Consider the following 55,394-nt stretch of genomic DNA (forward strand, 5'->3'; position numbering starts at 1 on the left):
CCGGGGGGGCCCCCCCGGTCGTCCACCCCGTCCCGGCCCCCCCCCGGGGGGGGGGGCCCGCGGGGGGGGGGGGGGGGCGCGCCCCCCCCCCCACCCCTCGACCCGCTTCCCCCGTCAGCTCTTCGGCATCAGGACGGTGTCGATGATGTGGACGGTGGCGTTCGACGTCGGCACGTCACCGCAGACGATGTTCGCGCTGTCGTTGACCTTGAACTTCTCGCCGGAGCCCGCCGTGGTCAGCTTGCTGCCCTCCAGCGTCTTGAAGCTGCCGTCGGCCAGCTTGTCCTGCGTGACCTTCTCGCCCACCACGTGATACGTGAGGATCTTGGTGAGCTGGGCCTTGTCGTTGAGGACCTTGTCCAGGTCGGCCTTCGGGATCTTGGCGAACGCCTCATTGGTGGGCGCGAAGACGGTGATGTTCTTGGCGTCGTTCAGCGTGTCCACCAGACCGGCCTTCTTCACGGCCGTGACCAGGGTCGACAGGTCGGGGTTGTGAGAGGCGGCGGTGGCGACCGGGTCCTTGGCCATGCCGTCGAAGGAACCCGCACCGTCCTTGGGGACCGAGGAGCAGGCGGGCCCGAACGGGCCCTTCATGTCGTCGGCCGACGCGGACGGAGCGAGCGCCGCCAGCGAGAGCGGCAGCGCGAGCGCCGCCGCTCCGACCAGGATCCGGGTGCTTACACGGTGAGCGGTCATGATCAACACTCCTTTGCGGCGGGCTGCGGACCCGCCGGGCCCCCGAGCGGCCCGGGGCCGGTGAGGACGCGGGCTACCGGGGGTCGGCGCGTGGTTCACGCCCTCACATCGGGAATTCGTCGCCGCCCCATGCTCGGATTGCTGTTATTTGCGTAATTTGTCGATTACGGCGAGCTGCCGTCCGTCACTCTTTCGGGGCATCGACCAATCCGTCGTCCGGAGCGCTCCGGATTCCCGGTGATGGAGGCGGATGGCCTTCACAGTTCTGATCGTTGAGGGATTCTCATGCAGACTCGCCTGCGCCGTGCCGCCGTTGTCGTCGCCGCTGCCGCCATGCTGCCGCTGGCGCTGACCGCCTGTTCCGACAGCGACTCCAAGGACAAGGCGTCCGACAGCTCCTCGGCCGCCGCGTCGAAGGGCTCGGACATGGCCAGCCCGTCCGACGACATGGCCGCCGCCGACGACGCGCCGTTCGGCACCGCCTGTTCGTCCGTGCCCAAGGACGGCGCCGGCTCCTTCGACGGCATGGCCAAGGACCCCGTCGCCACCGCCGCCTCGAACAACCCGGCCCTGTCCACCCTGGTCACCGCCGTGAAGAAGGCCGGTCTGGTCGACACCCTGAACAACGCCAAGAACATCACCGTCTTCGCCCCCACCAACGACGCCTTCGCCAAGATCCCGAAGGCCGACCTGGACAAGGTCCTCAACGACAAGGCCCAGCTCACCAAGATCCTCACGTACCACGTCGTGGGCCAGAAGCTGGCGCCCAAGGACCTGGAGAACGGCTCCTTCGCCACCCTGGAGAAGTCCAAGCTCACCACCATGGGCTCCGGCGACAAGTACAAGGTCAACGACACCGCCAACGTCGTCTGCGGCAACGTGAAGACCGCCAACGCCAACGTCTACATCATCGACTCGGTCCTCATGCCCAAGAGCTGACGACCCCTCGACCGACGCGACCGCGCGGGCCGGCCGGCGGGCCGGCCCGCGTAGTACGGACCCCGCACCCGCACGCCCCGGACCGTTCCTCGGCTTTCCGGGGCGGCCGAGCGGGCCGGGGCCGGTCCGGGCAGGTTGCGGTGCCTCCCGGGGAGGTCGTGTCCGGCGGGCGGGAGCGGGTGGGGTGCGCACGGGGCGCCCCCACCGCTCCCGCCCGCGCCTGTCCCGCCCTGCGCCGTCAGTGCGCCCCGGCCCCGAACTCGGCGTGCCGGCCGCGGGCTTCGTACAGCTCGCGGGCGCCCGGGCCCGGCCGGGGGACGGTGGTGCGCCGGGCCTCCGCGCGGGCCTGCTCCATGAGCCGCCTGAACTCTTCCTCGGTCATCGCACTCACCTCACCAGGGCGTCTGCCCGTCACGGGTAATCCGGAGCCGACCGGGCTCCGGACGGGTGCGGTACGGCACGTCCCGCCCTCCCCGTCCCGCCCTCCCCGCCCGAAGGATCCGGCCGTGCGAAAAGGTCCGGCGCCGCCCCTGTCGTACGGGCGGCACCGGACCTTTCGGGTTCCGGCCCACCGCGTGTCAGCGGACGCGGTGGGCCGGAGGCGCCGGGGAGGCGAGGGGGCTACTTCCACGCACCCCAGTGGCCGCCGCCCCAGTGGTCCGAACCGTTGGCGCAGGCGTTGCCGAAGGCCGGGTTGAGCAGGCCGACGACGCTGACGGTGTTGCCGCAGGCGTTGACCGGGACGTGGACCGGCACCTGGACGACGTTGCCCGAGCCGACGCCGGGCGAGCCCCAGGCGGCACCCTGCGCGCCGCTGTCCGCGGACGCGGCACCCGCACCGGCGACCAGCGCGCCGCCGACCGCCACCAGAACCGCCGCACTCTTCAGCACACGAGACACGAAACTTTCCTCACCGCTCGCACAGCCCCCGCACGCGGGCGGGGACGAGGAACTGTCTGTCCCTCATGGGCCATCCGGACCGCGCGCGCTCCGGGATTGGCCGCGGGCCGCCGGTTCACCCGACCGGACCACGCACCAGAACGCCTGTACGCCCGGCCCGTGCGGCGGCCCCGCGTCTTCGGCCGCCCGAACCGGACGATCGGGGGGCGGCGGCTCAGGACGGTGAGCGCAGCCAGCCGCGGGCGCGGGCGGTGCCGGAGGCGACGCGCAACAGCCGGGCGGTGGCGGGCCGTTCGGTGTCGCCGCGGGTGAGCAGGTGGATCTCGATGGCCGCCGCGGGCGACAGCGGCCGCCACACCAGGCCGGCGGGCAGCCCGGGCCGGGCGGACTCGCCGACGACGGAGACCGCGTCGCCCTGGGCGACGGGCATCTGGGCGGCGTCGAAGGACAGGTGCCGCTCGCGCAGCCGCGGGGAGACCCCGGCGCGCTCGAAGATGCCGGCGATCGCGTCGTAGTGCCCGGGGTTGTCGCCGCGGGCGTGCGTGAGCAGGATCTCGCCGGCGAGCGCGGCGACGTCGACGGCCGGGCGCCCGGCGAGGGGGTGCCCCTCGGCCATGAGGACGCCCTGCGGTTCCAGGCGTACGAGGGTGCGCACCAGTTGCGGGGCCGGCGGCGGGCAGCGGACCAGCCCGACGTCGAGGGTGCCGTCGGCGACGCCCGCCAGGATCTCTCCGGTGGGCAGCAGGCGGGTGGAGGTCCTGATGCCGGGATGGGCCTCGGCCAGGGCGGCGAGCAGGGTGGGCGCGGTCTCGTAACCGGTGCTGGCGCTGTAGCCGAAGGACAGGCTGCCGCTCTCGCCCGCCGCGTACCCCCGCACATCGCGCCACAGCCGGTCGGCCTCGTCGCACAGCGCCGCCCCGCGCTCCATCAGGAGCCGGCCGGCCTCGGTGGGCTCCACGGACTGCGTGGTGCGGTCGAGGAGCCGTACGCCCAACTCCTGCTCCAGTTGGCGTACTTGACGGCTGAGGGCGGGCTGGGCGATGTGCAGCCGCTCGGCGGCCCGGGTGAAATTCCGCTCCTGGGCGACGGCGAGGAAGTAGCGAAGACGACGGAGGTCTGCCATGCCGGGCACCCTACAACAGCTCTGACCTGCACCTATGCCTGTTTGTTCTGGACCTCGCGCGAACAGGTCTTTCCCTTCGGCCACGGTGGCTTCCTAGGGTTCGAGACGTCGCAGAGAGCACACCACGAGAAGGGCCCCACTGATGGACGAGCACGCAATCACCGCGGCGAGCAAGGCAGTTGTCCAGGACTACATGGACACCCTGGTGCGGGGCGACCTGGACGCGCTGCGCGGCTTCTTCGCCCCCGACGCCACCTGGACCCTCGCGGGAGATCTGCCGCTGTCGGGGACGTGGACGGGCCCGGAGGAGATCCTCGACGAGTTCGTCCCGGCGATGGTGGCCCGGCTGGTGCCGGAGTCGATGGAGTTCACCTTCGAGGGGCTGATCGCCGAGGGCGACCGGGTCCTCGCCGAGTGGAACACCCGGGGCCTGGCGCGGGCGGGCGGCCGGTACGACCAGCACTGCCTGGCCGTCTTCACGGTCCGGGAGGGCCGGATCACCGCCGTGCGCGAATACCTCGACACCCTGCACGCCAAGACGGTCGTCTTCGGCTGAGCCCGCCCGGACATCCCCGGGCCGGAGTCCCGCCCGGTACGTCCTCGGGCCGGAGCCCGCCGGACATCTCCGGGCCGGAGCCCCCGTACGTCCTCGGGCCGGAGCCCGCCGGACATCTTCGGGCCGGAGCCCCCGTACGTCCTCGGGCCGGAGCCCCGCCCGGACATCTTCGGGCCGGAGCCCCCGTACGTCCTCGGGCCGGAGCCCCGCCCGGACATCTTCGGGCCGGAGCCCACCCGTACATCCCGGCACCGCCCCCGGCCTGAGCCCGCCCCGAATCCCGCGCCCGAGCCACCCCGAACCCCACCCCGAACACGCCACCCCGCCCCGAACACCACCCCGAACACCCCACCCCAGGGACCGAACCCGCCCGACCGCCCCGAGAGGGAGCGCCGGAGGGAGCCCTCCCCTCCCGTCACCAGGAGCCGTGAACCATGAAGGCCATGCTGCCCGGAACCGCCGCCGATGCCGGCAGGCCGGTCGTCCTCGGTGAGGCCGCCGAGCCCGAGCCCACCGCGGGCGAGGCCGTCGTCGCCGTGGAGGCGTACTCCGTCAACCGCGGCGAGACCTTGCAGCTCGACGGCGGCCTCGATCGCCGCTGGGCGGGCTGGCGCCCCGGCAAGGACGTCGCCGGCACCGTCGTCCGGGCGGCGGCCGACGGCAGCGGCCCCGCCGCGGGCACCCGCGTGGTCGCCCATCCCCCCGCGTACGGCTGGGCCGAGCGCGTCGCCGTGCCCACCACGAGCCTGGCCGCACTGCCCGACAGCGTCGACGCCGTGACCGCCGCGGCCCTCCCGCTCGCCGGGATCACCGCACTGCGCCTGCTCCGCGCCGCCGGCCCGCTCGCCGGCCGCCGCGTCCTGCTGACCGGCGCGAGCGGCGGCGTCGGCCACTACCTGACCGAGCTGGCCGCGGCCTCCGGCGCGGACCTCACCGCGGTCACCGCCACCGCCGAGCGCGGCGCGCGCCTGCTGCAACTCGGAGCGACCGGCCTGCTCACCTCGGTGGACGGGGCGACGGGCCCGTACGACGTGGTCCTGGAGTCGGTCGGCGGCACCACCCTGCCCAGGGCGCTGGCCCGACTGGCCCCGGGCGGACGGCTGGTGTGGTTCGGCCAGGCGAGCCGCGAGCCCGTCACGCTCGACTTCTTCGACTTCTTCAAGGGCCCGGTCGGGGCCCGCATCACGCACTTCGACTACACGGTCTCGGACACGACGTACGGCCAGGACCTGACCGCCCTGGTGCGCCTCGTCGGCACCGGCCGGCTGCACCCTGAGATCGGCACCGTGCGCGACTGGAGCCACACCGCCGACGTCATCACCGCCCTGCGCGACCGCCGGATCCGGGGCAACGCGGTCCTGACCGTCGACTGATCCCCGCCTCCGATTACCTCTCCACCGGGCGTGCGGAAATCTATGCCGACGAGAGTAGACATTGGGCGGCGGTGTGGTTATGGTTTCTCACGTAGTCGAGTTCAAGAGGGACCGGCAGACACGAACTGCCGGCAGTAGTACATGCAGGAAGCAGTACGCAGGACGGTGCGGTGGTGGAGTCCCGAAGCCAGGGTTGTCGTAGGACGGCGACGGGGCTGACGACCGGACCGGGTGGCCCGCAGTGACGCAGGGGCCGCCACGAGCAGTACCGCAGTCCCCTCCACAGGGGTCGACCAAGAGGGAAGAACGGAGGAACGAGGCGCCATCAGGATCGCCCGGGCGGATGTGCTGAGCCCGGGTACCGCAGGACATCGATAGTGAGGTGGTCTCCGGTCAAGCAACCGCGATCCCCGCATCCCCGACAGCATCGACGTCGGGACGGCGGACACAGAAGGTCGGCGCAGTAACAGGGCCGGCAGATGGTGTAACAGTTCCTTCGGGGCCCTGGTGCATATGGCACCAGGGCCCCTCAAGCGCGTTCCAGAGAGGTGCAAATGACAGCAGACGATTCGTTCGACCGTCTCGATGACGACGACTACCCCGCCTTCACCATGGGCCGGGCCGCCGACATGCTCGGCACCACCCAGGGCTTCCTGCGCGCCATCGGCGAAGCCCGCCTCATCACCCCGCTGCGCTCCGAGGGCGGCCACCGCCGCTACTCCCGCTACCAGCTGCGCATCGCCGCACGCGCCAGGGAGCTCGTCGACCAGGGCACCGCCATCGAGGCCGCCTGCCGCATCGTCATCCTCGAGGACCAGCTCGAAGAAGCGAAGCGCCTCAACGCCGAGTACCGCCGCGCCGCGGAATCGGCCACCCCGACGACCACCTCCTGAAGACCGCCGACCCGCCGGCCTCCCCGGCCCGGCGGGACCAGTCAGGGGAACGAGTGCCGACACACCTCCTTCCCCTGACTCCCGGACCGGCCCGGTAGAGCCGCCGAAGCGGTACCAGCACCCACCCACCGAACCCACCCACCGAACCCACCCCCCGGATCCACCCCCCGGACCCCCCGAACTCACCCGGGCGGGTCAGCCCGAGGTGCGGATGTCACCCGGACAGGCGTGCATGGAGGCAAGTGCTTGCATCCCGTCGTCCGGAGGTGGCCATGTCCGCGCACGTCACAGCTGTCCGTGGGCCACTCGTATGGTTCCGGGACGACCCGTTCCTGGTCGGCCGCGACGACGCCTTCGTCCACGAGAGCGACGGCCTGCTGATCTGCGAGGACGGCATCATCACCGCGGCCGGTGACTACGCCGCCCTGCGCGACCGGCTGCCCGAGGGCGTCGAGGTGGCCCACTACCCGGACCACGTGATCACGGCCGGGTTCATCGACACGCACATCCACTACGTGCAGACCGGCATCATCGCCGCGTTCGGCTCCCAGCTCATCGACTGGCTCAACCACTACACCTTCGTCGAGGAGCAGCGTTTCTCCGACGCCGACTACGCCCGCCAGGTCGCGTCGTCCTTCTGCGACGAACTCCTGCGCAACGGCACCACGACGGCCCTGACCTTCTGCGCGGTGTACCCGCAGTCCGTGGACGCCCTCTTCGAGGAGTCCTCGCGGCGCGGCATGCGGATGGCCGCGGGCAAGGTCCTGATGGACCGCAACGCCCCCGACGCCCTGCTCGACACCCCGCAGTCGGCCTACGACGACTCCAAGGCCCTGCTGGAACGCTGGCACGGCAAGGACCGCAACCTCTACGCGATCACGCCGCGGTTCGCCCCCACCAGCACCCCCGAACAGCTGGAGGCGGCGGGCACGCTGTGGCGCGAGCACCCCGAGGCGCTGGTGCACACCCACGTGTCCGAGAACACCGGGGAGATCTCCTGGGTGCGCTCCCTGTTCCCGGACCGGCAGGGCTATCTCGACGTGTACGACCACTTCGGACTGCTCGGCCGGGGCGCCGTACTGGCCCACGGCGTGCACCTGACGGGCCGGGAACGCGACCGGTGCTCCGAGACGGGCACCGCCGTCTCGCACTGCCCCACCTCGAACCTGTTCCTGGGCAGCGGCCTGTTCCACGTCCACGACGCCAAGGACGCCAAACGCCCCATGCACGTGGGTCTGGGCACCGACATCGGCGCGGGCACGTCGTTCTCGCTGCTCGCCACGATGAACGAGGCGTACAAGGTCGCCGAGCTGAGCAACTACCCGCTCGACTCCGTCAAGGCGTTCTACCTCGCCACCCTCGGCAGCGCCCAGGCCATGGGCATCGAGGACAAGGTCGGATCGCTCGAACCGGGACACGAGGCCGACTTCGTCGTCCTGGACCCCAGGGCCACCCCGCTGCTGGCCCAGCGCACATCCCGCGTGAACGACATCGACGAACTGCTGTTCGTCCTCGCCGTCATGGGGGACGACCGCACCGTGCGCGCCACCTACATCAACGGAGCCCTGGCCCACGACCGCGACCGCGCGTCCGCCTGAGCCGACAGGAGTACGTCATGGCGAGCACCACCCCCACTCCCGCCCCCGGCGCGGCGCCCGCGGGCGAGCCCGAGTTCAAGAAGCACCCCGGCGCCCGCATCCTGCACGGACCGCACAAGACCATCGGCGGCGTCGAGGCATGGGTCATCTGGGGCCTGTGCACCGTCTTCGTGGTCTGGCTGTTCTCCATCCAGACCGGCTACGCGGTGGTCTCCCCGGAGATCCAGAAGACCGCCTCGCTCACCGTGGCCCAGATCGGCCTCGCCGGATCCATCTACACGTGGGCCTTCGCGCTGTGCCAGTTCTTCTCGGGCGCCCTGCTGGACCGCTTCGGCTCCCGCCCGCTGCTCGCGATCGGCGTCGCCTTCGTCACCGCGGGCGCCTTCCTCTACGCGCAGACCACCAGCATGGCCACCCTGATCGCCGCGCAGATCGTCCTCGCGGTCGGCTCGTCCTTCGGCTTCGTCGGCGCCGGATACATCGGCGGCCAGTGGTTCCCGGCCGCCCGCTACGGCCTGATGTTCGGCCTCGTGCAGTCGCTCGCCTCGCTCGGCTCCGCCTTCGGCCAGCCGGCGATCTCCTGGCAGCTCCAGCACGTCACCTGGCAGCAGCTCCTCAACGGCTTCGGCGCCATGGGCGTGGCCCTGATCGTGCTCTTCGCCCTCCTCGTGCGGAACCCGTCGACCGGCCCGGAACAGCTGGCCCAGGCCACGGGGGCCACCCGGCCGCCGCTCGTCTCCAGCATCTTCCGCGACCTCGGCGCCTGCTTCCGCAACCGCAACGTCGTCCTCTCCTCGGCGCTGGCCGGCGTCTCCTTCGGCTCGATGCTCGCCATGGGAGTGCTGTGGGGCCCGCGCGTCATGGAGGCCCGCGGCGCCAGCACGTCGCTCGCGGCGGTCCTGACCGCCATGTCATGGCTCGGACTGGCCGTCGGCGCGCCCCTGTTCAACCTGCTCTCCGACCACTGGAACAACCGCCGCATGCCCGCCATCGTCGGTGTCCTGCTCCAGGCCGCCGCCGTCTGCCTACTCATCTACCTGCCCAAGGAGACCAACGCCGTCTCCGTGGTCACCATGTTCTGCGTGGGCCTGTTCGCGGGCGCCCACATGCTCGGATTCACGGTGGCCGGCGAGTCCGTCCCCGGCAGGCTGGTCGGCAGCTCGGCCGCCATCGTCAACGGCATCTGCTTCATCATCGGCGGCCTCCTCCAGGCCATCCCCAGCAAGATCCTCCCCGATTCCCCCTCCCTCACCGACTACGGCCACGCACTGCTCATGATGCCGATCCTGCTGGTCCTGGGAGCCCTCGCAGGCTTCTTCATCAAGGAGACCGCCACCCCTCGCCCGTAACCCCGAAGCGAGACGCAACGGGACCGCTTCCCCGGAGCTTTTGCCAGGCGCCTGATGCACTGCGGCAGAGCCACTGCGGTTCCCACCGGATGCCCTACTTGCTGCTTCCGTCTCCATCGATGCCATGCTCGACACCCAGAGGGTTGGGGAGGGACCGGACACCGGGTGGACCGGGGTAAGCCAGCGATTCAGTGACCGGCTGCATGAGCTGGATCAGGATTTATGCGTCTCGGCGGCCATAGTGGCGACCATGCGTACGTGCGCTGTGCTGGCGTGATGCCGAGCCACTAGGCGGGGAACGGCCTCGGCCTCGGGCCGTTCTTCCTCAACTGCAAAAAGGCAGTCGGTGTCAAGCGTGAACCAATTCATCGCGACAGATGAAGATAGGGGCGGGTACGGGTGCCCGTCTCGAAATTTGTGGAAGAGCGCATTTGCTGTAGAACTGCGTTGCCACTTCTCGGCTGCTGCTGGGTCTACGGAATGCGGTGCAGGGCGAGCTCGAACTCATTGGCTCGATGGGCCATCCCTTGTTTCCACGGCGTTGGGTCGGATTCGGCGATCTCCGACCACAGCGCTGCGGTCGCGGTACCGAGTGCCGCCAGCGCCTTTGGATCGGCGTTCTGCCACGACGGGAAGCGGCTTGCGAAGGCGACCGCGCTCTCCGCGGTGTGGTCGGCGTCCATCAGCCTGAGCGCCAAGGCGCCTGGGTCGATCCATGCTGCACCCCGCGTTGGCCACGCCCAGTCGATGAGGCGGGCGCGCCCGTCGGCGACCAGGACGTTGTCCGGGGCGAAATCGGTGTGCAGCAGGGTGTCGCCGCTGAAGTACTGCAGTGTTCCGGGCGGGGCGTAGTCCCTCCAGCGGTCCACCGCGTCCTTGATCTCGATGTCGGCCGGGGCGGTGACCTGTTGCAGTTCGGTGAGCGCGGCTCTCACGAGTGCCAGGTCGGGTGAGCCGGGGCTGTAGTCGGCGTGGCGGCCGTTCAGGACCTCGTATCCGAGAAGGCTCCACCCGCCGGCTTCCAGGTGCCAGTACAGGCGAGGACAGGAGGCGGGCAGGTGGGGGGCGATCGCTGCTTCGCGACGCTGTGCGGTGACCTGCGGATGATCGCTCGCGATGCCCTTCACGAAGACCCTGCCGCTCTCGGTCTCCAGTACAGAGGCGACGCCGGAGTTCATGCCGCCTTGCAAGGTCACCGTCCGGCGTACGGCGCCGCTCTTGTCGGTGACGGCTTGGCGGACGTCGGCCGGGAGCTGTTCGAAGGGGATTCGAGGCATGGACACGCGCGGATCCTCGGGTGCTGGGGAGTTGGGAATGCCGCCCGGGCCAGGGTAAGGCCGGGGCGGCACTCGGAGGGGGGAATGGGCGGCACGGGGACCACCCGTGTCCGGGTCTCTAGTAGGGCTGGTCGTCACCGGCCGAGCAGCTGCACTCGGCTCCCTCGGCGGCCTCGTCCAGGTCGGTGAGGATCTGGATCTCGTCGTCGGCGATCGTGGCGGCGGGCAGTGGCACCGGCAGCACTCCGGTCGGTGTTGATCCGTCCGCCGGGCGGCGGCCGATGGTGAGCATCACTGGCTCGTGCGGCGGGGCCAGCGTTGCGGTGGGTGGAGTCATGATCCGTAGCCTCCGTGTTGGCAATAGAGTTCTCGTCGGTCCCCCGCCTCCTGGTAGAGCTTCGCCAGCGGCCGACAGGCGCGGCACGTGCCGGTCTTCGTGCAGCCGGAGCATCCACCGGTGCGGAGCTGTAGGGACTCGGCGATCGCGCCGAGTCGGGGAAGAGCTTCGAGGCCCTCGGCGATGAGGTTCACGCTCGGGTCGCGGCCGACCTTGCAGATCGAGGCGATGCCGTGCGGATTGACGTGGAAGAACGTGTGCCCGGCATTGCAGCCTGTGAAGACTCTCCGAACCTGCACGTGGCTCTCCGCCTGTGCCGCGAGCGGATTCGCCTCGCCGTCGATCGTGGGTGACATGTTCGTATAGACCTGGTGCGGAAATCCGTACGCCTCGGCGAGGCCCACCATCGCGTCGACCTCGTGCGCGTTGTCGTCCGAGACGATCACGTTGAGGCGGATCGGCAGCCCGTCCTCTCGGGCGGCGTCCAGGCCGGCCGTGAACCGGGCGAAGGCCCCGCGGTTCCTCGTGACCTTGTCGTACGTATCGCCGGTCGCTCCGTACAAGCTCACCGTCAGCCGGTACGGGCGGTGGCGGGTGAAGAGGTCCCGGATCGGCTGCTTGCGCAGGGATGAACCGTTGGTGGAGACCTGGACCATCATGCCGAGCCGGTGGGTGTACTCGTACGCCGCGCCGAACTCGCGGTCGATCAGAGCCTCGCCGCCGGTGATCTGCAACCACAGCACTCCGGCGTCCCGCAGCATGCGCAGGAGTCGCTGCTTGTTCTCCCAGTCCAGGCCCTCGAACCGCTTTTCCCCGAGGTAGCAGAAGGAGCAGTCGTAGTCGCAGCCGAGGTTGATCTCCCAGGATGCCTTCGCGTAGCCGTACGGGGACCGCTTGCGGACGAGGACGGTGTCGCCGAGCGGTGCGGCGGGCAGCTCGGTGCTCCACGCCCTCTTCGCCGCGTCGGTCACCCAGGTCGGGACCGGCCGTTCTGTCGCTCCGGCCGCCGCCAGTTCTTCGTAGCGCGCTTCCGGGATGCGTATGCCGGTCGCTCGGCCGGGCTGGAGGAGAAGGTACTGCGCCAGGAACGGACTGGCCACGAGACGTTGAGCTGTTCCGTCCTGGACTTCCTGCGCGCTGGTACGCGTCGCTGGGGTCATGTGATCTCCGCCTGTAGGTAAGGGAGTTAGAAGCGGTTGGCCTAGTAGGGCGGGACGGGGCACACCTCGACCGGCCTCAGGGTGTTGCGAGGTTGTCGTCCCGCTCTTGTGCGACCACCTGGTTGGGCCGCCCGCGGTCGATGAGGCGCAGTACCGCGTCGGGGGTGCAGAGGTCACCCCGGCCGCTCATCGGGATCATCCAGCGGCAGCGCGACATCTCGGGATCGTTGCGGCCGGGCCTTGGTACTCCGAGGAAGGAGTTCGCGCCGAGGCATTCGGCATCGGACGCCATACGGCCCAGCCAGGTCGGATGTCGGCCGCGGTCGCCGGTACGAGGGCGTAGAAGAGGCACGAGAACTGGTCGGCGAAGACCGGGCCGCCCACAGTGCGGACGAGGTAGTCGCGAACCCGCTCCGGAGTATCGGTTTCCGCTGCGGCGTGGACGACGGTGGCCGGGATGCGTACGGCGGTGAAGGTGACCCCGCCGCGAGAGTGCCTCCGACACCACTGAGGAGGCGCTCGCCCGCAGTTCGGGAGAGGACGAGGTCCGTGTCGCCCTGGTACTCGTCGATCCTGAACAAGGAGAGTGGAAGGCGCACTTCGCCGGACGCGGCGTTGATCTGCGGTGCGGCTCCGCGGCGCAGCGATGCGTGCAAGGGAACGGGGGTGGTCACGGTGCTCCCAGCGGTAGACGGTCCGGACGAGGAACGTCACCGTAGGGCGCGGATCAACCGGGAAGGGGGCCGAGTTGGCCCCCTTGCAGGGTCTGGCCCCGTCGCTTTCGGCCACCCGGCACAGGCCCGCCACGCGGCGTCGGAATACCTCTACGTGCCTCTATCCGGGAGCGGCCACGCCGACCTTCTCGGCGAGCTCACCGGCCTCCCGTCGCAGCGCACGCGGTGCCTTCCGCCACAGGTCTGCGGCCACGGCGCGGGCCGATGGTGTGTACGCGACCGTCTCGGCCGCGATGTCGTGGGCGAGCTTCATGACGTGCAGCGCCGCCGTCCTGTCCCCGCGCTGGAGGTGCCCGCGGGCGACCTCGATCCAGAGCCGGGCCTGGCGTTCCTTCGACGGCATGATGTCGGGGTCGATGTCGTGCGCCAGGCCGATCGCCTTCTGTGCCTTGCGAAGATCCGTCGCGACGGACACCTGGTGGAAGTCGACGTTGGCTCGGCCGAAAACCGTCGACGGATGCACGTACGAGGCTGAAAGGCTCTTCGCGACCTCGTTGCCCTTGTCCCAGCAGCGCCAGGCGTCGCCCTCGTTGCCTTCGCGAGCGTGCGTGACGGCGGCGTGCAGGTGCAGAGCGCCGTAGATGCCGCGCCAGTCGTCGGGAGCGTCGTCCAGGTGCGGGCGGAGCAGGTCGCCGGCCTCGGTGACGACGCGCAGCGCGTCGTCCGGGTACGACGTCTCCCGCAGGATGTTGCCCATGTTCCAGGCGGCGGCCGCGATGGCGGCGGGGTCGTCCGCGTCCTGGGCGGCTGCCAGAGCCCGGTCGGCGACGATCCAGGCCATCTCCGCCGGGGCGATGTACGCCGTCGCCTGGCCGGTGAGGCGGTAGATGTCCGAGAGCGCGACGAGCGCGGTCCGGCGCTCCGGTCCGTCCAAGACGCGTACAGCAGCCTCGCCATCCCGGATCAGCTCCGGAAGCTGGGCACCGACCTCGGTCCGGTTGCTCCCGGAGTTGTGCCACAGGCGCCAGGACTGGTTCACCCGGCCCTGGAGGGCCGCCGGGTTCGGGAGCGCCGAAGGTGCCGTCACGAGGCCGAAAGGCCGCTTCATCACAACTGCCCAAATGGCAGGCATGCCAGGGTGGTTGAGTCCGCCGGTCGGCACGGGGTGTCCGGCGTCCGAGTCCTGGCCGGTGATCACGGAGAGGTCCGGCACCTGAAGGGCGGCGGCCAGCCTGAAAAGCAGGGAGTAGGAGCGCAGTTCACGGTCGCCGTTCTCGATGCGCTTGAGCCAGTCCGGGCCGCGGCCGCACATCTGGGCCAGGACGGGGCGGGGCATGCCGCGCGACTCCCGAAGGAGCCGGATGCGTTCACCCACACTCAGGTTGTCGGGGATTTCCACGGGGTGCCCCCTTGCAGTCGACCTGTGAGCCGTCTGCGTCAGCGTACGGGCGGAGGCAGCTTCGGTGGTGGGGCGATAGCCATCGGGCAAGCACACCGATACTCAGTGATTCGAGTGGTGTTGGGCCGGCGGATGGACGCGGCTGCTATGCGGCTAGATCGGCGCGGACGCCTAGGAGGTCTTGCAGCTTGGCGACCGTGTCCGCCTCGCGCGTCGCGAGCACGGTGGTGATGCCCAGGGCCTCGGCGGGCGGAAGGTTCACCGGGTGGTCGTCGACGAACACGCAAGCTGACCCGGGTAGCCCGAGGCGCTCCAGCGTCAGTTGATAGATCGCCGGGTCCGGCTTCGCCATTCCGACGACCTCGGAAATCACGTGGACGTCAAACAGGTCCCAAATACCGGCATGCACATACGGGTTGAAGGGATCCAGGCCGAAACTGTTCGACAAGAGCGCGAGCTTGTATCCCGCCTCCTTGGCGGCCCGCGCGACAGCGGCCACATGCTGCGCCGCAGGCACCCCCGCCCAGGCGCGCCCCATCAGATTCGACGGCTCGACGTGGGCACCGAGCAGGCTCGCGGTGCCCTCGTTCCACGTGGCTTGACTGATCTGCCCGACTTCCAGTGCCGCGTACAGCCGTCGGCCCTCGGGATGCCGGCCGAGGGCGGAGCGCCACGCCTCGGGTTGGAGTCCTTCCGATTCACACCACGCGCGGTGCACGGAGCGGGGGTCGCCGGTCAGCACCCCGGCGAAGTCCAGGATGAGTCCGCGCGGGGCGTTGTGGTCGGCGGCGGTCGTCGGCTGCGGCATGCGGCGTGCTCCCTCTCCGTTGGCCTCGCGGGGGACGCTACCGCCCTTCGGCGCGCGGGGGACTAAAGGCCACCTGAGACAGGTTCTGCTGCCCGGACCGGGAAGGGGTCCGGGTGGTCAAGCTCGGGCCGGCCAGGGCCCGTGAGCGCCGCCGCGGTTGTCGGGGCAGTTCGGTCGGGCGAGTGGTGGGCGTCGGCTTCGCGGTGGGGCGGACGTGCCGGGATGCCGTACCGAGCTACGGGTCTGGGCCGCGATGGCTCGGTGCTGGGGGCTAGGAGGGCTGGGCCTCGCCAGGTCCCCAGGCGTCTCCCTTGCGGACGTTGCAGATCCAATGGGCCGCCTGCAGGCTCTCAGCCGTGTGCTCCCCGCCCTCCGCGACTGGTTCGATGTGATCGAGGGTGGGGGACCACATGTCCGGCCACTCGACGTCGGGGCTCATCGGCCGGCCGCATATCCGGCAGACCCAGTGGTCGCGTTAGTAGATATCGAACGGGTCCACTTGGTCGGCGGCGGCCTTGAGCGTGCCGAAGCCGCGCATGCGGACCTGATAGCTGTTGCGGGCCCGAGTGGAGCGTCGCTGCTTGTGAGAACGGGCTGTGTATGCCGGAGTCCACAGGGTGGGGATCGGTTCGGCGACGCAGACCCAGGCTTCCCAGTCGTAGGTCTTCCCGCTCTCGTCCATGTTGCGAAATATCTCGTTCTGCCAGTGCCACTGACGCCCGTCATCCCCCGTGAAGGATGTCTCCTGCACGAGAGGGCGTTCCTGGCCGGGCACCTTGGTCCACACGGGGTGCGGTCCGTGTAAGCGAGGAGCGCACCCGTTTCCTGGTGGCTCGCGACCATTGGCTCCGCATCGGGTTCGGAGTTCCGGCGCACCAGGTCGACGAGCCAGTCGGCGCCCAGGGTGGTAGCCGTGGCGTACGTCGTGATGGAGCCGTGCCGCTCGACGACATCGCCCTCGATGGGACCCAACCCGTAGAACTCGTAGGGGAAGTCGTCGTCGGCGGTCCTGGTGCGGAAGACTCGAGGCTCCCGTGCGGCTGCGAACCGAGCGCGCTGCTCGGTATCGGCGGAGGACCGGTCACCGTGATCCGCGATGGCGGTCACGTCGATCTCGCCCCTCCCGATCCATGCCTTCGTGCGTCGCTTCAGCGTGGTGTTGCACTGGCCGGAGCAGACGTGCCGGTCACGGTGCTCCCAGTGCGCATTCTTCGGCACGGGCTCGCTGCAGATCCGGCAAGGTTCGCCGCCGGTGGCGCGTTCGGCAGCCGCGAGGATCGGGTTCCAGTAAGGATCACCATGAACCTCCCGAGTCCTGGTGAGGTCGGGCACGGGCGGCGTCCCCGGCATGAGCGTCTGCTTCGGGCGAGGCATCTTCGGCGCGTCCTTCGGGCGTTCGGTGCGCTGCTTTTTGGCGGCCGAGGTACGGCAGGGGTCGGAGCAGTACTTCTGGCTGCGCGGGCGCCAGTACTCCATGACTGTGCCGCAGGCCGCGCACGGGCGGCCAACTCGCTCGGGGACGCCGTCACCGGTGCTGTCAACGATCCCCGGAGATGCAGGAGGGGCCCGATCCGCGATGCGGATCAGGCCCCTGACCTGGTGTTTCAGCTGTCGGGGTGGCGGGATTTGAACCCACAACCTCTTCGTCCCGAACGCGATTGCGGGCCCGACTGACCTGGTACGACTGGCGTGCGACCTGGGCAAACACCCCAACTTGAGTCCGCCGTTGTCCATAGAGGTCCATGAGGGACTGCGGTCGGTGGCCCCCTTTTTGGCCCCCTTCACTTCTGTCCTGTGCCCCGCCACCTGGCGTGCGCTGCGGTACGTCGCCCGCAAGCGCTCCCGCCGGACTCCCTCCCACTGTCCTGCGCGAACCTACCTATCGGTGCAGCTCATCGGCAGAGATCAACGAGCTGAGAAAAAGGCAAGTTGAAGATTACAAGCCACATGCGCGGTTCATTAGTCTTGCGCTACTGTTCACGTCGACGTAATTCGTGACGAGCTGGGGGTTGAGGATGGCCGAGGGGATTTCGAGCACCGAGCTGATTCCGATTGAGAGTCAGACGAAGACCATACAAACGTGTTTCCAACAGTGCTTGTACGAGATTCCTAACTTTCAGCGTCCTTACAGTTGGTCACGGGAGCAGCTTGCCGATTTCTGGGAAGACGTCATCTTGGCGAAGGGGGATTTCTTTTTCGGGTCCACGGTAACGTGGGTCAGCGAAAAGAGGGACCTTTTCAGTGACACTTATTCGATCATTGACGGTCAGCAGAGGCTGACTACGAGCGCAATCCTTCTATCTGTGGTTCGCGACGCTTTCAAAGAAGTGGCTAAAAATTACGCGAATGACGATGATTTCGATGTAAGTACGGCCAATGGCCAGGCCGATACAACTCAGAAATATTTGATGGTCAAGGACGACGACGGTAAGAGTTATCCGGTTTTGCGCCGCCCGGAGGAAATGTTCTACGAGGTTATTCAGAACCCAAATGTCATTCCGTCGGGGGCGAAATGGAATGTTAGCGCCAAGCGGATCGGGGAGGCGCGAACATTCTTCGAGGTGAAGATTCTAGACGAGATCAATGAGTTGTCGCCAGGTGAGCAAGTGGAGCGCCTGAAGTCCATTAGGTCCAACGCCTTGAAGGCGCGCGTGATCCAGGTTGAGTTGGCATCTGAGGAAGATGGCTTTCTGGTTTTCGAAACGCTGAATACGCGTGGGGCAGACTTGCGCTTGTCGGACCTCGTGAAGAACCTCCTGATTCGCGGCGGCTCCACTAAAGCCGACGATCGAACGGCGATAACGGCCCGTTGGGAAAGGATCGTCGATACCGTTCAGGACGGTCGCGTAGCGACAGATGTCGTCGACAGATTTATTTGGCAGTCCTGGAACTCGAGGCGGGAGGCGGTAAAGGAGCCTGAGCTTTTCAAGGAGATTAGCCGCAGGGTGGGCTCCGATCCTGATGCGCATCTCTCTTACCTGGCGGAGCTTGAAGCGGATGCAGATACATATGCGTGGCTAGAGTATGAGGATCTGCAGGTTCAGCCGAGAGTGCAGGGCGTGCGTAATGCCTTTACGATTTCAGAATTTGTTGACAGCGTTCGCGCGCTCGCGATCTTTAATGTCTCTGTGGCTAACTCGACTGTCATGGCTGTAGCGCGCAAGTTCCGGGAGGTGAAATTCATCAGGCAACCTCATGTAATTGAAGTCATGAGGCTTGTTGAAGCTTTCCACTTCCAGAATACTGCCCTAACGAATAGTAGTTCTACTGGTGGAACGCGGGCTCGTTATAATCGATTCGCCGTCCGCTTGGAGGAGGCTAAGTCCACCCGTGAGGTCGCGGATGCTATTGCAGACTTGAAGGATAAGCTTCGCGCCAGCCTGCCGGATCGAGCGAGTGCTCACCGAGCGTTTTGTAACTTGTTCTATGCGCCCTCGCTTCAGCTGAATCAAAAGCAGAAGATCCGGTCGCGCAAGATCTTTATCGCTTACGTATTGATGTCTTTCGCGAAGGCGGCGGACTCGCTGCCGGCGGGACAGGATCTCAAGGCGTGGTCGATTGAGCACATCAAGCCACAATCAAGCGCCGAGAGGGACTATCGCGATCCAGTCTATTCGATCGGTAACCTGACGCTGCTCACCGCTCGCCTTAATAGCTCCCTGGGGGATGCTCCTCTGCCATCCAAGGTTGAGGAACTTAAGAAGGGGAGGGCGTATTTCGATGCGGAGCTCGAATCGTGGGAGAAGAGTGGTGCTGATTCGCCGTCTGACGCCCAGATCGAGGGCAGGTCGCGCCTACTGGCGGACGATGCGTTGGACCGAGTTTGGAGTCTGTAGGTAGGCGAAGTGGGTGCTGGGCGCGCACGGAAACCGTGAATTATTTCCAAACGCGCCCAGGGGGATAGGCTGCAAGGGAGGGGTCTGATTGGCCGCCTTTGAGGAGGTGCCTTTAAAAGGGCATATGCTCAGGTGATGCCACGCAGCGGAATCCTGTGTCGTCGGCGTCGTTCGTGGCTGACGGGACCCCACGGAACAGAGGGCTCGTGAAGGCGCTGCCCCGAAGCTCGTACCGCCCCGGGACGGTCGGCGACGCCAGCCATTCCCAGACGTTGCCCACCATGTCGTAGACGCCGTAGGGCGAGACGTCGCTGTGGTACCGGGAGACGGAGGTCGTGCCTTCGACCCCGGTCTCTCGGACGTTGCACTTCGCGGCAGTCTTCTGGTCGCCCCACGGGAAGGTGCGGCCGGACGTTCCGCGTGCCGCCTTTCCTGATCCGCGCCGCCGCCCTGCGCGAGGCCGAGGGCACCCTGTCCGGCGACGCTGCCGGGCCGGCCCCGACCGCGGACACGGTGGCGAGCGTGCTGGACGACGTCGCCGCGGTGCTGGGCCAGGGCGAGGCCAAGGTGTGGTCCGAGACCATCGTTGACCGCCTCGCCGACCTGCGCCCCGACGTCTACGGCGCGTGGGCGGAGCTGGAGGCCAAGCCGAAGGCCGAAGCGCTCACCGCAGCGCTCAAGCCGTACGGCGTGGCCACCGGCCAGATCAGTCGCCGCATCAACGGTGAGCAGCTCAACAAGCGCGGCATCAAGCGCGACGACATCGCCCATGCGATTACGGAGCGCAACAACAAGAGGGATGCCGGATAGGTCCCGCAGCTTGCTACCGGTAGCGGCATCCGTCGCTACCGGTAGCAACCCTGCTAGCGACCCAAACCGCCCCTGATCAGGCCGCGAGCAAGTAGCGACCCACCTGCGCAAACCCCGGAAACCTGCCTGAGAGGCCCTGCGATGATCCTCTTCACGCTCGCTACCGTCTCCCTCCTGCTCGTCACCTTCTGCTACAGCGTCAAGTGCTGGCTGTCCCCGTTCGGCGACTGCCGGCAGTGCGACGGCATGGGCCACGAGATCAAGTACGACCGCAAGGGCAAAGCCAAGCGCGGCAAGGACTGCCGACGCTGCAAGGCCACCGGCAAGCGGATACGGGTCGGCCGACACCTCTACAACGTCAGCCGCTGCACCTACCGCGCCGGCACCCGCTGATGGCCACCGTGCTGCGCCTCGCCGCGCTCGGCATCGCGCTCGGGCTGCTCCTCACGTCCTGCCCCGCCCGCTGACCCGAAAGGCAACCGACCCATGGTCGTCACGATCCCGCTCGTGCTCCTGCTCGCCGCCGGACTGCTCGTGCTCCTGCGCTTCAAGGCGCTCGGGAGCGGCGCCGCGGTCATCGCCGTCCTCTTCGGCTTCTACCTCGCCTCCACCGACGCCAACGACAGCGTCAACGGCCTCGTGACCGCGATCACCAACGCCATCCCGAACATCGGAAGTTGAGGAGAGTCGCCGTGAACGAGCCCACCACATACCGCGCGCCGCAGAGCGCCGGCGCCGTCCACTACCCCGCACCGATCCCTACCGCGGCGCCGCTCGTGCCCGTGCAGCCGGGCCACATCCCCGCCGTGCTGCCCGACGGGCGGGTCGTCACCGGCTACGCCGTCACCCCCGCGCAGCCCGAACCGTTCGCGCTCGAGCCGCCCGTCTCCCGGGCCGCGGTGAACGTCGCCCTCGGCGGCGTCGGCTTCCTCGCCGCGTGCGGCGGACTGCTGATGCTCACCACGTTCATCGCCGCACTCGCCGCGCTCATCCAGCAACTCATCATCCTCGCCGCGGTCGTCTTCGGCGGGTTCATCGCCGTGCAGATCCTCGGCAGTTCGGGCCGCGGCGGTTCGACCACGGTCAACATCCGCAAGGCCGTCATCAAGCGCAACCACTTCCACGGCTGAGAAGGGAACTTCATGGACGCACACGACGACTTCGACGACTGCCCCACCTGCGACGACGAGCAGGACAGCGGCGAGATCTACCCGCACTGCTGCGGCTGCGGCGCCGACGGCAGCAGTGAACGCCCGGACTGCACCTGCGCCTAGCTACGCCAAGGGCGGCCCCCGCATCTCGCCAAAGAACCGGGGCCGCCCTTGTCCACCTGCCCTCAACAGGCCTGTGGAGGTCTCCCAGCATGACGCATCCCAGTACCACCCGGCGAGACCCTCTCGCCGCGGCCCTGGACGCCGCCGCACGCGGCTGGCACGTCTTTCCCCTCCGTCCCGGCACCAAGCGTCCGGCCCTGCACGGCGAGACCGCACAGCCTGTGGACACACCGAGCGTGGGCGCCCGAAAGGTGGTCGCCGAAGGCGTCCGCACTGCTCGTGGTCTTGACCCGCGCGGCGACGACGGACGCCGCCCGATCGCGTGGCTGACCATCAACGCGTCCGGTCGCGGCACGACCCCGACCGCCACGTCGTGGTGCGCGTGCGGACGCGACCGCAGCGCCGTAGGGCAGCGCCGCGTGCTCGCCCTGATCACCGACCACGAGACGCACCGCACCGCGTGCCCCCTGCGCAACCCCCAGGAAGGACGGGCCGCCGCATGAGTGACCAGCCCACCACCGCCCCCGCCATCGACGGGGCCGGACTGCTGAACGAGGTAGAGGCTTTCCACCGGCGCTTCAACGTCTTCCCCACTGAAGCCGCCTACGTCGCCGTGACGTTGTGGGACGCCCACGCTCACCTGCTCGACTGCTTCGGGTCCACCCCGCGCCTTCCTCTCTCCGGAACCAGGGTCCGGGAAGTCCCGAGCACTGGAGATCGTGGAACCCTCGAGCCCAACCCGATGGCCGCGGTCGACGCCGCCGCCCTCTTTCGGGCCGTGTCCGGGGTCGACGGGCAACGCCCCACGATCCTCTTCGACGAGATCGACACCATCTTCGGCCCCGAGGCCGGAGAGAACGAACAGCTCCGCGGGTTCATCAACGTCGGCCACCGGCGCGGCAAGGTCATGTACCGATGCGTCGGCGACGGGGCGAACCAGACCGTGCAAGCCTTCCCCTCGTACACCGCCGTGGCGGTCGCCGGACTCGGCTCCCTGCCCGACACGATTCTGACCCGCTCCGTCATCATCCGCATGCGCCGCAGGGCGAGGAACGAGAAGGCAGAGGCCTACCGCTCACGCATCCACGAGAAGGAAGGGTTCGCCCCGCGCGACCGCCTCGCCAAGTGGGCAGAGCAGGCAGGCGAGCAGGTCTCCGGGGCATGACCGGAGATGCCCGAAGGCGTCACCGACCGGCCCGCAGACGTGTGGGAACCCCTGCTCGCCGTCGCCGACGCGGTCGGGGGCGCGTGGCCCAAGCGGGCCCGCGCCGCCTGCACCGAACTGGTCAAAGGCTCCCAGGTCAACGACAAGGGCAGCATCGGCATCCGTCTCCTCACCGACCTGCGCGACCACGTCATGGTCGGCGTCGACCGACTGCCCACCATCGCCGTACGCTACACCCCAGGTCAGCGACCCAATCCCTGTAGCGGCACCACCCCGATGTAGCGGCTACGGCCCGCGTCCCCACGTAGCGCCGTAGCCGCTACATGCCGCGCGTCCGCTACACAAACACCCCCGCTGACCTGCGATGTAGCGGATGTAGCGGACTTCTGAGAAGGCCCCCAGACACCCACCCCGTGGGGGCACTCAGCATGAGCACCGTTGCTGAACCTGTCGAGCAGCTCCTGTACCGACCGGAAGAGGCCGCGACCGTTCTCAGGATCGGACGTTCGATGGTCTATGAGGAGATGCGCCTCGGACGACTCCAGACCGTCCGCATCGGCCGTCGCCGACTCGTGCCGCCGGAGTACATCGCTCAGTACGTCGAACTCCTCAAGCGCGAAGCGGAAAACTCCGCCTGACCAACCATCACCAACTTCGGGCCGCGCCTTTCGAGGCGCGGCCCGTTCTCTTGCTCCGAAAGGCGAACCAGGAATGACAGATCCCGAACTTCCGAAGCGTGGCCGCAGGGCAGGGAACGGAGAGGACACGATCTACTGGGACTCGGCGAAGAACCGCTACGTCGGTGCGGTGTCCCTCGGATACGCCCCGAACGGCGAGCGTCGTCGCCCCAAGGTCTACGGAAAGACCAAGACCGAGGTTCGCCAGAAGATCCGTGACCTGAAGAAGGAAGTGCAGTCGGGCGTCAAAGCGCCGGCCAACTACACCGTGACCGACGCGGTGAAAGACTGGCTTGAGCGAGGACTCAAGGGACGCGAGGAGAAGGGCACCATCGGCAAGAACAGGTCGATGGCGAACAAGCACCTGATCCCGCTCATCGGCAAGGCCAAGTTGAAGGATCTCAGCGCGGACGACGTCGACGACTGGTTGGACGAGCGGGCCGAGTTCCTCGCGACTCGCAGTCTCCGAGACCTGCTCGCCATCCTGCGCCGATCCATCGCCCATGCTCAGCGCAGGGACAAGGCCGCGCGCAACGTCGCACTGCTCGTCACCGCACCAGAGGGCCGACCGGGACGCCCGAGTAAGGCACTCAACCTGAAGCAGGGGCAAGCCGTACTCATCGCTGCGGGCCCGTCACGGCTGTATGCCTACCTTGTGCTTTCGCTCCTGAGCGGTGTGCGTACCGAGGAGGCGCGACCCCTCACCTGGGATCACGTTTTCCTGGAGACCGAGGATGGCGTACCGCCCCACGTCGCCGTATGGCGCTCAGTGCGAAAGCACGGCGACACGAAGACCAGAAGGAGCCGCCGGACTATCGCTCTGCCGAGGCAGGTGGTCGATGTGCTCGAAGAGCACAAGCGATGGCAGCAGCAGGAGTGTGCGTCGAAGGGCAGAGAGTGGAGTCCTACCGGCCGCGTGTTCACAACACGGACCGGGGAGCCGCTTGACGCGGCGAACGTCCGACGCGACTTCAAGGCCATCGTCAAGAAGGCCGGACTGAAGCCGGAGTGGACGCCGCGAGAGCTGCGGCACAGCTTCGTCTCGCTGCTCTCGGACCATGGCATCCCGTTGGAGCGCATCGCGCAGCTTGTCGGCCACAGCAGTCAGGCGACGACGGAAGCCGTCTACCGGAAGCAACTCCGACCGGTCATCACGGAGGGCGCAGAGGTCATGGATGAGATCTTTGCCCGACAGGACGAGGATCCCGTCGACGAGGCGTGACCAAAACCGTTTGGCCCCCTGTTTGGCTCCCCAAGCACGACAGAGGCCACATACGGAAATCCGTATGTGGCCTCTGACCAGCGTCGGGGTGGCGGGATTTGAACCCACGACCTCTTCGTCCCGAACGAAGCGCGCTGCCAAGCTGCGCCACACCCCGATGTCGTTGCTCCGGTTCCCGCTGTGAGGCAGGTCCTGGCGACGTCGTTTACTTTAGCCCACCGGGGCCCGGAGACGAAATCCGGTTTTGGGGGGAGCGGATCTCGGGCCTGACGTGGTCCAGGGCGACCAGGATCAGCGCGAGGACGTAGAAGGCCAGGCCGAAGACGACGGCGTTGGTGAGGACGCCCGGGTAGCCGTGGGCGTCGACGTCCAGGAACGGGTACGGGTAGCGGGCCGGCGTGCCCGGGCTCATGATCGCGCCGCGGACCAGGGCGAAGCCGAAGTAGGCGAGCGGGTAGAGCAGCCAGAGGGCCGCGTGGCGCAGGCGGAGTCGGCCGGGGCGGGTCAGCAGGAGCCAGTCCAGGAACACGCCGATGGGCGTGACGGTGTGCAGGAGCTGGTTGGAGACCGTGCGCCAGCCCGTGATGGCGTGGTCCGCGTCGTCCGTCATGGAGAAGCCGGACGAGGAGTTGGCCAGCACGAAGTGGTAGACGAGCCCCGTGATGCAGATGAAGAGCAGCGTGCCGCCCGTCAGAACGGCGGGCAGCGGCTGCCGGGCGGACCAGGCGCGCGCGGCCGACAGGGCGAGGACCAGCGCGACCAGGATGTTCGACTGGATCGTGAAGTAGCTCAGGACGCGCGGGACGCTGTCGCTGATCGTCAGGTCGATGACGATTCCGGTCAGGGCGGCGAGGGCGATCAGGGCCCGGACGGCCGCCGCGACGGGGCGGCGGCGGACCGGGACGACCGCCTCCGCCGGGACGGAGGCGGAGGAGCTCGGCGTGATCATGCGATCCACCGTACGTCCAGGGTCTCGGACCGGCCCCGGAAACAGGACCGGACGCCCGTCGCGGCTCATCCGGACACGCTGGTCATGCCGACCCGGCGGTACACCGACACCGACCCGTGCTCGTATCGCCTACCGCCCCGGCACCAGCGTCATCAGCGTCGCCTCTGGCGGGCAGGCGAAACGGAACGGGGTGTAGCGGTTCGCGCCGCAGCCCGCCGAGACGTGCAGGTAGGAGGTGTGGCCCTCCGCCGTGTGCCGGGAGAGTCCCTTGACGCGGTCGGTGTCCAGGTCGCAGTTGGTGACCAGGGCGCCGTAGAAGGGGATGCACACCTGGCCGCCGTGCGTGTGTCCGGCCAGGATCAGCGGATAGCGGTCCGCGGCGAACGCGTCCAGGACCCGCAGGTACGGGGCGTGCACCACGGCCATCGTGAAGTCCGGGCCGGCCGTGGGGCCGCCCGCCACCTCCGCGTACCGGTCGCGCTTGATGTGCGGGTCGTCCACGCCGGTGAAGCCGATCTCGACGCCGGACAGCTTGAGCGAGCCGCGGGTGTTGGTGAGGTTCAGCCAGCCGGCCTCGTCGAAGCCGTCGCGCAGGTCCTCCCACGGGTTGTGGATGGCGCCGACGACCGGCGGGTTCCCGTTCAGCCCGTGGCGGCCCTGCACCTTCTCCAGCAGGTACCGGGCGGGGTTGCGGGGCCGGGGACCGTAGTAGTCGTTGGACCCGAACACGTAGGCGCCCGGGAACTCCATCAGCGGCCCGAGCGCGTCGAGCACCTCGGGTACGCCCTCCGGGTCGGAGAGGTTGTCGCCCGTGTTGATGACGAGGTCGGGGCGGAGTCCGGCCAGCGAGCGCAGCCAGCGCTGCTTCTTGCGCTGCCCGCCGACCATGTGGATGTCGGAGACCTGGAGGACGCGCAGCGGCTGCATACCGGGGGGCAGGACCGGGACCGTGACGCGTCGCAGGCGGAAGGAGCGGGCTTCGTAACCCGCGGAGTAGGCGACGGTGGCGGCGCCCGCCGCCACGACACCAGCAGAGATCTTCAGGGGAATCCCGTATCGCGCGCGCATGTGCCCCATCGTGTCAGACCGCCGGGGCCCCGGAAATCGGCGGGCGGGACGCCACGTACACCTGCGACAATCGCGTCATGACCACGCTCAAGTCGAAGCTGCACGACGACCTCAACGCCGCGATCAAGGGGCGTGACGAGCTGCGCTCCTCGACGCTCCGGATGACCCTCGCCGCCATCACGACCCAGGAGGTCGCCGGCAAGGAGAAGCGCGAGCTCGCCGACGACGAGGTGCAGGCCGTGATCGTCAAGGAGGCGAAGAAGCGCCGCGAGGCCGCCGAGGCCTTCGAGAAGGGCGGGCGCGCCGAGTCCGCCGCCCGTGAGCTGGCGGAGGGCGAGGTGCTCGCCGAGTACCTGCCGCAGCAGCTGTCCGACGCCGAGCTGGAGCAGATCGTCGGCCAGGCGGTCGAGGAGGCGAAGGCGGCCGGCGCCGAGGGCCCCCGCGCCATGGGCCAGGTCATGAAGATCGTGAAGCCGAAGGTCGGGGACCGCGCCGAGGGCGGCCGGGTCGCCGCCGCGGTCAAGAAGCTGCTCGCCGGCTGAACCCGGGCCCCGGGTCACTCCTCACGGACGACGACATCACGGACGACACACAGACGCCATACAGACGGCATCACTGATGACTGAAGGGGCGCCTCCGGACGGGGGCGCCCCTTCAGCCATCAGTGTGTTCGGGCCGCTCAAGCAGCTCAGAGAAGCCGGTCGCGGCCCGGGGACCCGCTAGCGGCCCCAGCCCCCACCGTTCCCACCGTCCCCGTTGCCGTTGCCGCCATTGCCCTGCCCCTGGAACAGTCCGTCGGGAAGGCCGGTGCCGGCGCCGGTGTCGCCGGCGGGCTTGCCGTCGTCGTGGCCCTGGCCGCCGCCCTGGTCGCCCCGGTCCGGGTCCTTGTTCTTGTCCTTGTCCAGGTCCGGGATGTCGACCGTGGTGAAGCCCGGCGCCTCCTTGCCGGACAGCGCGCCGGTCATGGCCGCCCGCCAGATCGGCCCGGGCGTGTCGGCGCCGTAGACCTTGGCGTGGTAGCGGCCGCCGATGGTGATGTTCTCCATCTCGACGCCCTGCGAGGCGCTGCCGACCCACACCGCGCCCGACAGGTTCGGCGTGTAGCCCACGAACCAGGCGTTCTTACGGGCGTCCGTCGTACCCGTCTTACCGGCGTTGTCCCGGTCGGGGAGGCCGGCCTGCTGGCCCGTGCCGGAGTCGGTCACGCCGCTGAGCAGCGTATTGATCTTGTCGGCGGTCTGGGTCGACATGGCGCGCGAGCACTTCGACTTCGGCACGGCCAGCGACTTGCCGTTCGCGTCGGTGATCGACTCGATGGCGACGGGGGTGCAGTACGTGCCCTCGTTGGCGAACGCGGCGTACGCGGAGGCCATCGTCAGCGGCGACAGACCCGTCGAACCGAGGGTCATCGACGAGGGCACCTCGGGCACCTTCGTGCCGTTGCCCTGCACGACGCCCAGCTTGTCGGTCATCTGGACGACCGGGCACATGCCGGTGTCGGCGAGCATCTCCACGAAGTACGTGTTGATGGACTTCTCCATCGCCTCCTTGAGGCGATAGGGGCCGGACTCCGACTCGTTCTCGTTCTCCAGCTTGTAGCCGCCGTCGTTCTTCCACGGCTTGCCGCTGCACGTCTGCACGGTGCTCGGGTACGGCATCTGGTACGGCGCCGGGTAGCTCTGGGTGATCGGCGTGCCGTTCTCCAGGGCGGCCGCCGCCAGGAACGGCTTGAACGTCGAACCGGTCGGGAAGCCGAAGTTCGAGCCGTGGTAGGCCGAGTTGACCGAGTAGTTGATCGACGTCTCGTTCTTGCCGTAGCCGTACGGCTTCGACTGGCCCATGCCGAGGATCTTGCCGCTGCCCGGCTCGACCAGCGCGACCGCCGAGGCGACCGAGTCGGTCTGGTACACGTTGCTCCTGAGGGAGGTCTGCACCGATGCCTGGGCCTGCGGGTCGAGGGTCGTCCTGACCGTCAGACCGCCGCGGCTCCAGAGCTTGGCGCGCTTCTCCTTCGTCTTGCCGAACGCCGGGTCGTTCTTCACGACCTGCTCGACGTAGTCGCAGAAGAAGGCCGCGCCCTTGACCGAGGTGATGCAGCCGTTCTGCGGCTTGCTGACCTTCAGGCCGAGGCCCATCTGCTTGGCCTTGTCGGCCTCGCCCTGCGAGATGTCGTGGACGTCGGCCATCCGCTGGAGCACCACGTTGCGCCGCTTCTTCGCCTCGGCCTCGTCGTTCACCGGGTCGTAGCGGCTCGGCGACTGCACGATGCCCGCGAGGAGCGCGGACTCCTGGACGTTCAGCTCCTTGGCCGACTTCGAGAAGTAGCGCTGGGACGCGGCCTCGACGCCGTACGCCTGCTCACCGAAGTACGTGATGTTCAGGTAGTTGGTGAGGATCCGCTTCTTGCCGAGGTCCTTCTCGATCTGGATCGCGTACTTCAGCTCGCGGACCTTGCGCCCGATCGTCTGCTGGGTCGCCTGCGCCAGCTTCGTCGGGTCGTCGCCCGCCTCCTCCATGAACACGTTCTTCACGTACTGCTGGGTGAGGGTCGAGGCGCCCTGGGCGACGCCGCCGCCCCGCGCGTTCGCGTTGATGGCGCGCAGGATGCCCTTCGCGTCGATGGCCCCGTGCTCGAAGAAGCGCGAGTCCTCGATCGCGACGATCGCCTTCTGCATGTAGGGGGAGATCTCGTCGAGCTTCACCACGGTGCGGTCGCGGTCGTAGACCGTCGCGATCTTGCCGCCCTGGGCGTCCAGGATCGTGGTGCGCTGGCTGAGCGGTGGCTGCTTCAGCGCGGCCGGTGTGTCGTCGAACTCCTCGACCGAGCCTTTGGCGGCCAGGCCGAGCGCGCCCGCGGCGGGCAGCGCGATGCCGGCGAGCACGGCTCCCGCGAGCACGCTGACACCGAGGAACTTGGCGGCCTGTTGAGCCGGCGACATACCGCCGCCGTCACCGGCCGAGCGCTTCTTTCCCATGCAGGGCAGCCTACGTTCTGATTCTCCGGACAGGCGTATATGCCTTGGCCTAAGCTGCACTCAACTGTCACAGCAGTGCGGTCTCGTATCAAGACGTGGGACGGCCCCGAAACGTTCCCGGCATTTCTTCTCTACCTCGGACGTGCCTCTTGTAGTCATTCCTGAGGCTCTCGCGACCCCTCGCGAAGGGCCCGGAAGGTGTCCGAAACCGCCTCGTGTGTCATCCGACGCCCGTTGTGGCCCAAGTGAACTGTCCCTGTTTGCCGGGGTTGTTACGCATGTCTCTCGGTCACTCCGTCGGGTGATCTGCCGCTTACGCATAGTCCGTTCGGGCCATTCAAGATTGGGCCCGAAGGGGGTGTTGCGCTGTGCCCACCTTCCGTAACGTCCTCAACTGGCGGCGGTGAATATGCCGCTGCCGCCGTGGGGGAGCCTCGATTCGGGAGAGGACGGCGCCGGTATGGGCTGGGTAGTCGACTGGAGTGCGCAGGCGGCCTGCCGCACTACCGATCCGGATGAACTGTTCGTTCAAGGAGCAGCGCAGAACCGGGCGAAAGCGGTGTGCACGGGATGTCCCGTGCGGACCGAGTGCCTGGCGGACGCGCTGGACAATCGCGTCGAGTTCGGCGTGTGGGGTGGCATGACGGAGCGGGAGCGCCGCGCGCTGTTGCGCAGGCGTCCGACCGTCACCTCGTGGCGCCGGCTGCTGGAGACGGCGCGTACGGAGTACGAGCGCAGTGCGGGTCTCCTGCCCGCGGAGCTCGACAACGACGAGACGTACGAGAGGTTCGCCGCCGTCGGGTAGGCCGGATGCATCGCATCGGGCAGACCGGATCGGGCAGGCCGCATCGGGCAGACCGGGTCGGGTAGGCCGGATGCATCGGGCGGCCCCACGGTCGGGCTCGACAGACGGCATCGTCAGGAGACGGCATCGTCAGGCCCGACAGGACGGCGTCGCGCCCCTTCGTGCCGGAGCCGAGTCGTGGGGCGTGCAGCCCCGTGATCCGCTCCGGCCCGCGACCGCACTGCCGACGTGCGGGCGCGTACGGCTCATTCAGCTCCGGCCGGAGTGCCACCGGCCGCGAGCCGGTCCCCGATGTCCCTGAGGCCCGCCAGGTCGTGCACATCGCCGGGCAGCGCCGCGATCTCGGCGACGGCGACCTCGGGGTGGAGCGCGGTGAAGCGGTCACGCGTGCGCCGTTCGCGCGCGACGAGCCGCATCCGCTCGGCGTGCAGCCGCAGGAGCCCTGCGGTCAACTGCTCGGTGCTGGGCTGTGCGGACGTCTCCGCTGCGGCGGGGGAGCCTGACGCGGGAGCCGGTGCCGGACCCGACTCGGAAGCGGAGTCAGGGCCTGTGCCTGTCGTGCCATGTGCCGTGGAAGCGGTCTCGGGACTCGTCTCGGGACTCGTCTCGGGGTCGGTCGCGTGGTCGGTCGCGGAGCCTGTCTCGGGGCCTGTCTCGGGGGGAGTACGCACCTCTTCCTTCCCGGTGGTCTGATCCACAATGCCGCCGTCGTCAAGATTTTCCGCGGCGGCGAGCGCCCGCTCGGCGGACAGCCCGTCGGCGCCGCTGCCGTGCACCCGGTTGAGCACCAGGCCGGCGAGCGGCATCCGCTCCGCGGCCAGCCGCTCCACGAAGTACGCGGCCTCGCGCAGCGCGTCCCGCTCGGGCGCGGCCACCACGAGGAAAGCCGTACCGGGCGCCTGGAGCAGTTTGTACGTGGCGTCGGCCCGGGTCCGGAACCCGCCGAACATGGTGTCCATCGCCGCCACGAACGTCTGTACGTCACGCAGCAGCTGCCCGCCGAGGAGCTTGCCGAGCGCGCCCGTCATCATCGACATCCCGACGTTCAGGAACTTCATCCCGGCCCGCCCGCCGACCTTCGCGGGCGCCATCAGGACGCGGATCAGCTTGCCGTCGAGGAACGAGCCGAGCCGCTTGGGCGCGTCCAGGAAGTCGAGCGCCGAGCGCGACGGCGGGGTGTCGACGACGATCAGGTCCCAGGTGTCCCGGGCCCTGAGCTGGCCCAGCTTCTCCATCGCCATGTACTCCTGCGTGCCCGCGAAGCCCGCCGAGAGCGACTGGTAGAAGGGGTTGCTCAGGATCGCCTCCGCCCGCTCGCCGTCCGCGTGCGCCTCGACGATCTCGTCGAAGGTGCGCTTCATGTCGAGCATCATGGCGTGCAGCTCGCCGCCCGCCGCGTCGCCGGTGGCCTCGACGCCCTTCACCCGGCGCGGGGTGTTGTCCAGGGAGTCGATGCCCATCGACTGGGCGAGCCGCCGGGCCGGGTCGATGGTCAGCACCACGACCTTGCGGCCGCGCTCGGCGGCGCGCAGGCCGAGCGCCGCGGCGGTCGTGGTCTTGCCGACGCCGCCGGAGCCGCAGCAGACCACGATGCGGGTCGCCGGGTCGTCGAGCAGCGGGTCGATGTCGAGCGCGCCTGCCGGGTTCAGCGTCATCGAAGCGGTCCCTCAGATCCCTTGCTGTCGCAGTTCCTCGGCGAGTGCGTACAGCCCCGCCAGGTCCAACCCCTCGGTGAGCAGCGGAAGTTCGTGCAGCGGCAACTCCGCCCCGGTGAGCAGCTCGCGCTGGGCGCGCTCCAGGACGTACCGCTCCGCGTACTCCTCGGCCTGCGCGAGCAGCGGCCCCACGAGCCGCTTCGCGCCGCTGAGCCCGGCCGCCGTCAGGGCGCCGGTGACGTCCGGCGCGACCGACGGCGAACGGGTCAGCGCCAGGGCGGGTTCCCCCAGGAGCGCGGGCCGCACCATGTTCACCATGATCCGTCCCACGGGCAGGTGCGCGGCGCGCAGCTCCGCGACCCCGTCGAGGGTCTCCTGCACCGGCATCTCCTCCAGGAGGGTCACCAGGTGCACCGCGGTCTGCGGGGACTTGATGACCCGCATGACCGCCTGGGCCTGATTGTGTATCGGCCCCATCCGGGCCAGCCCGGCGACCTCGTCGTTCACGTTCAGGAAACGGGTGATGCGGCCGGTGGGCGGCGCGTCCATCACCACGTAGTCGTACGCGTACCTGCCCTGCTTGTCCTTGCGCCGGACGGCCTCGCACGCCTTGCCGGTCAGCAGGACGTCCCTGAGGCCCGGCGCGACGGTCGTGGCGAAGTCGATCGCGCCCAGCTTCTTCAGGGCGCGGCCCGCGCCGCCCAGCTTGTAGAACATCTGGAGGTAGTCGAGCAGCGCCAGTTCCGGATCGATGGCGAGCGCGTACACCTCCCCGCCGCCGGGCGCGACGGCGATCTTCCGTTCCTCGTAGGGGAGTGCTTCCGTCTCAAAGAGCTGTGCGATGCCCTGCCTGCCCTCCACCTCCACCAGGAGAGTGCGCTTGCCCTTCGCCGCGAGGGCGAGCGCGAGTGCGGCGGCGACCGTGGTCTTTCCGGTACCGCCCTTGCCGCTGACGACCTGGAGCCTGCTCACGTATTCGAGCGTAACCAGAACGCGGCCCGATCACGCAGCAGCCTCCGGAACGACGCACCTGACTTCGGCGGCTACAGTCGCCCTCATGGCTAAGAAGTGGGAGTACGCGACTGTGCCGCTACTGGTGCACGCGACGAAGCAGATCCTGGACACCTGGGGCGAGGACGGCTGGGAGCTCGTCCAGGTCGTGCCCGGTCCGAACAACCCCGAGCAGCTGGTGGCGTACCTGAAGCGGGAGAAGGGCGCGTGAGCGGCGCGGTGGAGGCGCGGCTCGCCGAGCTGGGCCTGACCCTGCCGCCCGTGGTGCCGCCCGTCGCCGCCTACCAGCCCGCCGTGCGGTCCGGTGTCTACGTGTACACGGCGGGCCAGCTCCCGATGGTCGACGGCAAGCTGACGCTGACCGGCAAGGTCGGCGCCGAGGTCACCGCCGAGCAGGCCAAGGAGCTGTCCCGGGTCTGCGCGCTGAACGCGCTGGCCGCGGTGAAGTCCGTCGCCGGTGACCTGGACCGCATCGAGCGGGTCGTGAAGGTCGTCGGCTTCGTCGCCTCCGCCGCCGACTTCACCGGGCAGCCCGGTGTCGTCAACGGCGCCAGCGAACTGCTCGGCGAGGTCCTCGGCGACAAGGGCGTGCACGCGCGCAGCGCCGTCGGCGTCGCCGTGCTGCCGCTGGACGCGCCGGTCGAGATCGAGATCCAGGTGGAGCTGACCCCGGAGGCCTGAGCCTCTTCGGGGCCCACCGGCTCCGACGTCCCCGCGCTCCGGCCGAGCGACGCGTGTGCGGGGGCGTGGGGGTGCCGGGGGTGCGGGGGGTTCCGCGGGGGCGCGGGGAACTGTCCGAAAAACACTCCCGGGCGTTCGGCTGTTGGTCGTCCGGTCTCCGGGCGTTCGGCCTCTGACCGTATGTGCTCCGGCCGTCCGACGCCTGGCCCTTGGAACCGTGGCCTTCAGGCAACCGGCTGCCCGGCTCCCCAGCCCTCGGGCGCCCGCCCGCGCGACCCCCGGCTCGCTGATCCTCGGGTCCCCGGCTCCCCGGTCCCCGGCCAACTGGCCGTCTGATCCGTGGCCCCGGCCGGGCGCCCCCCCCGGCTCCCCGTCTTCGGACAACCGGCCGTCCGATCCTCGGCCCCGGCGTCTCGGACAACTGGCCGTCTGGTCCACGGCCCTCGGCCGTCCGACGCCTGGCCCTTGGAACCGTGGCCTCCAGGCAACCGGCCGCCCGGCTCCCCAGCCCTCAGGCGTCCAGCCGCGCGACCCCCGGCTCGCCGGTCCTCGGCTCGTCGGCCCTCGGGTCCCCGGCCCTCGGACAACCGGCCGCCTGGCCCTCGGCCCCCGGCCTCTTGGACAACTGGCCGTCTGGTCCACGCCCCCGGCCCCCGGCCGTCCGTCCCCCGTCCCCCGGCCGTCCGAACGCCCAGCTCGCCCGACCGTCGATACCCCAGCCCACCCGGCCTACGGTCGCCCAGCCAGCCAGCCAGCCAGCCAGCCAGCCAGCCAGCCAGCCAGCCAGCCAGCCAGCCAGCCAGTCCCGCGATCGCCAGCCCGCCCACCCCTCGACTCCCCAATCGGCCAGCGCCGCGATCGCCAGCCCCCAGTCCCCCCAGTCGCCCCCCCCCGCGATCACCAACCCCGCCCAGCCGTCCCCCGCCCCTCAGCCACCATCGCCCAGGCCCCGACCCGGACACCCCTCGAACATCCCGTCGAGTCGGGATAGCCTCCGGCCATGTCCAACGGCCAGTGGTACCCCCCGGAGTGGCCGGACCGCATCCGCGCCCTCGCCGCCGGCACGCTGACCGCCGCGACCCCGCGCCGCGCGGCCACCGTCATGCTGCTCAGGGACGCCCCGGACGCCTCCGGCGGCGGCCTTGAGGTGCACATGTTGCGCAGACGGACGTCGATGGCGTTCGCGGCCGGCGCCTACGCCTACCCCGGCGGCGGCGTCGACCCGCGCGACGACGACCGCCAGGTGCGCTGGGCGGGCCCCTCCCGGCAGTGGTGGGCCGAGCGGCTCGGCGTGCCGGAGGAGGAAGCCCAGGCGATCGTCTGCGCCGCCGTGCGCGAGACGTTCGAGGAGGCGGGCGTGCTGCTCGCGGGCCCGGCCCCGGACAGCGTCGTCGACGACACCACCGGCGCCCGGTGGCAGGCCGACCGGCAGGCACTGATCGCGCGCGACCTGTCCTTCGCCGAGTTCCTCCAGCGGCGCGGCCTCGTGCTCCGCTCCGACCTGCTCGGCGCGTGGGCCCGCTGGATCACCCCCGAGTTCGAACCGCGCCGCTACGACACCTGGTTCTTCGCGGCCGCGCTCCCGGCGGGCCAGCGCACCAGCGACGACTCCACCGAGGCCGACCGCACCGTGTGGATCGGCCCGGACCGCGCCGCGGCCGCCTACGACCGGGGCGAGTTGACGATGATGCCGCCCACCATCGCGACCCTGCGCACCCTCTCCGGCCACCGCACCGCCCACGACGCCCTCGCCGGGGCAGCGAGCCGCGACCTGACGCCCGTACTGGCGCAGGCCCGGCTGGAGGCGGGCGAGGTGGTGCTGTCCTGGCCCGGGCACGACGAGTTCACCAAGCACATTCCGACCGGCGGGAGCAACTGACCGATGACCGAAGCCGCCGCCCTGCCAGGACAGCCGCGCGGCGGGGTGCAGTCCGGCCCCGCCACCGCCCGCGCCGTCAACGTGCTCGCGCCCAACGCGTCCGCGATGACCCTCGACGGCACCAACACCTGGATCCTCGCCGAACCGGACAGCGACCTCGCCGTCGTGATCGACCCGGGCCCGCTCGACGACGGACACCTCAAGAACGTGATCGCCGTCGCCGAGAAGGCGGGCCGCCGGATCGCCCTCACCCTGCTCACCCACGGCCACCCCGACCACGCCGAGGGAGCGGGCCGGTTCGCCGAACTGACCGGCACGGCCGTGCGCGCCCTCGACCCGGCGCTGCGCCTCGGCGACGAGGGCCTGGCGGCCGGGGACGTCGTCACGACCGGCGGCCTGGAACTGCGCGTCGTCCCCACCCCCGGCCACACCGCCGACTCGCTGAGCTTCCATCTCCCGGCCGATCAGGCCGTGTTGACCGGCGACACCATCCTGGGCCGGGGCACGACCGTGGTCGCGCACCCGGACGGCAGGCTCGGCGACTACCTCGACACCCTGCGCCGGCTGCGCTCCCTCACCGTCGACGACGGGGTCCACACGGTGCTGCCCGGCCACGGGCCGGTCCTGGAGGACGCGCAGGGCGCCGTCGAGTTCTACCTCGCGCACCGCGCCCACCGGCTCGCCCAGGTGGAGACGGCCGTCGAGGACGGGTACGCGACGGCCGCCCAGGTCGTCGCCCACGTGTACGCGGATGTGGACCGCTCGCTGTGGCCCGCGGCCGAGCTGTCCGTCCTGGCCCAGCTCGACTACCTGCGCGAACACGGACTGATCTAGCGGGCCGCCCGGTCGGCCGGGCCCGGGCCCGGCCCGGGCCGCGTCAGGACCGCGGTGCGGGCCAGTCGATGGCGAGCGCCGCGATCCGTTCCGGGTCGGCGAGGATGTCGACGCCGACGACCCGGCCCGCGCGGAAGGTGAGCCACGCGACGCTGGCCACCCGGCCACCGGGCACGGTGATCATGCCCATGCCGTCGCCGACGAACGCGGGGACGCTGTCCGGTGCCATCCGCCCGTACAGCGAGGCCTGGCCGGCCACCTCCAGAGCGCCCCGCACCAGCAGCGCGGCCGTGTCCGGGCCCCGGTCGACCCGCAGCAGCACGTCGGGGTCGAGAAGCGCGAGCAGCGCCTCGAAGTCACCGGCGCGGGTCGCGGACAGCCAGGCACCGACGACCTCGCGCTGGCGGGCGAGGTCGGTGTCGGCCGGCGCGGTGGCGCCCTGCACCCGGCGGCGCGCCCGGCTGGCCAGCTGCCGGGTCGCCGCGGGCGTGCGCTCCACGATCGGCGCGAGGTCCTCGAACGGCACCGCGAACATGTCGTGCAGCACGAACGCCAGCCGCTCGGCGGGCGCCAGCGTGTCGAGCACCACCAGCAGGGCGAGCCCCACGGTGTCGGACAGCTCGGCCTCGTGCACCGGGTCCGCGGGCCTGACCACGGGATCCGGCAGCCGGAACGCGTCGCCGCCCCCGTCCTCCAGCGGCTCCTCGCGCCGGGTGGTCCTGGCGCGCAGCATGTCGAGGCAGATCCGCCCGACGACGGTCGTCAGCCAGCCGGCGAGGTTGCGCACCTCGCCCGCGTCGGCCCGCTGCAACCGCAGCCAGCTCTCCTGGACCGCGTCCTCGGCCTCGTTCAGCGACCCGAGCATCCGGTACGCCACGGCGCGCAGCCGCCCGCGTTCCGCCTCGAAGCGGGTGGCCAGCTCGGCCTGTGTGGTCATCGTGCGGTTCCTCCCCTGTGGCCCGGGGCCCTGCGCCCCTGTCCCCGTGTCCCGTCCTCCCGCGCGCCGGTGCGGCCCCCCCTCGGGGCGGGTGCGCCGGCGCGGCGCTCAGGCGGGTTTCGTGCCGTGCACGCGCGCGTACTCCGCCGCGAGCCACGGCCCGAGCTCCTCTGTGTACAGGTGCAGGGTGGCGGGGTCCCCGCCGGGGGTGTGCCCGGCCACCGCCGCGGCCCTGACCTGCGGTGCCCACCGCGGGTAGTAGCGCGCGAACACCTCGGCCATCTCCGTGAGGTCGCTCGTCCAGCCGTTCCAGCGGGGCATGACGAGGGTGAAGGCCGTGCGCACGAGCCCGCGGGCGACGAGCCGGTCGAGCGCGCGCCGTTCGTCGTCGGTGGCCGCCCGCGCGATCCGCTCGCGCCAGCGGGGCAGGCGGGCGGCCAGATCCCCGTTGGTCTCCCGGGCCAGCCGCGAGGTGGGCCGGTAGCGCGGGAGGTCCTCGGCCAGGTCCTCGCCGAGCAGCGGCGTGCACAGGCACGCCACGAACCACCCCATGTCGTACGTCTCGGCCGCGCTGAGCAGCCGGCCCCGGTCGTACACGAGCGTGCTCACCCCGTCGACCTGCGGGAACTCCTTGTCCAGCGCGGCGTCGAGGGTACGTGCGTCGGCCCGGTCGGCGTCGGTGGGCGCGGCGCGCAGCACCAGCAGCAGGTCGAGGTCGGAGCGGCCCGGGCGCGCGGTGCCGCGGGCCACGGACCCGTACAGGTACGCGCTCGACAGGCGCGCGCCGAAGACGTCGAGCAGCCGGTCACGGGCGGCGGCCACGACGGGGCGGAAGGGGTCCCGGACGCGTCCCAGGGAGCCTTCGCGCGCGATGTATCCCTGGGCGTCGAGCCCACGGTGCGGATCGGCCATGGGGCAACTGTGCAGGGAAGAGACGCGGGGAGCACGCCATTTCCCCGCTTCCGCACGTCCGTACGACCAGCCCTGCGGGGCCGGGCCACGCGGCGCGGGGCGCGCGCCGGTGCCCACCGCGGCCGCCGCGCGTCGTGCCGTTTCGTGCCGTTTCGTGCGTCTACGCGGACGGGTCCCGCCACGAGGTGTGGCGGGACCCGTCGCGTACGGAACCCGGGGTCAGCGCGAGCGCTTCGCGAGGCGCTCCACGTCCAGCAGGATCACGGCGCGCGCCTCCAGACGCAGCCAGCCGCGGCCCGCGAAGTCGGCCAGCGCCTTGTTCACGGTCTCGCGGGAGGCGCCGACCAGCTGGGCCAGCTCCTCCTGCGTGAGGTCGTGCACGACGTGGATGCCCTCCTCGGACTGCACGCCGAAGCGGCGCGACAGGTCGAGCAGCGCGCGGGCCACACGGCCCGGCACGTCGGAGAAGACCAGGTCGGACATCTGGTCGTTCGTCTTGCGCAGGCGGCGGGCGACGGCGCGCAGCAGGGCGGCGGCCACCTCCGGCCGTGCGTTCAGCCAGGGCTGGAGGTCGCCGTGGCCGAGACCGAGCAGCTTCACCTCGGTCAGCGCGCTGGCGGTCGCGGTGCGCGGCCCGGGGTCGAACAGCGACAGCTCGCCGATCAGCTCGCCGGGACCGAGCACGGCCAGCATGTTCTCGCGGCCGTCGGGGGAGGTGCGGTGCAGCTTCACCTTGCCCTCGGTGACCACGTACAGGCGGTCGCCGGGGTCACCCTCGTGGAACAGGGCGTCGCCGCGCGCGAGGGTCACCTCACTCATGGAGGCGCGGAGCTCCGCGGCCTGCTCGTCATCGAGCGCCGCGAAGAGCGGGGCGCGCCGCAGAACGTCGTCCACGAGTTTCTCTCCTATGTCGCCTGCAGTGTGGGAACGGTCGGGAAAGCCTCTCCCGACTGCCCATTTTGCCGGACGGTCCAAACAGTGTGATCAGTCACTCAGCTACAAGTCTGCCGCACCTGCGCCACAACCCGAGGGGGAGGGGGCCAATCGGGGGCCGATCCAGTGGCTCCGGGGCGGATGTCGGTGCCGGGCTTTAGGCTGGCCGGGTGTCCAAAAAGCCGGTGAGAGCGCAGGCGGAGGGGGCTGGGACGATGCCGGACGCCCATGATTCCGCTGTGGGCGAACAAGCCCGTCCGGAGCCCGTGGCCTGCGCCGTTCCGGTTGCCGCACCGCCCGGTACCGCCCAGGGGAAGGCCGCACAGTCGATGCCCGCGAAGAAGAAGGCGGTGGCCGAGAACGCCCCGCCGAAGAAAGCCGCCACGAAGAGCACGACCCCCTCGGCGAGCACGGCGAAGAGGTCCCCGGCGGCTCCGTCGAAGAAGACCTCGGCAGCTCCCGAGAAGACCGCCACCGCCAGTAAGAAGGCGGCAGCCAGTAAGAAGACGGCAGCCAGTAACAAGAAGACGGCAGCCACCAAGACGACGGCAGCCAGTAAGAAGACGACGACGGCAGCCAGTAAGAAGACGGCAGCCAGTAAGAAGGCCGCCGCTCGGCCCGAGTCCCGGACCGCGCTGGTCCGGCGCGCCCGCAGGATCAACCGGGAGCTCGCGGAGACGTATCCGTACGCCCACCCCGAGCTGGACTTCGAGAGCCCCTTCCAGCTGCTGGTCGCCACGGTCATGTCGGCCCAGACCACCGACCTGAGGGTCAATCAGACGACCCCGGGCCTGTTCGCGAGGTACCCGACCCCGGAGGACCTCGCGGCGGCGAACCCGGAGGAGGTCGAGGAGCTGATCCGGCCGACCGGGTTCTTCCGCGCCAAGACCCGGTCGATCATGGGCCTCGCCAAGGCGCTGACCGAGGACTTCGGCGGCGAGGTCCCGGGCCGCCTGGAGGACCTGGTCAAGCTGCCCGGCGTGGGCCGCAAGACGGCGTTCGTGGTGCTCGGCAACGCGTTCGGACGCCCCGGCATCACCGTCGACACCCACTTCGGCCGGCTCGTGCGCCGCTGGAAGTGGACGGACGAGACCGACCCCGACAAGGTCGAGAAGGCCGTCGGCGAGCTGTTCCCGAAGAGCGAGTGGACCCAGCTCAGCCACAACGTGATCTTCCACGGCCGCCGGATCTGCCACGCCCGCAGACCGGCCTGCGGCGCCTGCCCGATCGCCCCGCTCTGCCCGGCGTACGGCGAGGGCGAGACGGACCCCGAGAAGGCGAAGAAGCTGCTCAAGTACGAGAAGGGCGGCTTCCCCGGCCAGCGGCTGAATCCGCCGCGCGGGTACCTCGACGCGGGCGGCATCGCGGCCCCGCCGCTGGGCGGTGCCACGTCCGGGTGACGGAGGGGAAAGACGGAACGAAGCGGGGGTGGGCGGGCGTTGGGACCATCACGACAGGTACGGGGGCGGCGATGAAGCACGCGAGCGGGATCAGCGGGACGAGCGGGATGAGCGGGACGAGCGGCCCCCGGGGCGCCGGGGACGACGGCGGCGGCCCGCCGGACGTCACCGTGCGCACCGACGGCCTGCCCGCCTGGCTCGACCCCGTCGCGCGGGCCGCCGCCACCCTCCGCGGCGAGCAGCTCAGCCGCTTCCTGCCGCCCGCGGACGGCGCGGGCCGGCAGTCCGCGGTGCTGATCCTGTTCGGCGAGGGCGACCGCGGGCCCGAGCTGCTGCTCATGGAGCGCGCGGGCTCCCTCAGATCGCATGCGGGCCAGCCCTCGTTCCCCGGCGGCGCCCTCGACCCGGAGGACGGCGACCCGCGCGCCGAGGGCCCGCTGCGCGCCGCCCTGCGCGAGGCGTGGGAGGAGACCGGCCTCGATCCGCACGGCGTCCAGCTCTTCGGCGTCCTGCCCAAGCTGTACATCCCGGTGAGCGGCTTCGTCGTCACGCCCGTCCTGGGCTGGTGGCGGACGCCCACCCCCGTCGCGGCGGTCGACCCGGCGGAGACGGCCCGGGTCTTCACGGTCCCCGTGGCCGACCTGACCGACCCGGCCCACCGGGCGACGACGGTCCACCCGAGCGGCCACCGCGGCCCCGCCTTCCTCGTGGAGTCGGCGCTGGTGTGGGGGTTCACGGCGGGCGTGATCGACCGATTGCTGCACTTCGCGGGCTGGGAGCGCCCCTGGGACCGGGAGAACACGGTGTCACTCGACTGGCGCTCATGACAGGGTGGTCGCCGTGCTGTGCAATCCCGGTGACTGCGATGTGGGGCGAGGCGTGACGAGGCGGGGCGTGACGAGGGCGGGGCTGTAGACGGTGAACGTGCTGGACATCCTGCTGCTCGCCGCCGCCGTGTGGTTCGCGGCCGTCGGCTACCGCCAGGGCTTCGTCGTCGGCGTCCTGTCGGTCATCGGCTTCCTGGGCGGCGGTCTCGCCGCGGTCTACACCCTGCCGGTGGTGTGGGGCGCGATCACCGACGACGCGACCGTCTCCACCACCGCGACGGTCGTCGCCGTGGTCGTCGTCATCGTCTGCGCCTCGGTCGGCCAGGCCTTCACCACGCATCTGGGCAACAAGCTGCGCAGATACATCACCTGGTCCCCGGCCCGGGCGCTGGACGCGACGGGCGGCGTCCTGGTCAATGTGGCGGCGATGCTGCTGGTGGCGTGGCTGATAGGTTCCGCGCTCGCCGGGACGGCGCTGCCGACGCTCGGCAAGGAGGTCCGCGGCTCGAAGGTGCTGCTCGGTGTCTCCCGCGCGCTGCCGGCGCAGGCGGACACCTGGTTCGCCAACTTCTCCTCCACCCTCGCGCAGAACGGATTCCCCCAGGTCTTCAGCCCGTTCGCGAACGAGCCGATCACCGAGGTCCGCCCGCCCGACCAGGCGCTGGCGACCAGCCCCGTCGCCACGCGCGCCCGCCGCTCCATCGTCAAGGTCGTCGGCCAGGCGCCCAGCTGCGGCAAGGTCGTCGAGGGCACCGGCTTCGTCTTCGGCGACCGCCGCGTGATGACGAACGCGCACGTGGTGGGCGGCGTCGAGGAGCCCACCGTCCAGATAGGCGGCGAGGGCGTGAAGTACGACGCGAAGGTCGTCCTCTACGACTGGAAGCGGGACATCGCCGTCCTCGACGTGCCGTCACTGCGGGCGCCCGCGCTGCATTTCACGCGCACGGACGCCGAGCGCGGCGGCGGCGCGATCGTCGCGGGCTTCCCGGAGAACGGCTCGTACGACGTGCGCCCCGCGCGCGTACGCGGCCGGATCGACGCCAGCGGCCCGGACATCTACCACCGGGGCACGGTCGAGCGCGACGTGTACTCGCTGTACGCGACGGTGCGTCAGGGCAACTCGGGAGGACCGCTGCTGACCCCCGAAGGCAAGGTCTACGGCGTGGTCTTCGCGAAGTCCCTCGACAACGACGAGACGGGCTACGCGCTGACCGCCGACGAGATCGCCACCGACATCACCCGCGGCCGCACGGCGGCCCAGCAGGTGGACACGGACGCCTGCGCACTGTAGGTACCGGAGGCGAAGTCCGGGGCGCGGCACGGGAGTCGGGGCGCCCCGGCGGGGGATCTCAGGTGCGGCTGGTATGCCGAAGCCGCGCCGAGACCCAGCGGGCCCGACGTCGCAGAATACGCGGAATGCCCAGGTGGGGGTCGTGCGCCGGAGTGTCCTGCGGCGCCCCCCTCTGGGGAGAGCCCAGCGTCATCGCTGGGCGGCGGGTGCGTGCTGCGTCACTGTAGTCGTGCGTCCAGCCCATACAACGACGTCTGCCCGGGCCTCATGGTCGGTAATCTCTCCCATCGCCCCCAAAATGGCGTATGCGTGAGGCAATTGGCTGTTCGTAGGACAGGCGTTCGCGCCCGCGCTCGGGCCGCTCACCGAGGGCGTACGCCCCCTCACCGGTCGGGCTCGGGATCCTTCAGCCAGTTCACGAGTTCCTTGGAGAACGCCTCGGGGTCCTCCTCGTGCGGGAAGTGCCCGAGACCGTCGAACAGCCGCCAGCGGTAGGGGGCTTCGACGTACTCGCCGGAGCCCGCCGCGCTCCGGGTGCGCATCACGGGATCGAGCGAACCGTGCAGATGCAGCGTCGGCACCCGCACCGGCCGCTTCATGCGCCGGTTGAACTGGATGCCGTCGGGCCGCGCCAGCGAGCGCACCATCCACCGGTACGGCTCGATGGAGCAGTGCGCCGTCGACGGGATGAGCATCGCCCGCTCATAGGTCCGTACCGTCTCGTCGTCGGGCTGGTGCGGTCCCGACCAGTCCCGTACGAGCTTGCCGACCAGCGCGCCGTCGTCGGCGACGAGCTGCCGCTCCGGCAGCCACGGCCGCTGGAAGCCCCAGACGTAACCGCCCGAGCGCGACTGCCGGTGGTCGGCGAGCATCGCCGAGCGCCAGCGGCGCGGGTGCGGCATCGAGGACACCGCGAGCCGGCGCACCAGCTTGGGCCGCATCACGGCCGCCGTCCACGCGAGGTAGCCGCCGAGGTCGTGCCCGACGAGCGCGGCGTCCGGCTCGCCCAGCGACCGCACCACACCGGTGATGTCGAGCGCCAGGTTCGCCGGGTCGTAGCCGCGCGGCGTCCGGTCGCTGCCGCCCACGCCCCGCAGGTCCATGGCGACCGCCCGGAACCCCGCGTCGGCGAGCGCGACGAGCTGGTGCCGCCACGCCCACCAGAACTGCGGGAAGCCGTGCAGCAGCAGGACCAGCGGCCCGTCACCCATTTCGGCGATGTGGAACCGCGCGCCGTTGGCGGCGACGTCCCGGTGGAGCACCTCCCGGACGCCCGGGACCTCCAGGCGTACGACAGAGGCGGGGGGCGGTGCGGCCGAAGGAGTGGCGGGGTCCGTCATGAAGACGAGCGTGCCACAGCCTCGATGGCCTCGGGCACACGGTCGCCGGCCGTCACCTCGCGCGGGTGGGGCTTGGCGTGCTGGAGGACGCCCGCCGACTCCTTGAACGACGCGGCGACCTTCTGCGGGCCCTTGCCCTTCCTGGCCTTCTTGGCGAAGAGGACGCCGATCAGGCTCAGCAGCAGTGCCAGGAACAGGCTGGCGGCGAAGGACAGCAGGAAGCACCAGGCGAGGTTCCAGCCGCCCCGGCCGTTGAAGCCGCCGGTCCAGGCGTTGATGGCGTAGGCCAGGGCGAAGCTCAGCATGGGCAGGGAGAAGACCAGGACGGACACGGCCACGGTGAACATGCCACCGCTGGTCGCCCCGCGCTTCACGTCCTGCTTGAGCTGCGCCTTCGCCAGGGCGATCTCGTCGTGCACCAGTGCGGACATCTCGGTCGTCGCCGAGGCGAACAGCTGGCCGATACTGCGTTCGGCGCCGACCGGGCTGCCGTCGGGTGCGCTCATCGCGTACTCCCTGTCGTTCTGTCGGTGCTCCGTATGTGCGGACTCGTTGTCAGATCATGCCGGACGCTCGTCCTCGTCGCCTGCCCCGGCCGCCACTTCGGCACGCCTGCGGTGCTCCGCGGCCTTTTTCTCGTGCATCTCGGCCATCCGCAGGTGGTACTCCGGGTTGCCGATCTCGTAGATGTCGGGGACGCCGTCCTCGTCCTCGTCGCGCTCCTCGGTCTCCCACAGGGCGCGGTACTTGGCGTTGCGCATCTTCAGCAGCACGCTGCTGAGCACGGCCGCGATCAGCGAGCCCACCAGGACGGCCGCCTTGACCTCGTCGGTCAGCAGCGGATCGTCGGTGAAGGCGAGTTCGCCGATGAGCAGCGAGACGGTGAAGCCGATCCCGGCGAGGGAGGCGACGGCGAACACGTCCGCCCAGGCCAGCCCGTCGGGCAGGGACGCCCGGGTGAACCGGGCCGTCAGCCATGTGCCGCCGAAGATGCCGACGGCCTTGCCGACCACGAGACCGAGCACCACGCCGAGCGTCTCCGGCCGGGTGAACACGTCCCCCAGGGCGCCGCCGGACACCGCGACACCCGCGCTGAACAGGGCGAAGAGCGGTACCGCGAGCCCCGCCGACAGGGGGCGCACCAGATGCTCGATGCGCTCGCCGGGGGAGTGCGCCTCGCCCTCCTCGCGGTGGCAGCGCAGCATCAGGCCCATGGCGACACCGGCGATGGTGGCGTGGATCCCGCTGTTGTACATCAGGCCCCAGATGACCAGCGCGAGCGGCACGTACACGTACCAGCCGCGCACCCGCCGGCGCAGGAGCACCCAGAAGACCGCGAGGCCGACGGCGGCGCCGGCCAGCGCCACGAAGTCGAGGTCGCTGGTGAAGAAGACCGCGATGATCAGGATGGCGAAGAGGTCGTCGACGACGGCGAGGGTGAGCAGGAAGGCGCGCAGGGCGCTCGGCAGCGAGGTCCCGATGACGGCGAGCACGGCGAGCGCGAAGGCGATGTCGGTGGCGGTGGGCACGGCCCAGCCGGACAGGGCGCCGCCGCCGGTCGAGGCGACGACCGTGTAGACGAGGGCGGGCATCGCCATGCCGCACAGGGCGGCGACGACCGGCAGCGCGGCGGCCTTGGGGTCGCGCAGGTCGCCCGCGACCAGTTCGCGTTTGAGTTCGATGCCGGCGACGAAGAAGAAGACCGCCAGGAGTCCGTCGGCCGCCCAGTGTCCGACGGAGAGGTGCAGGCCGAGGGCGGACGGGCCGAGGTGGAAGTCGCTGACGCTCTCGTAGCTGTGGCTGATCGCCGGCACGTTCGCCCAGATGAGGGCGGCGATGGCGGCGGCGAGGAGCAGGACGCCGCCGACGGTCTCGGTGCGCAGTGCCTCGGTGAGGAAGTTCCGCTCGGGCAGGGAGATCCGGCCGAGTACGGTGCGGTCGGACGTGCTCTGCTTCTGGGGCGCTGCCACGAGGGGACCTCCGGTCGGGTACGGCTGATGACATCGCCGACCAGACTTCCCGGCACACCCTGTGAACTTCATGGCGCGTTCTTGACGCGGACTTCACCCTACCGGGTGTACGCGAGACGGACCTGGTGACCGTCACGATACGCACGAAACGGGCACCCGGCGCGTTCGCCGGGTGCCCGTTCCGTACGTGCCCGTGGGTGATCCGGGGGATCAGTCCTCGCTGGACGTCGCGGGGAGCTTGGTCTGGATGAGGTCCATGACGGAGGAGTCGGCGAGGGTGGTGACGTCGCCGACGGCCCGGTTCTCCGCGACGTCGCGCAGGAGGCGGCGCATGATCTTGCCGGAGCGGGTCTTGGGCAGTTCGGCGACGGGGAGGACGCGCTTGGGCTTGGCGATCGGGCCGAGCACGGAGCCGACGTGGTTGCGCAGGTCGGCGACGAGCGAGGCGTCCTCGGCGTTCGCGGTGCCGCGCAGGATCACGAAGGCGACGATGGCCTGACCGGTGGTCTCGTCGGCGGCGCCGACGACGGCGGCCTCGGCGACGGCCGGGTGCGAGACGAGCGCGGACTCGACCTCGGTGGTGGAGATGTTGTGCCCGGACACGAGCATCACGTCGTCGACGCGGCCGAGGAGCCAGATGTCGCCGTCCGCGTCCTTCTTGGCGCCGTCACCGGCGAAGTACCGGCCCTCGAAGCGGGACCAGTAGGTGTCGATGAACCGCTGGTCGTCGCCCCAGATGGTGCGCAGCATCGACGGCCACGGCTCGGTCAGGACCAGGTAGCCGCCGCCACCGTCCGGTACCTCGTTCGCCTCGTCGTCGACGACGGTCGCGGAGATACCGGGCAGGGCGCGCTGCGCGGAGCCGGGCTTGGTCTCGGTGACGCCGGGCAGCGGGGCGATCATCATGGCGCCGGTCTCGGTCTGCCACCAGGTGTCCACGATGGGCGCCTGGTCGCCGCCGATGTTCTTGCGGTACCAGATCCACGCCTCGGGGTTGATCGGCTCGCCCACGGACCCCAGCACGCGCAGGCTGCTGAGGTCGAACTTCGCGGGGATGTCGTCGCCCCACTTCATGAAGGTGCGGATCGCGGTCGGCGCCGTGTAGAGGATCGTGACGCCGTACTTCTGCACGATCTCCCAGAACCGGCCCTGGTGCGGGGTGTCCGGGGTGCCCTCGTAGATGACCTGCGTCGCGCCGTTCGAGAGCGGGCCGTAGGTGATGTACGAGTGGCCGGTGACCCAGCCGATGTCGGCCGTGCACCAGTACACGTCCGTCTCGGGCTTGAGGTCGAAGACGGCGTGGTGCGTGTACGACGCCTGGGTGAGGTAGCCGCCGGAGGTGTGCAGGATGCCCTTCGGCTTACCCGTCGTGCCCGACGTGTAGAGGATGAAGAGCGGGTGCTCGGCGTCGAACGCCTCCGGCGTGTGCTCCGCGGACTGCCGGCCGACGACGTCGTGCCACCACACGTCGCGGCCCTCGGTCCAGGCGACGTCCTGGCCGGTGCGCCGCACGACGAGGACCTTGTCGACGGGCGCGCGCGTCAGCGCCTCGTCGACGGCCGGCTTGAGCGCGGACGGCTTGCCGCGGCGGTAGCCGCCGTCGGAGGTGATGACGAGCTTGGCGTCGGCGTCCTCGATGCGCTTGGCGATCGCGTCCGCGGAGAAGCCGCCGAAGACCACCGAGTGCGCGGCGCCGATGCGCGCGCAGGCCAGCATCGAGATGACGGCCTCGGGGATCATCGGCAGGTAGACGGCGACGCGGTCACCCTTCTGCACGCCCAGCTCGGTCAGCGCGTTCGCGGCCCGGCTGACCTCGTCCTTCAGCTCCGCGTAGGTGAGGGCGCGGCTGTCGCCGGGCTCGCCCTCGAAGTGGATGGCGACCCGGTCGCCGTTGCCCGCCTCGACGTGCCGGTCGACGCAGTTGTAGGCGACGTTGAGCTTGCCGTCGGCGAACCACTTCGCGAACGGCGGGTTCGACCAGTCGAGGGTCTCGGTCGGTTCGGTGGCCCAGGTGAGGCGGCGGGCCTGCTCGGCCCAGAAGCCCAGCCGGTCAGCCTTGGCCTGCTCATACGCCTCGGCCGTGACATTGGCGTTCGCCGCCAGGTCAGCGGGCGGCGCGAAGCGTCGCTCTTCCTTCAGAAGATTGGCCAGGCTCTCGTTGCTCACGGCTTCTGCCTTTCCCAAGGTGTCCGTTGTGTCCCAGGCCACAGCTCATCAGACGTCGACCCCTGGTGACAAGGGGTGTCCGAAAATTGGTTTAGACCTATAGCTCTGGAGTTCATGCGTGTGGCTCCCGACGGTGCCGGGAGCCACACGCTCTCACCTGTCCCACGGATCCGGGAAAGGGCCGGTTCAGGCCGGGGCCGCTCCGGAGTCCTCGTAGGCGGCCGCCTCGACCTGGCCGAAGACGGGATCACGCTCCTCCAGCAGGTAGGCCTGGGCCTCGCCGACGTGGAAGTACATCCCGTGCAGTTCGAGGACGCCCGCGTCCAGGGCGCGCGCGACCGAATCGTGCGCCCGCAGATGCTCCAACTGCTGGACGACATTGGTCAGACAGAGCTGCTCGACCGTGTCGGCGGGCGCCCGGCCCGCCAGCCGCGCCCAGGGCAGCGCCGCGTCGCCCATCCGCTCCAGGCTCGGCATCCCGTGCCGCAGCCACCGCTTGAGCGGCGTGAGCGCCCCGGGCGTGGACGGCGGACTGCTCAACAGCGCCTGCATCGCGCCGCATCCGGAGTGCCCGCACACGGTGATCGACTGCACCTTGAGGACGTCGACGGCGTACTCGATGGCGGCGGCGACCGAGTCGTCCCCGCTCTCGGCGCCCGGCAGCGGCACCAGATTCCCCACATTGCGCACGACGAAGAGGTCGCCGGGGCCGCTGGACGTGATCATCGAGGTGACGAGCCGGGAGTCGGCGCAGGTCAGGAAGAGCTGCGTGGGCTTCTGCCCCTCCCGCGCGAGCCGGGCCAGCTCGTCGCGGACCAGCGGCGCGGTGTTCCGCTGGAAGGCGCTGATGCCGCTCGCCAGGTGGTGCCCGCCGCGCGGCGGCGCCGTCCGCGCCGAGGTGTCGGGGGCGGGGGTGTGCGGCCGGTCGTCGCAGTGGTGGTTGCGCCAGGGCGTCCAGGGGCGGCAGCAGGCGTGCGAGGCGCTCGCGGGCTCCGCGATCCGCGCGCCGCCGCGCCCGGCGACCTCGACCTGTCCGCCCTGGGAGATGTGGGCCTTCTGCCAGCCCTGAAGGGCTTCGTACGCGGCATGGTCCATGAAAGATCCGTCCAACTCCACTACGCAGCTCGCCCCGTGGGGCACCTGATGAAGGGTGCGGCTCAGCCGGGGCACGGCGAGGAACGTCAACTGGCCGCGCACGCGCACGTGGTGGACACCGCGGGCGTCCTCGTCGTGCGTGATCCGGGTGCGCGCGAGGCGCTGCATCGCGACGCCGACGGCGACCGCGACACCGAGACCGACGCCCTGGAGGACGCCGAGGACGACGACGCCGAGGGTGGTCACGACGTAGACGAGCACCTCGCGGTGGCGGGTGACCGTGCGGATGTGGTGCAGGGACACCATCTGGATGCCGACCATCATCACCAGCGCGGCGAGCGCGGCGAGCGGGATCAGCTCCAGGACGGGGACCAGGAGGAGGGTGGCCGCTACTACCCAAACGCCGTGCAGCACCGAGGAGTTCCCGCTGACGGCGCCCGCGTTGATGTTCGCCGTGGAGCGCACCGCGACGCCCGCCACGGGCAGCCCGCCGAGCGAGCCGGAGACGATGTTCGAGGCGCCCTGGGAGAGCAGCTCGCGGTCCAGGTTCGAGCGGCGCATCGACGGCGGCAGATCGGGCCGGCCCGCGGCCATCTTGTCCACGGCGACGGCGCCGAGCAGCGACTGCACGCTGCACACCAGGGTGGTGGTCAGCACGGCCGCGGCGATCCCGAGCACCGGCCCTTCGGGCAGCCCGGCCAGCGCGTGGCTGCTCCAGGACGGCAGGTCGACCGCGGGCAGGCTCAGGCCGAGCAGCGCGGCGGTGACGCTCGCGGCGGTCACGGCGACCAGGGCGGCCGGCACCTTGCGCGCGAGGGTCCCGGCCCGGCCCGGGATGCGGGGCCAGCCCAGCAGTACGGCGAGGGTGAGGACGCTGATGGCGAGCGCGGCCGGGTGCACATGGGCCAGCTGGTGCGGCAGCGAGCCCAGGTTGGCGAGCACGGAGCTCTGCGGGGTGCCGCCGAGGACGATGTGGATCTGGGCGACGGCGATGGTGATGCCGATGCCGGCCAGCATGCCGTGCACGACGGCGGGGCTGACGGCCAGTGCCGTGCGCGCCACGCGCAGGCAGCCGAGCCCGAGCTGGGCGACTCCGGCCATCACGGTGATGGCGCAGGTGGTCCGCCAGCCGTAGCGCTGGATCAGCTCGGCGGTGACCACGGTCAGGCCCGCGGCGGGGCCGCTGACCTGGAGCGGGGCGCCGCCCAGGACACCGGCGACGATGCCGCCGACGGCGGCTGCGACGAGCCCCGATTCCAGGGGCGCGCCGGTCGCCAGGGCGATGCCGAGGGACAGCGGCAGGGCGATCAGGAAGACGGCGATGGACGCCGAGAGGTCGGCGCCCGCGATGCGGAAGCGGCGGCGGGGCGCCGGTGGCGGGCTGTGGGCCGGGTGGGCGGCGTCGGTCGGCTCGCCCGGTCGTTCGGAGTCACTGGCGCGGGTGGGTACGCAGGCTGACATGTGTTCCCGTCTCCTCCGGGGTGCAGCGCGGTCGCGGAATGTGGGGGACCCCCGGGCGGTGGGTGGGGGTCGGTCGCGGCCGTGGTTCACGGCGTGCAGCGGCGGGATGAAAATCGACGTTCGATATCAACGCTCGGTAAATGGATAGTAATGCAGAGTAAAGGATCCGGCGGGATCAAAGGGGCATATGGGGCAAGGCTTCACTCTGAGTGGTGAACAAAAAGTCTGGTCGGCTTGTCGTACAAAACGACTTCGATCTTCGTGCGACGTTGGCGGCGCCGCCCGCCGGAAGCGGGCATTTCTCGCATTCACCACCTGTCAGCCGACCCCAGGAAGAAGGTGGGCGGAAGATGGCCGCCACCCGAAGGATCGCTCCCCGCCCGGCCGTGCGGCTCGCCGCGGGCCTCACCGCCGCCGCGGCCTGCGCCGCCGCGCTCGCCGGCTGCGGCACGGACGCCCCGCCCCACCGGGGCGCCCCGGGCCCCAAGAAGGCCGTCGCGCCCCACAAGGGCGCCCCGGGCAGTGTGCTCCGTCTCATCGGCGACGGATCGACCGCCTACACCGGCCGGCAGCCGCACCTGCCGAGAGCCGACCGCCTCAGGGCGGGACAGAAACCACCGCAGTTCGTCGTCTTCTCCTGGGACGGCGCGGGCGAGGACAGCCAGCGCCTCTTCTCGCACTTCCGCAAGGTCGCCAAGAAGAACAACGCGACCATGACGTACTTCCTCAGCGGCGTGTACATGCTTCCCGAGGACAAGGCGGGCGAGTACCACGCGCCGCAGCACTCGCCGGGCCGCTCCGACATCGGCTTCAACGACCTCAAGGGAATCAGGGACACCGCCGAGCAGGTGCGCGGCGCCTGGCTCGAAGGCAACGAGATCGGCACCCACTTCAACGGCCACTTCTGCGGCAAGGACGGCGGCGTCGGCCAGTGGTCGGTGCCCGAGTGGAAGAGCGAGATCGCCCAGGCGAAGTCGTTCGTGAAGTCGTGGAAGACCAACACGGGTCTGACGAAGGCGGCCCCGCTGCCCTTCGACTACGACAAGGAACTCATCGGCGCCCGCACGCCCTGCCTCGAAGGGCAGAAGAACTTCATGCGCGCCGCCCACGACCTGGGCTTCCGCTACGACACCAGCGGCGTCAACAACCAGGTCTGGCCGAAGAAGAAGAACGGCCTGTGGGACCTGTCCATGCAGCTCGTGCCGTTCCTCGGCCACTCCTACGAGCAGCTGACGATGGACTACAACTTCGCCGTGAACCAGTCCGGCACCATGCACGGCGACCCCGACAAGCACGCCTACTGGGGCAACCAGATGCGCGACAGCCTGCTGGCGGGCTTCGACCGCGCCTACCGGGGCAACCGCGCCCCGCTGATCATCGGCAACCACTTCGAGTCCTGGAACGGCGGCACCTACATGCGTGCCGTCGAACAGACCGTCGAGAAGGTCTGCAACAAGCCGGACGTGCGCTGTGTGTCCTTCCACCAGCTCGCCGACTGGCTCGACGCCCAGGACGCCACGACGCTCGGCAAGCTCGCCGAGCTGCCCGTCGGCAAGGCCCCCGGGCAGGGCTGGCCGGCCTTCCTCAACGGCGGCAGCCCGGCCCCGGCCCCCAAGGGGGTGCCGGGCGCACCGGCCGCCAAGCCGTAGCCGCGACGGGGTCCGCACCGGGCCGCTGGCCCGAGGGGACGCCGGGGCCGGCCCGTGACACCGGGCCGGCCGGGCCGCGGGTCATGCGGTGGCGGTGACGCTCTCCTGGAGGACGAAACGGGGATCGACCTGCGACGCGAGGTCGGCCCCCGTCTTCTCGTTGCCCCAGCTCTGGGCGTTCTTCACGTGGAAGTGGACCATCTGGCGCGTGTACCGCTCCCAGTCGCGCGCCTCGTACGTGGCGTCGGCCGCCTCCTGAAGCGCCCGCAGGGAGGCCCTGTTGGGCTCCTCCAGGTGGTCGAAGCGCGGCGGGCGCCCCTTCTCCATGGCGCGCACCCAGTCGGAGTGCCCGACGGTGACGAGCAGGTCGTCCCCGACCTCGGCGCGCAGGAAGTCGAGGTCGTCCTGGCCCTGCACCTTGTTCCCCACGACCTTCAGCGCGACGCCGAAGTCCCGGGCGTACTCCTTGTACTGGCGGTAGACGGAGACTCCCTTGCGCGTCGGTTCGGCGACGAGGAACGTCATGTCGAAGCGGGTGAACATGCCCGAGGCGAAGGAGTCCGAGCCGGCGGTCATGTCGACCACGACGTATTCGCCGCGGCCGTCGACCAGGTGGTTCAGGCACAGCTCCACCGCTCCGGTCTTGGAGTGGTAGCAGGCGACGCCGAGGTCGGCTTCGGTGAACGGCCCGGTGACCATCAAACGCACGGCGTCACCGTCGAGTTCCACCTCCCGGGCGCACGCGTCGTACACCGGGTTGTTCTCCCGCACGCGCAGCAGCCGCGAGCCCTCACCGGGCGGCGTCGTCTTGATCATGGTGTCGGCGGAGGCGATGCGCGGGTTCGAACCGCGCAGGTAGTCCTTGATGAGCGGCAGCCGGGCGCCGAGCGCGGGCAGGTCGGCGGCGACGTCGTCGTCGAGACCGAGGGCCGCGCCCAGGTGCTGGTTGATGTCGGCGTCGACGGCGATGACCGGCGACCCGGTACTGGCGAGGTGGCGGACGAAGAGCGAGGACAGCGTGGTCTTGCCGCTGCCGCCCTTCCCGACGAAAGCGATCTTCATGTTCACAAAGGGTAGCGTCGCGGTCACTGTTCGTGGTGCTCGCGCGTGAAGAAGACCACTCCTTCGTGGGGCGCAGGCCCCGGGACCGTAGGGTCGTACTCATGAGTACGACAGCCGACCCCCTCGCCGCGCTCGCGACCCTGCCCGGCGTGGCCGACTCCGTGGACTCCGTGCGCAAAGCCGTGGACCGGGTCTACGGGCACCGGGTCATGCGGCGCCGCAGCACCGAGGTCACCGCCGAGGCCGCCCTGCGCGGGGCGCGCGGCAGCGCGGCGCTCTCCGGCGCGGACTGGAACCTCGAAGAGGTCCGCCGGCGTACCGACTTCAGCGGCGCCGACGGCGACCCGGAGGCGCCCGTGGTGGGCGCCGCCCTGCGGCTGACCGCCGAGGCGGGGCAACTGCTGTCCATCTGGCGCCAGTCGCCGCTGCGGGTGCTCGCGCGGCTGCACCTGGTCGCGGCGGCCGACCAGGGGGACACCGTGGGGCGTCCGCGCACTCCCGGCGAGCCGGTGGACGAACCGCTCATCGAGCTTCCGGTGCCGGACGCGGACGAGGTGGCGGGCCGCCTCGAAGGGCTCGCCCAGCTGATCATCACGGGCAGTGCGGCGCCCGCCCTGGTGAGCGCCGCCGTCGTGCACGGCGAGCTGCTCGCCCTGCGCCCCTTCGGCTCGCACAACGGTCTGGTCGCGCGGGCCGCCGAACGCATCGTCCTGGTCGGCAGCGGCCTCGACCCCAAGTCGATCTGCCCCGCCGAGGTGGGCCACGCGGAGCTGGGGCGCGCGGCCTACGCGGCCGCGCTCGAAGGCTATGTGTCCGGCACCCCGGACGGGATGGCCGCCTGGATCACGCACTGCGGCAAGTCCGTCGAGCTGGGAGTCCGCGAGTCGACGGCGGTGTGCGAGGCGCTTCAGCGCGGCGCCGCCTGAGCTCTCCCGCGACCGGTCCCCGCACAGGGGTGCGGCGGTACGAGTCCTCGTACCGCCGCTGGCATGGCCACTGGGTTACCAAGCGTCCTCGATGTGTTGCCCATCAGGTCGGGGTCTTTGCCCGTCGCCTGGTGCGGCTGGCCCGTAATCGACGGGTCGACGTCGCGTGGGTGCCCGGTGTCCATGCGCGGTCCGTGGGGCCTTTGCGTGTGAAGGTGATCCTCTCGGATGTCCTTGGTCTCGCGGGCCGTTGACTCCTTTGTACTCCTCGCCGGGGGGATGCGAAAGCCCTGGCCGCACTTCTTTACTTTTAGCTTCAAATAGGGGCGAAACGGGCAGCGGTCTCCGCGTGCCTACGCGCCCGGGAGCGCCCTGCGCCGACTGGCGTACCAGACCAGTCCCGCCGTGGCGGCGGCCGCGCCGAGCGCCGCGGCGGCCACGAGTGCCGGGCGGGACGGGGCGGACAGGTGGGGCAGCCGCTGCTTGAGGCGGACCGGCTTGTGGAAGTCGAGAATCGGCCACTCGCGCGCGAGCGCCTCGCGCCGCAGCGTCCGGTCGGGATTGACTGCGTACGGATGCCCGACGGAACTCAGCATCGGCAGGTCGGTCGCCGAGTCGCTGTACGCGTAGCAGCGCGCGAGGTCGTACCCCTCGGAGGCGGCCAGCTCCTTGACGGCCTCCGCCTTGGTCGGCCCGTACGCGTAGTACTCCACCTCGCCGGTGAAGCAGCCGTCGTCGCCGACGACCATCCGCGTGGCCACCACCCGGTCCGCGCCGAGCAGCTCCCCGATCGGCCCGACGACCTCGGCGCCCGAGGTGGAGACGATGACCACGTCCCGGCCGGCGGTGTGGTGCTCCTCGATGAGCGACGCCGCCTCGTCGTAGATGATCGGGTCGATCAGGTCGTGCAGCGTCTCGGCGACGATCTCCCGCACCTGTCGCACGTTCCAGCCGCGGCAGAGCGCCGACAGGTATTGGCGCATCCGCTCCATCTGGTCGTGATCGGCGCCTCCGGCCAGGAAGACGAACTGCGCGTAGGCCGTACGCAGCACGGCCCTGCGGTTGATCAGTCCGCCTTGGTAGAACGATTTGCTGAACGTGAGCGTGCTCGACTTGGCGATGACGGTCTTGTCCAGGTCGAAGAACGCCGCTGCGCGGGGCATCGAGTGAGGCACGGAGTGGTTTTCCACAAGCCCGAGCATAGGCGCCCACCATTCGGCGTAAGCTGTGGCGCGTGGGTTTGCTTGAGAAGGCTCTCGGGTACACCATGGAAGTCACGGATCGTTCGCGACCGTGCTAACCCGGTCTGGCTCCTCCCCCCCCCGAGTCGGACCGTGGGGACGACCCCCGCTCTCCCCCCCGGCGGGGGTCGTCGCATGTCCGGACCCGTTTTCGGGTCCTTTTTTCATGCCTGTTTCCCGGGATTTCGAGCCGTGCGGCCAGAGATCACCACCCGACCTGGCGGTCACTTTGTGTGACGATCGGACTGCGCTGCGGAGGGG

At 70.2% G+C, this 55,394-nt stretch carries 53 protein-coding genes, 1 tRNA gene and 3 pseudogenes; 27 read left to right on the forward strand and 30 right to left on the reverse strand.

Annotated features, from left to right (window positions below):
• Positions 1–114: 114 nt before the first annotated feature.
• Entirely contained in the window at positions 115–696 is a 582-nt protein-coding gene (locus tag ACIP5K_RS13145) for a fasciclin domain-containing protein (protein ID WP_401408557.1), read from the reverse strand.
• A gap of 285 nt (positions 697–981) precedes the next feature.
• Here ACIP5K_RS13145 and ACIP5K_RS13150 point away from each other — a divergent pair, with 285 nt between their 5' ends.
• A complete protein-coding gene (locus ACIP5K_RS13150) occupies positions 982–1,635 on the forward strand; it encodes a fasciclin domain-containing protein (RefSeq protein ID WP_401408559.1) in 654 nt (217 codons plus the stop codon).
• Between the two features lie 238 nt (positions 1,636–1,873).
• Here the strand turns inward: ACIP5K_RS13150 and ACIP5K_RS13155 are convergent, their stop codons facing one another.
• The 3 genes from ACIP5K_RS13155 to ACIP5K_RS13165 form a co-directional block, all read right to left on the reverse strand.
• Positions 1,874–2,017, reverse strand: coding sequence for a hypothetical protein (locus tag ACIP5K_RS13155; protein ID WP_401408561.1), 144 nt, complete (start codon positions 2,015–2,017; stop codon positions 1,874–1,876).
• A gap of 239 nt (positions 2,018–2,256) precedes the next feature.
• On the reverse strand, positions 2,257–2,535 hold the full coding sequence (locus ACIP5K_RS13160; RefSeq protein WP_401408564.1) for a chaplin: 279 nt from the start codon (positions 2,533–2,535) through the stop codon (positions 2,257–2,259).
• 214 nt (positions 2,536–2,749) lie between these two features.
• Complete coding sequence (locus ACIP5K_RS13165; protein WP_401408567.1) at positions 2,750–3,658, reverse strand: LysR family transcriptional regulator; 909 nt, start codon at positions 3,656–3,658, stop codon at positions 2,750–2,752.
• A 142-nt stretch (positions 3,659–3,800) separates the two neighbouring features.
• Between ACIP5K_RS13165 and ACIP5K_RS13170 the strand changes: the two genes are divergently transcribed.
• The 5 genes from ACIP5K_RS13170 (at position 3,801) to ACIP5K_RS13190 (ending at position 9,427) form a co-directional block, all read left to right on the forward strand.
• The gene (locus ACIP5K_RS13170; protein ID WP_401408570.1) at positions 3,801–4,214 is read left to right on the forward strand and encodes a nuclear transport factor 2 family protein; all 414 of its coding nucleotides are present in this window, start codon (positions 3,801–3,803) and stop codon (positions 4,212–4,214) included.
• 434 nt (positions 4,215–4,648) lie between these two features.
• Positions 4,649–5,587 carry a zinc-binding dehydrogenase gene (locus ACIP5K_RS13175; protein WP_401408573.1) on the forward strand — a complete coding sequence of 313 codons (939 nt, stop codon included), beginning with the start codon at positions 4,649–4,651 and terminating at the stop codon, positions 5,585–5,587.
• A gap of 554 nt (positions 5,588–6,141) precedes the next feature.
• Positions 6,142–6,480: a MerR family transcriptional regulator gene (locus ACIP5K_RS13180; protein WP_401408576.1), complete on the forward strand. Its 339-nt coding sequence runs from the start codon at positions 6,142–6,144 to the stop codon at positions 6,478–6,480.
• A 272-nt stretch (positions 6,481–6,752) separates the two neighbouring features.
• On the forward strand, positions 6,753–8,078 hold the full coding sequence (gene guaD / locus ACIP5K_RS13185; RefSeq protein WP_401408579.1) for a guanine deaminase: 1,326 nt from the start codon (positions 6,753–6,755) through the stop codon (positions 8,076–8,078).
• A gap of 17 nt (positions 8,079–8,095) precedes the next feature.
• Complete coding sequence (locus ACIP5K_RS13190; protein ID WP_401408581.1) at positions 8,096–9,427, forward strand: MFS transporter; 1,332 nt, start codon at positions 8,096–8,098, stop codon at positions 9,425–9,427.
• Positions 9,428–9,900: 473 nt separating this feature from the next.
• Here the strand turns inward: ACIP5K_RS13190 and ACIP5K_RS13195 are convergent, their stop codons facing one another.
• From ACIP5K_RS13195 to ACIP5K_RS13230, 8 genes are all read right to left on the reverse strand, one after another.
• The gene (locus ACIP5K_RS13195; protein WP_401408583.1) at positions 9,901–10,704 is read right to left on the reverse strand and encodes a phosphotransferase family protein; all 804 of its coding nucleotides are present in this window, start codon (positions 10,702–10,704) and stop codon (positions 9,901–9,903) included.
• A gap of 118 nt (positions 10,705–10,822) precedes the next feature.
• Positions 10,823–11,041: a hypothetical protein gene (locus tag ACIP5K_RS13200; RefSeq protein ID WP_401408585.1), complete on the reverse strand. Its 219-nt coding sequence runs from the start codon at positions 11,039–11,041 to the stop codon at positions 10,823–10,825.
• A complete protein-coding gene (locus ACIP5K_RS13205) occupies positions 11,038–12,201 on the reverse strand; it encodes a radical SAM protein (RefSeq protein ID WP_401408588.1) in 1,164 nt (387 codons plus the stop codon). Before ACIP5K_RS13205 ends, ACIP5K_RS13200 begins: the two co-directional genes overlap by 4 nt.
• A gap of 76 nt (positions 12,202–12,277) precedes the next feature.
• Entirely contained in the window at positions 12,278–12,418 is a 141-nt protein-coding gene (locus ACIP5K_RS13210) for a hypothetical protein (protein WP_401408590.1), read from the reverse strand.
• Positions 12,419–13,035: 617 nt separating this feature from the next.
• Entirely contained in the window at positions 13,036–14,274 is a 1,239-nt protein-coding gene (locus ACIP5K_RS13215) for a helix-turn-helix domain-containing protein (protein WP_401408593.1), read from the reverse strand.
• Positions 14,275–14,419: 145 nt separating this feature from the next.
• The gene (locus ACIP5K_RS13220; protein ID WP_401408595.1) at positions 14,420–15,082 is read right to left on the reverse strand and encodes an HAD-IA family hydrolase; all 663 of its coding nucleotides are present in this window, start codon (positions 15,080–15,082) and stop codon (positions 14,420–14,422) included.
• 271 nt (positions 15,083–15,353) lie between these two features.
• A complete protein-coding gene (locus ACIP5K_RS13225) occupies positions 15,354–15,536 on the reverse strand; it encodes an HNH endonuclease (protein WP_401409002.1) in 183 nt (60 codons plus the stop codon).
• Between the two features lie 21 nt (positions 15,537–15,557).
• Positions 15,558–15,869: a hypothetical protein gene (locus ACIP5K_RS13230; RefSeq protein WP_401408598.1), complete on the reverse strand. Its 312-nt coding sequence runs from the start codon at positions 15,867–15,869 to the stop codon at positions 15,558–15,560.
• Between the two features lie 1,309 nt (positions 15,870–17,178).
• Between ACIP5K_RS13230 and ACIP5K_RS13235 the strand changes: the two genes are divergently transcribed.
• Complete coding sequence (locus tag ACIP5K_RS13235) at positions 17,179–18,918, forward strand: DUF262 domain-containing protein (RefSeq protein ID WP_401408601.1); 1,740 nt, start codon at positions 17,179–17,181, stop codon at positions 18,916–18,918.
• Between the two features lie 112 nt (positions 18,919–19,030).
• On the opposite strand, the pseudogene ACIP5K_RS13240 reads toward ACIP5K_RS13235, so the two are convergent.
• Positions 19,031–19,288: pseudogene (locus ACIP5K_RS13240) on the reverse strand (SUMF1/EgtB/PvdO family nonheme iron enzyme); the annotation flags it as partial.
• A gap of 50 nt (positions 19,289–19,338) precedes the next feature.
• Between ACIP5K_RS13240 and ACIP5K_RS13245 the strand changes: the two are divergent.
• The 9 genes and pseudogenes from ACIP5K_RS13245 to xerC all read left to right on the forward strand — a co-directional run bounded on the left by ACIP5K_RS13245 (position 19,339) and on the right by xerC (position 24,066).
• Positions 19,339–19,728: a hypothetical protein gene (locus ACIP5K_RS13245; RefSeq protein ID WP_401408603.1), complete on the forward strand. Its 390-nt coding sequence runs from the start codon at positions 19,339–19,341 to the stop codon at positions 19,726–19,728.
• Between the two features lie 141 nt (positions 19,729–19,869).
• Complete coding sequence (locus tag ACIP5K_RS13250) at positions 19,870–20,121, forward strand: hypothetical protein (RefSeq protein ID WP_401408606.1); 252 nt, start codon at positions 19,870–19,872, stop codon at positions 20,119–20,121.
• 93 nt (positions 20,122–20,214) lie between these two features.
• Positions 20,215–20,409 carry a hypothetical protein gene (locus tag ACIP5K_RS13255; RefSeq protein ID WP_401408609.1) on the forward strand — a complete coding sequence of 65 codons (195 nt, stop codon included), beginning with the start codon at positions 20,215–20,217 and terminating at the stop codon, positions 20,407–20,409.
• A gap of 11 nt (positions 20,410–20,420) precedes the next feature.
• The gene (locus ACIP5K_RS13260; RefSeq protein ID WP_401408612.1) at positions 20,421–20,858 is read left to right on the forward strand and encodes a hypothetical protein; all 438 of its coding nucleotides are present in this window, start codon (positions 20,421–20,423) and stop codon (positions 20,856–20,858) included.
• A gap of 12 nt (positions 20,859–20,870) precedes the next feature.
• Positions 20,871–21,002 (forward strand): hypothetical protein, encoded by a 132-nt coding sequence (locus ACIP5K_RS13265; protein ID WP_401408614.1) that lies wholly within the window; start codon positions 20,871–20,873, stop codon positions 21,000–21,002.
• A gap of 89 nt (positions 21,003–21,091) precedes the next feature.
• Positions 21,092–21,223: pseudogene (locus ACIP5K_RS13270) on the forward strand (bifunctional DNA primase/polymerase); the annotation flags it as partial.
• A gap of 278 nt (positions 21,224–21,501) precedes the next feature.
• A pseudogene (locus tag ACIP5K_RS13275) lies at positions 21,502–22,395 on the forward strand (DUF3631 domain-containing protein); the annotation flags it as partial.
• Between the two features lie 200 nt (positions 22,396–22,595).
• The gene (locus ACIP5K_RS13280; RefSeq protein ID WP_401408617.1) at positions 22,596–22,805 is read left to right on the forward strand and encodes a helix-turn-helix domain-containing protein; all 210 of its coding nucleotides are present in this window, start codon (positions 22,596–22,598) and stop codon (positions 22,803–22,805) included.
• A gap of 73 nt (positions 22,806–22,878) precedes the next feature.
• Positions 22,879–24,066, forward strand: a complete 1,188-nt coding sequence (gene xerC / locus ACIP5K_RS13285) for a tyrosine recombinase XerC (RefSeq protein ID WP_401408620.1) — start codon at positions 22,879–22,881, stop codon at positions 24,064–24,066.
• An 83-nt stretch (positions 24,067–24,149) separates the two neighbouring features.
• Here xerC and ACIP5K_RS13290 read toward each other — a convergent pair.
• The 3 genes from ACIP5K_RS13290 to ACIP5K_RS13300 form a co-directional block, all read right to left on the reverse strand.
• Positions 24,150–24,223 (reverse strand) — tRNA-Pro (locus tag ACIP5K_RS13290).
• Between the two features lie 48 nt (positions 24,224–24,271).
• Positions 24,272–25,015 carry a Pr6Pr family membrane protein gene (locus ACIP5K_RS13295; protein WP_401408623.1) on the reverse strand — a complete coding sequence of 248 codons (744 nt, stop codon included), beginning with the start codon at positions 25,013–25,015 and terminating at the stop codon, positions 24,272–24,274.
• 129 nt (positions 25,016–25,144) lie between these two features.
• Positions 25,145–26,083, reverse strand: coding sequence for a metallophosphoesterase (locus tag ACIP5K_RS13300; protein WP_401408625.1), 939 nt, complete (start codon positions 26,081–26,083; stop codon positions 25,145–25,147).
• A 77-nt stretch (positions 26,084–26,160) separates the two neighbouring features.
• On the opposite strand from ACIP5K_RS13300, the gene ACIP5K_RS13305 reads away from it, so the two are divergent.
• Positions 26,161–26,625: a GatB/YqeY domain-containing protein gene (locus ACIP5K_RS13305; protein WP_111662820.1), complete on the forward strand. Its 465-nt coding sequence runs from the start codon at positions 26,161–26,163 to the stop codon at positions 26,623–26,625.
• 177 nt (positions 26,626–26,802) lie between these two features.
• On the opposite strand, the gene ACIP5K_RS13310 is transcribed toward ACIP5K_RS13305, so the two are convergent.
• Positions 26,803–29,058, reverse strand: coding sequence for a transglycosylase domain-containing protein (locus tag ACIP5K_RS13310; RefSeq protein ID WP_401408629.1), 2,256 nt, complete (start codon positions 29,056–29,058; stop codon positions 26,803–26,805).
• 460 nt (positions 29,059–29,518) lie between these two features.
• Between ACIP5K_RS13310 and ACIP5K_RS13315 the strand changes: the two genes are divergently transcribed.
• Positions 29,519–29,863 carry a WhiB family transcriptional regulator gene (locus ACIP5K_RS13315; protein WP_181512524.1) on the forward strand — a complete coding sequence of 115 codons (345 nt, stop codon included), beginning with the start codon at positions 29,519–29,521 and terminating at the stop codon, positions 29,861–29,863.
• 245 nt (positions 29,864–30,108) lie between these two features.
• Here ACIP5K_RS13315 and ACIP5K_RS13320 read toward each other — a convergent pair whose 3' ends face one another.
• Together ACIP5K_RS13320 and ACIP5K_RS13325 are read right to left on the reverse strand one after the other, a co-directional pair.
• Positions 30,109–31,518 (reverse strand): ArsA family ATPase, encoded by a 1,410-nt coding sequence (locus tag ACIP5K_RS13320; RefSeq protein WP_401408632.1) that lies wholly within the window; start codon positions 31,516–31,518, stop codon positions 30,109–30,111.
• A gap of 12 nt (positions 31,519–31,530) precedes the next feature.
• Complete coding sequence (locus ACIP5K_RS13325; protein ID WP_401408635.1) at positions 31,531–32,490, reverse strand: ArsA-related P-loop ATPase; 960 nt, start codon at positions 32,488–32,490, stop codon at positions 31,531–31,533.
• An 85-nt stretch (positions 32,491–32,575) separates the two neighbouring features.
• Between ACIP5K_RS13325 and ACIP5K_RS13330 the strand changes: the two genes are divergently transcribed.
• The 4 genes from ACIP5K_RS13330 (at position 32,576) to ACIP5K_RS13345 (ending at position 35,923) form a co-directional block, all read left to right on the forward strand.
• Positions 32,576–32,740, forward strand: coding sequence for a DUF4177 domain-containing protein (locus ACIP5K_RS13330; RefSeq protein WP_361554173.1), 165 nt, complete (start codon positions 32,576–32,578; stop codon positions 32,738–32,740).
• On the forward strand, positions 32,737–33,210 hold the full coding sequence (locus tag ACIP5K_RS13335; protein ID WP_401408638.1) for a RidA family protein: 474 nt from the start codon (positions 32,737–32,739) through the stop codon (positions 33,208–33,210). Before ACIP5K_RS13330 ends, ACIP5K_RS13335 begins: the two co-directional genes overlap by 4 nt.
• Before the next feature lie 1,000 nt (positions 33,211–34,210).
• Positions 34,211–35,089 (forward strand): NUDIX hydrolase, encoded by an 879-nt coding sequence (locus ACIP5K_RS13340; protein ID WP_401408639.1) that lies wholly within the window; start codon positions 34,211–34,213, stop codon positions 35,087–35,089.
• A 3-nt stretch (positions 35,090–35,092) separates the two neighbouring features.
• Positions 35,093–35,923 (forward strand): MBL fold metallo-hydrolase, encoded by an 831-nt coding sequence (locus tag ACIP5K_RS13345; RefSeq protein ID WP_401408642.1) that lies wholly within the window; start codon positions 35,093–35,095, stop codon positions 35,921–35,923.
• A 43-nt stretch (positions 35,924–35,966) separates the two neighbouring features.
• Here the strand turns inward: ACIP5K_RS13345 and ACIP5K_RS13350 are convergent, their stop codons facing one another.
• From ACIP5K_RS13350 to ACIP5K_RS13360, 3 genes are all read right to left on the reverse strand, one after another.
• Positions 35,967–36,860 carry a sigma factor gene (locus tag ACIP5K_RS13350; protein ID WP_401408644.1) on the reverse strand — a complete coding sequence of 298 codons (894 nt, stop codon included), beginning with the start codon at positions 36,858–36,860 and terminating at the stop codon, positions 35,967–35,969.
• 108 nt (positions 36,861–36,968) lie between these two features.
• A complete protein-coding gene (locus ACIP5K_RS13355) occupies positions 36,969–37,772 on the reverse strand; it encodes a nucleotidyltransferase domain-containing protein (RefSeq protein WP_401408646.1) in 804 nt (267 codons plus the stop codon).
• Positions 37,773–37,991: 219 nt separating this feature from the next.
• Entirely contained in the window at positions 37,992–38,666 is a 675-nt protein-coding gene (locus ACIP5K_RS13360; protein ID WP_016642758.1) for a Crp/Fnr family transcriptional regulator, read from the reverse strand.
• 368 nt (positions 38,667–39,034) lie between these two features.
• Here ACIP5K_RS13360 and nth point away from each other — a divergent pair, with 368 nt between their 5' ends.
• The 3 genes from nth to ACIP5K_RS13375 all read left to right on the forward strand — a co-directional run bounded on the left by nth (position 39,035) and on the right by ACIP5K_RS13375 (position 42,223).
• On the forward strand, positions 39,035–40,105 hold the full coding sequence (gene nth, locus ACIP5K_RS13365; RefSeq protein WP_401408649.1) for an endonuclease III: 1,071 nt from the start codon (positions 39,035–39,037) through the stop codon (positions 40,103–40,105).
• 107 nt (positions 40,106–40,212) lie between these two features.
• Positions 40,213–40,932, forward strand: a complete 720-nt coding sequence (locus ACIP5K_RS13370; protein ID WP_401409004.1) for an NUDIX hydrolase — start codon at positions 40,213–40,215, stop codon at positions 40,930–40,932.
• 91 nt (positions 40,933–41,023) lie between these two features.
• On the forward strand, positions 41,024–42,223 hold the full coding sequence (locus ACIP5K_RS13375; RefSeq protein WP_401408652.1) for a MarP family serine protease: 1,200 nt from the start codon (positions 41,024–41,026) through the stop codon (positions 42,221–42,223).
• Positions 42,224–42,281: 58 nt separating this feature from the next.
• Here ACIP5K_RS13375 and ACIP5K_RS13380 read toward each other — a convergent pair whose 3' ends face one another.
• From ACIP5K_RS13380 to ACIP5K_RS13405, 6 genes are all read right to left on the reverse strand, one after another.
• A complete protein-coding gene (locus ACIP5K_RS13380) occupies positions 42,282–42,467 on the reverse strand; it encodes a hypothetical protein (protein ID WP_401408655.1) in 186 nt (61 codons plus the stop codon).
• A gap of 139 nt (positions 42,468–42,606) precedes the next feature.
• Positions 42,607–43,563 carry an alpha/beta fold hydrolase gene (locus ACIP5K_RS13385; protein ID WP_401408658.1) on the reverse strand — a complete coding sequence of 319 codons (957 nt, stop codon included), beginning with the start codon at positions 43,561–43,563 and terminating at the stop codon, positions 42,607–42,609.
• Positions 43,560–44,069: a phage holin family protein gene (locus ACIP5K_RS13390; RefSeq protein WP_401408661.1), complete on the reverse strand. Its 510-nt coding sequence runs from the start codon at positions 44,067–44,069 to the stop codon at positions 43,560–43,562. Before ACIP5K_RS13390 ends, ACIP5K_RS13385 begins: the two co-directional genes overlap by 4 nt.
• 54 nt (positions 44,070–44,123) lie before the next feature.
• Positions 44,124–45,533: a Na+/H+ antiporter NhaA gene (nhaA, locus tag ACIP5K_RS13395; protein ID WP_401408664.1), complete on the reverse strand. Its 1,410-nt coding sequence runs from the start codon at positions 45,531–45,533 to the stop codon at positions 44,124–44,126.
• A 210-nt stretch (positions 45,534–45,743) separates the two neighbouring features.
• On the reverse strand, positions 45,744–47,741 hold the full coding sequence (acs, locus tag ACIP5K_RS13400; RefSeq protein ID WP_401408667.1) for an acetate--CoA ligase: 1,998 nt from the start codon (positions 47,739–47,741) through the stop codon (positions 45,744–45,746).
• A gap of 144 nt (positions 47,742–47,885) precedes the next feature.
• Positions 47,886–50,255 (reverse strand): bifunctional SulP family inorganic anion transporter/carbonic anhydrase, encoded by a 2,370-nt coding sequence (locus ACIP5K_RS13405; RefSeq protein ID WP_401408670.1) that lies wholly within the window; start codon positions 50,253–50,255, stop codon positions 47,886–47,888.
• 350 nt (positions 50,256–50,605) lie between these two features.
• Here ACIP5K_RS13405 and ACIP5K_RS13410 point away from each other — a divergent pair, with 350 nt between their 5' ends.
• A complete protein-coding gene (locus ACIP5K_RS13410) occupies positions 50,606–51,904 on the forward strand; it encodes a hypothetical protein (RefSeq protein ID WP_401408673.1) in 1,299 nt (432 codons plus the stop codon).
• 81 nt (positions 51,905–51,985) lie between these two features.
• On the opposite strand, the gene ACIP5K_RS13415 is transcribed toward ACIP5K_RS13410, so the two are convergent.
• A complete protein-coding gene (locus ACIP5K_RS13415) occupies positions 51,986–52,966 on the reverse strand; it encodes an ATP-binding protein (protein ID WP_401408675.1) in 981 nt (326 codons plus the stop codon).
• 101 nt (positions 52,967–53,067) lie between these two features.
• On the opposite strand from ACIP5K_RS13415, the gene ACIP5K_RS13420 reads away from it, so the two are divergent.
• On the forward strand, positions 53,068–53,892 hold the full coding sequence (locus ACIP5K_RS13420; protein WP_401408677.1) for an oxidoreductase: 825 nt from the start codon (positions 53,068–53,070) through the stop codon (positions 53,890–53,892).
• Positions 53,893–54,245: 353 nt separating this feature from the next.
• On the opposite strand, the gene ACIP5K_RS13425 is transcribed toward ACIP5K_RS13420, so the two are convergent.
• Positions 54,246–55,094, reverse strand: coding sequence for an HAD family hydrolase (locus tag ACIP5K_RS13425; protein ID WP_401408680.1), 849 nt, complete (start codon positions 55,092–55,094; stop codon positions 54,246–54,248).
• Positions 55,095–55,394: the final 300 nt, after the last annotated feature.

Origin of the sequence: Streptomyces sp. NPDC088785, from assembly GCF_044750685.1 — a bacterium.
GTDB lineage: Bacteria > Actinomycetota > Actinomycetes > Streptomycetales > Streptomycetaceae > Streptomyces.

What these genes read in the sequence shown, in the direction of transcription:
- ACIP5K_RS13200 (WP_401408585.1), bottom strand. Translation starts at nt 11,041, where the DNA reads ATGACTCCACCCACCGCAACGCTGGCCCCGCCGCACGAGCCAGTGATG.
- ACIP5K_RS13190 (WP_401408581.1), top strand. Translation starts at nt 8,096, where the DNA reads ATGGCGAGCACCACCCCCACTCCCGCCCCCGGCGCGGCGCCCGCGGGC.
- ACIP5K_RS13180 (WP_401408576.1), top strand. Translation starts at nt 6,142, where the DNA reads ATGACAGCAGACGATTCGTTCGACCGTCTCGATGACGACGACTACCCC.
- ACIP5K_RS13330 (WP_361554173.1), top strand. Translation starts at nt 32,576, where the DNA reads ATGGCTAAGAAGTGGGAGTACGCGACTGTGCCGCTACTGGTGCACGCG.
- xerC (WP_401408620.1), top strand. Translation starts at nt 22,879, where the DNA reads ATGACAGATCCCGAACTTCCGAAGCGTGGCCGCAGGGCAGGGAACGGA.
- ACIP5K_RS13305 (WP_111662820.1), top strand. Translation starts at nt 26,161, where the DNA reads ATGACCACGCTCAAGTCGAAGCTGCACGACGACCTCAACGCCGCGATC.
- ACIP5K_RS13145 (WP_401408557.1), bottom strand. Translation starts at nt 696, where the DNA reads ATGACCGCTCACCGTGTAAGCACCCGGATCCTGGTCGGAGCGGCGGCG.
- ACIP5K_RS13195 (WP_401408583.1), bottom strand. Translation starts at nt 10,704, where the DNA reads ATGCCTCGAATCCCCTTCGAACAGCTCCCGGCCGACGTCCGCCAAGCC.
- ACIP5K_RS13155 (WP_401408561.1), bottom strand. Translation starts at nt 2,017, where the DNA reads ATGACCGAGGAAGAGTTCAGGCGGCTCATGGAGCAGGCCCGCGCGGAG.
- ACIP5K_RS13265 (WP_401408614.1), top strand. Translation starts at nt 20,871, where the DNA reads ATGGACGCACACGACGACTTCGACGACTGCCCCACCTGCGACGACGAG.
- ACIP5K_RS13370 (WP_401409004.1), top strand. Translation starts at nt 40,213, where the DNA reads ATGAGCGGGACGAGCGGCCCCCGGGGCGCCGGGGACGACGGCGGCGGC.
- ACIP5K_RS13280 (WP_401408617.1), top strand. Translation starts at nt 22,596, where the DNA reads ATGAGCACCGTTGCTGAACCTGTCGAGCAGCTCCTGTACCGACCGGAA.
- ACIP5K_RS13350 (WP_401408644.1), bottom strand. Translation starts at nt 36,860, where the DNA reads ATGACCACACAGGCCGAGCTGGCCACCCGCTTCGAGGCGGAACGCGGG.
- ACIP5K_RS13315 (WP_181512524.1), top strand. Translation starts at nt 29,519, where the DNA reads ATGGGCTGGGTAGTCGACTGGAGTGCGCAGGCGGCCTGCCGCACTACC.
- ACIP5K_RS13355 (WP_401408646.1), bottom strand. Translation starts at nt 37,772, where the DNA reads ATGGCCGATCCGCACCGTGGGCTCGACGCCCAGGGATACATCGCGCGC.
- guaD (WP_401408579.1), top strand. Translation starts at nt 6,753, where the DNA reads ATGTCCGCGCACGTCACAGCTGTCCGTGGGCCACTCGTATGGTTCCGG.
- ACIP5K_RS13150 (WP_401408559.1), top strand. Translation starts at nt 982, where the DNA reads ATGCAGACTCGCCTGCGCCGTGCCGCCGTTGTCGTCGCCGCTGCCGCC.
- ACIP5K_RS13425 (WP_401408680.1), bottom strand. Translation starts at nt 55,094, where the DNA reads ATGCTCGGGCTTGTGGAAAACCACTCCGTGCCTCACTCGATGCCCCGC.
- ACIP5K_RS13340 (WP_401408639.1), top strand. Translation starts at nt 34,211, where the DNA reads ATGTCCAACGGCCAGTGGTACCCCCCGGAGTGGCCGGACCGCATCCGC.
- ACIP5K_RS13205 (WP_401408588.1), bottom strand. Translation starts at nt 12,201, where the DNA reads ATGACCCCAGCGACGCGTACCAGCGCGCAGGAAGTCCAGGACGGAACA.
- ACIP5K_RS13420 (WP_401408677.1), top strand. Translation starts at nt 53,068, where the DNA reads ATGAGTACGACAGCCGACCCCCTCGCCGCGCTCGCGACCCTGCCCGGC.
- ACIP5K_RS13385 (WP_401408658.1), bottom strand. Translation starts at nt 43,563, where the DNA reads ATGACGGACCCCGCCACTCCTTCGGCCGCACCGCCCCCCGCCTCTGTC.
- ACIP5K_RS13170 (WP_401408570.1), top strand. Translation starts at nt 3,801, where the DNA reads ATGGACGAGCACGCAATCACCGCGGCGAGCAAGGCAGTTGTCCAGGAC.
- ACIP5K_RS13345 (WP_401408642.1), top strand. Translation starts at nt 35,093, where the DNA reads ATGACCGAAGCCGCCGCCCTGCCAGGACAGCCGCGCGGCGGGGTGCAG.
- ACIP5K_RS13415 (WP_401408675.1), bottom strand. Translation starts at nt 52,966, where the DNA reads ATGAAGATCGCTTTCGTCGGGAAGGGCGGCAGCGGCAAGACCACGCTG.
- ACIP5K_RS13380 (WP_401408655.1), bottom strand. Translation starts at nt 42,467, where the DNA reads ATGGGCTGGACGCACGACTACAGTGACGCAGCACGCACCCGCCGCCCA.
- ACIP5K_RS13165 (WP_401408567.1), bottom strand. Translation starts at nt 3,658, where the DNA reads ATGGCAGACCTCCGTCGTCTTCGCTACTTCCTCGCCGTCGCCCAGGAG.
- ACIP5K_RS13300 (WP_401408625.1), bottom strand. Translation starts at nt 26,083, where the DNA reads ATGCGCGCGCGATACGGGATTCCCCTGAAGATCTCTGCTGGTGTCGTG.
- ACIP5K_RS13405 (WP_401408670.1), bottom strand. Translation starts at nt 50,255, where the DNA reads ATGTCAGCCTGCGTACCCACCCGCGCCAGTGACTCCGAACGACCGGGC.
- ACIP5K_RS13390 (WP_401408661.1), bottom strand. Translation starts at nt 44,069, where the DNA reads ATGAGCGCACCCGACGGCAGCCCGGTCGGCGCCGAACGCAGTATCGGC.
- nth (WP_401408649.1), top strand. Translation starts at nt 39,035, where the DNA reads ATGCCCGCGAAGAAGAAGGCGGTGGCCGAGAACGCCCCGCCGAAGAAA.
- ACIP5K_RS13320 (WP_401408632.1), bottom strand. Translation starts at nt 31,518, where the DNA reads ATGACGCTGAACCCGGCAGGCGCGCTCGACATCGACCCGCTGCTCGAC.
- ACIP5K_RS13410 (WP_401408673.1), top strand. Translation starts at nt 50,606, where the DNA reads ATGGCCGCCACCCGAAGGATCGCTCCCCGCCCGGCCGTGCGGCTCGCC.
- ACIP5K_RS13295 (WP_401408623.1), bottom strand. Translation starts at nt 25,015, where the DNA reads ATGATCACGCCGAGCTCCTCCGCCTCCGTCCCGGCGGAGGCGGTCGTC.
- ACIP5K_RS13175 (WP_401408573.1), top strand. Translation starts at nt 4,649, where the DNA reads ATGAAGGCCATGCTGCCCGGAACCGCCGCCGATGCCGGCAGGCCGGTC.
- ACIP5K_RS13255 (WP_401408609.1), top strand. Translation starts at nt 20,215, where the DNA reads ATGGTCGTCACGATCCCGCTCGTGCTCCTGCTCGCCGCCGGACTGCTC.
- ACIP5K_RS13210 (WP_401408590.1), bottom strand. Translation starts at nt 12,418, where the DNA reads ATGTCGCGCTGCCGCTGGATGATCCCGATGAGCGGCCGGGGTGACCTC.
- ACIP5K_RS13250 (WP_401408606.1), top strand. Translation starts at nt 19,870, where the DNA reads ATGATCCTCTTCACGCTCGCTACCGTCTCCCTCCTGCTCGTCACCTTC.
- ACIP5K_RS13310 (WP_401408629.1), bottom strand. Translation starts at nt 29,058, where the DNA reads ATGGGAAAGAAGCGCTCGGCCGGTGACGGCGGCGGTATGTCGCCGGCT.
- ACIP5K_RS13220 (WP_401408595.1), bottom strand. Translation starts at nt 15,082, where the DNA reads ATGCCGCAGCCGACGACCGCCGCCGACCACAACGCCCCGCGCGGACTC.